The 56,376-nt window shown below is 57.9% G+C and carries 55 protein-coding genes and 1 tRNA gene; 22 read left to right on the top strand and 34 right to left on the bottom strand.

Going from position 1 to position 56,376, the window contains the following annotated elements:
- Genes nuoH through VIH17_11260 form a run of 6 tightly spaced genes read right to left on the bottom strand, consistent with a single transcriptional unit; the run spans nucleotide 1 to nucleotide 7,106 of the window.
- Nucleotides 1-1,050: an NADH-quinone oxidoreductase subunit NuoH gene (gene nuoH, locus VIH17_11285; GenBank protein HEY4683814.1), complete on the bottom strand. Its 1,050-nt coding sequence runs from the start codon at nucleotides 1,048-1,050 to the stop codon at nucleotides 1-3.
- Nucleotides 1,050-3,200: an NADH-quinone oxidoreductase subunit NuoG gene (gene nuoG / locus VIH17_11280; protein ID HEY4683813.1), complete on the bottom strand. Its 2,151-nt coding sequence runs from the start codon at nucleotides 3,198-3,200 to the stop codon at nucleotides 1,050-1,052. The genes nuoH and nuoG overlap by 1 nt, the downstream gene beginning before the upstream one ends.
- Before the next feature lie 6 nt (nucleotides 3,201-3,206).
- A complete protein-coding gene (gene nuoF, locus VIH17_11275; protein ID HEY4683812.1) occupies nucleotides 3,207-5,027 on the bottom strand; it encodes an NADH-quinone oxidoreductase subunit NuoF in 1,821 nt (606 codons plus the stop codon).
- Nucleotides 5,028-6,224, bottom strand: coding sequence for an NADH dehydrogenase (quinone) subunit D (gene nuoD / locus VIH17_11270; GenBank protein HEY4683811.1), 1,197 nt, complete (start codon nucleotides 6,222-6,224; stop codon nucleotides 5,028-5,030).
- A complete protein-coding gene (locus tag VIH17_11265; protein ID HEY4683810.1) occupies nucleotides 6,225-6,704 on the bottom strand; it encodes an NADH-quinone oxidoreductase subunit C in 480 nt (159 codons plus the stop codon). It abuts the gene before it with no gap.
- Nucleotides 6,705-6,734: 30 nt separating this feature from the next.
- Entirely contained in the window at nucleotides 6,735-7,106 is a 372-nt protein-coding gene (locus VIH17_11260) for an NADH-quinone oxidoreductase subunit A (GenBank protein HEY4683809.1), read from the bottom strand.
- 104 nt (nucleotides 7,107-7,210) lie between these two features.
- Here VIH17_11260 and VIH17_11255 point away from each other — a divergent pair, with 104 nt between their 5' ends.
- The gene (locus VIH17_11255; GenBank protein HEY4683808.1) at nucleotides 7,211-7,804 is read left to right on the top strand and encodes a hypothetical protein; all 594 of its coding nucleotides are present in this window, start codon (nucleotides 7,211-7,213) and stop codon (nucleotides 7,802-7,804) included.
- A gap of 10 nt (nucleotides 7,805-7,814) precedes the next feature.
- Nucleotides 7,815-8,075, top strand: coding sequence for a sulfur carrier protein ThiS (thiS, locus tag VIH17_11250; GenBank protein ID HEY4683807.1), 261 nt, complete (start codon nucleotides 7,815-7,817; stop codon nucleotides 8,073-8,075).
- Here the strand turns inward: thiS and ribA are convergent.
- Nucleotides 8,024-8,641, bottom strand: a complete 618-nt coding sequence (gene ribA / locus VIH17_11245; protein HEY4683806.1) for a GTP cyclohydrolase II — start codon at nucleotides 8,639-8,641, stop codon at nucleotides 8,024-8,026. The two genes, thiS and ribA, sit on opposite strands and share 52 nt — an antisense overlap.
- A gap of 114 nt (nucleotides 8,642-8,755) precedes the next feature.
- Here ribA and VIH17_11240 point away from each other — a divergent pair, with 114 nt between their 5' ends.
- Nucleotides 8,756-10,054: a histidine kinase gene (locus VIH17_11240; protein ID HEY4683805.1), complete on the top strand. Its 1,299-nt coding sequence runs from the start codon at nucleotides 8,756-8,758 to the stop codon at nucleotides 10,052-10,054.
- A 100-nt stretch (nucleotides 10,055-10,154) separates the two neighbouring features.
- Here the strand turns inward: VIH17_11240 and bshA are convergent, their stop codons facing one another.
- Entirely contained in the window at nucleotides 10,155-11,279 is a 1,125-nt protein-coding gene (gene bshA / locus VIH17_11235) for an N-acetyl-alpha-D-glucosaminyl L-malate synthase BshA (GenBank protein HEY4683804.1), read from the bottom strand.
- A 104-nt stretch (nucleotides 11,280-11,383) separates the two neighbouring features.
- Between bshA and VIH17_11230 the strand changes: the two genes are divergently transcribed.
- Nucleotides 11,384-12,160 carry an SDR family NAD(P)-dependent oxidoreductase gene (locus tag VIH17_11230; GenBank protein ID HEY4683803.1) on the top strand — a complete coding sequence of 259 codons (777 nt, stop codon included), beginning with the start codon at nucleotides 11,384-11,386 and terminating at the stop codon, nucleotides 12,158-12,160.
- Nucleotides 12,161-12,163: 3 nt separating this feature from the next.
- Complete coding sequence (locus tag VIH17_11225; protein HEY4683802.1) at nucleotides 12,164-12,616, top strand: PaaI family thioesterase; 453 nt, start codon at nucleotides 12,164-12,166, stop codon at nucleotides 12,614-12,616.
- Between the two features lie 167 nt (nucleotides 12,617-12,783).
- Here VIH17_11225 and VIH17_11220 read toward each other — a convergent pair whose 3' ends face one another.
- The 3 genes from VIH17_11220 to tmk all read right to left on the bottom strand — a co-directional run bounded on the left by VIH17_11220 (nucleotide 12,784) and on the right by tmk (nucleotide 15,156).
- Entirely contained in the window at nucleotides 12,784-13,113 is a 330-nt protein-coding gene (locus VIH17_11220; GenBank protein ID HEY4683801.1) for an RNA chaperone Hfq, read from the bottom strand.
- A gap of 310 nt (nucleotides 13,114-13,423) precedes the next feature.
- Nucleotides 13,424-14,488, bottom strand: a complete 1,065-nt coding sequence (locus tag VIH17_11215) for a DNA polymerase III subunit delta' C-terminal domain-containing protein (GenBank protein ID HEY4683800.1) — start codon at nucleotides 14,486-14,488, stop codon at nucleotides 13,424-13,426.
- A complete protein-coding gene (tmk, locus tag VIH17_11210) occupies nucleotides 14,485-15,156 on the bottom strand; it encodes a dTMP kinase (protein HEY4683799.1) in 672 nt (223 codons plus the stop codon). Before tmk ends, VIH17_11215 begins: the two co-directional genes overlap by 4 nt.
- A gap of 148 nt (nucleotides 15,157-15,304) precedes the next feature.
- Here tmk and VIH17_11205 point away from each other — a divergent pair, with 148 nt between their 5' ends.
- The 6 genes from VIH17_11205 to VIH17_11180 are packed head-to-tail and all read left to right on the top strand — an operon-like array spanning nucleotide 15,305 to nucleotide 19,616.
- The gene (locus VIH17_11205) at nucleotides 15,305-15,997 is read left to right on the top strand and encodes a YggS family pyridoxal phosphate-dependent enzyme (protein HEY4683798.1); all 693 of its coding nucleotides are present in this window, start codon (nucleotides 15,305-15,307) and stop codon (nucleotides 15,995-15,997) included.
- Nucleotides 15,998-16,294, top strand: a complete 297-nt coding sequence (locus tag VIH17_11200) for a DUF167 domain-containing protein (GenBank protein HEY4683797.1) — start codon at nucleotides 15,998-16,000, stop codon at nucleotides 16,292-16,294.
- Nucleotides 16,295-16,297: 3 nt separating this feature from the next.
- Complete coding sequence (locus VIH17_11195; GenBank protein HEY4683796.1) at nucleotides 16,298-17,794, top strand: sodium:solute symporter family protein; 1,497 nt, start codon at nucleotides 16,298-16,300, stop codon at nucleotides 17,792-17,794.
- 5 nt (nucleotides 17,795-17,799) lie between these two features.
- Complete coding sequence (locus VIH17_11190; protein HEY4683795.1) at nucleotides 17,800-18,978, top strand: M24 family metallopeptidase; 1,179 nt, start codon at nucleotides 17,800-17,802, stop codon at nucleotides 18,976-18,978.
- An 8-nt stretch (nucleotides 18,979-18,986) separates the two neighbouring features.
- Complete coding sequence (locus VIH17_11185) at nucleotides 18,987-19,409, top strand: DUF6677 family protein (protein HEY4683794.1); 423 nt, start codon at nucleotides 18,987-18,989, stop codon at nucleotides 19,407-19,409.
- Nucleotides 19,410-19,415: 6 nt separating this feature from the next.
- Nucleotides 19,416-19,616: a hypothetical protein gene (locus VIH17_11180; GenBank protein ID HEY4683793.1), complete on the top strand. Its 201-nt coding sequence runs from the start codon at nucleotides 19,416-19,418 to the stop codon at nucleotides 19,614-19,616.
- Nucleotides 19,617-19,831: 215 nt separating this feature from the next.
- On the opposite strand, the gene VIH17_11175 is transcribed toward VIH17_11180, so the two are convergent.
- From VIH17_11175 to VIH17_11130, 10 genes are all read right to left on the bottom strand, one after another.
- Nucleotides 19,832-19,906, bottom strand: a tRNA-Thr gene (locus tag VIH17_11175).
- A gap of 322 nt (nucleotides 19,907-20,228) precedes the next feature.
- Entirely contained in the window at nucleotides 20,229-21,320 is a 1,092-nt protein-coding gene (locus VIH17_11170; protein HEY4683792.1) for a DUF6599 family protein, read from the bottom strand.
- Between the two features lie 164 nt (nucleotides 21,321-21,484).
- Complete coding sequence (locus VIH17_11165) at nucleotides 21,485-23,155, bottom strand: N-acetylmuramoyl-L-alanine amidase (GenBank protein ID HEY4683791.1); 1,671 nt, start codon at nucleotides 23,153-23,155, stop codon at nucleotides 21,485-21,487.
- 179 nt (nucleotides 23,156-23,334) lie between these two features.
- Nucleotides 23,335-24,009: a lytic transglycosylase domain-containing protein gene (locus VIH17_11160; protein HEY4683790.1), complete on the bottom strand. Its 675-nt coding sequence runs from the start codon at nucleotides 24,007-24,009 to the stop codon at nucleotides 23,335-23,337.
- A 104-nt stretch (nucleotides 24,010-24,113) separates the two neighbouring features.
- Nucleotides 24,114-26,780: an alanine--tRNA ligase gene (gene alaS, locus VIH17_11155; GenBank protein HEY4683789.1), complete on the bottom strand. Its 2,667-nt coding sequence runs from the start codon at nucleotides 26,778-26,780 to the stop codon at nucleotides 24,114-24,116.
- Complete coding sequence (locus tag VIH17_11150) at nucleotides 26,777-27,319, bottom strand: regulatory protein RecX (GenBank protein ID HEY4683788.1); 543 nt, start codon at nucleotides 27,317-27,319, stop codon at nucleotides 26,777-26,779. The genes alaS and VIH17_11150 overlap by 4 nt, the downstream gene beginning before the upstream one ends.
- Nucleotides 27,320-27,516: 197 nt before the next feature.
- Nucleotides 27,517-28,662, bottom strand: coding sequence for a type IV pilus twitching motility protein PilT (locus VIH17_11145; protein ID HEY4683787.1), 1,146 nt, complete (start codon nucleotides 28,660-28,662; stop codon nucleotides 27,517-27,519).
- Nucleotides 28,663-28,848: 186 nt separating this feature from the next.
- A complete protein-coding gene (locus VIH17_11140; protein HEY4683786.1) occupies nucleotides 28,849-29,532 on the bottom strand; it encodes an MIP/aquaporin family protein in 684 nt (227 codons plus the stop codon).
- Nucleotides 29,533-29,776: 244 nt separating this feature from the next.
- Nucleotides 29,777-30,721, bottom strand: a complete 945-nt coding sequence (locus tag VIH17_11135) for a branched-chain amino acid transaminase (GenBank protein HEY4683785.1) — start codon at nucleotides 30,719-30,721, stop codon at nucleotides 29,777-29,779.
- A gap of 239 nt (nucleotides 30,722-30,960) precedes the next feature.
- Nucleotides 30,961-31,287 (bottom strand): MGMT family protein, encoded by a 327-nt coding sequence (locus tag VIH17_11130; GenBank protein ID HEY4683784.1) that lies wholly within the window; start codon nucleotides 31,285-31,287, stop codon nucleotides 30,961-30,963.
- 108 nt (nucleotides 31,288-31,395) lie between these two features.
- Here VIH17_11130 and VIH17_11125 point away from each other — a divergent pair, with 108 nt between their 5' ends.
- The 3 genes from VIH17_11125 to VIH17_11115 are packed head-to-tail and all read left to right on the top strand — an operon-like array spanning nucleotide 31,396 to nucleotide 34,408.
- Nucleotides 31,396-31,830, top strand: a complete 435-nt coding sequence (locus VIH17_11125) for a hypothetical protein (GenBank protein HEY4683783.1) — start codon at nucleotides 31,396-31,398, stop codon at nucleotides 31,828-31,830.
- 6 nt (nucleotides 31,831-31,836) lie between these two features.
- The gene (locus VIH17_11120; protein ID HEY4683782.1) at nucleotides 31,837-33,009 is read left to right on the top strand and encodes an AAA family ATPase; all 1,173 of its coding nucleotides are present in this window, start codon (nucleotides 31,837-31,839) and stop codon (nucleotides 33,007-33,009) included.
- A gap of 25 nt (nucleotides 33,010-33,034) precedes the next feature.
- Entirely contained in the window at nucleotides 33,035-34,408 is a 1,374-nt protein-coding gene (locus VIH17_11115; GenBank protein HEY4683781.1) for a M48 family metallopeptidase, read from the top strand.
- Between the two features lie 90 nt (nucleotides 34,409-34,498).
- Here VIH17_11115 and gcvPB read toward each other — a convergent pair whose 3' ends face one another.
- From gcvPB to hutI, 7 genes are all read right to left on the bottom strand, one after another.
- Nucleotides 34,499-35,998 carry an aminomethyl-transferring glycine dehydrogenase subunit GcvPB gene (gene gcvPB / locus VIH17_11110; protein HEY4683780.1) on the bottom strand — a complete coding sequence of 500 codons (1,500 nt, stop codon included), beginning with the start codon at nucleotides 35,996-35,998 and terminating at the stop codon, nucleotides 34,499-34,501.
- Nucleotides 35,999-36,007: 9 nt separating this feature from the next.
- A complete protein-coding gene (gene gcvPA / locus VIH17_11105) occupies nucleotides 36,008-37,345 on the bottom strand; it encodes an aminomethyl-transferring glycine dehydrogenase subunit GcvPA (GenBank protein HEY4683779.1) in 1,338 nt (445 codons plus the stop codon).
- A complete protein-coding gene (gcvH, locus tag VIH17_11100) occupies nucleotides 37,345-37,731 on the bottom strand; it encodes a glycine cleavage system protein GcvH (protein HEY4683778.1) in 387 nt (128 codons plus the stop codon). The genes gcvPA and gcvH overlap by 1 nt, the downstream gene beginning before the upstream one ends.
- Nucleotides 37,732-37,791: 60 nt before the next feature.
- The gene (gene gcvT, locus VIH17_11095) at nucleotides 37,792-38,901 is read right to left on the bottom strand and encodes a glycine cleavage system aminomethyltransferase GcvT (GenBank protein HEY4683777.1); all 1,110 of its coding nucleotides are present in this window, start codon (nucleotides 38,899-38,901) and stop codon (nucleotides 37,792-37,794) included.
- Nucleotides 38,902-39,367: 466 nt separating this feature from the next.
- Nucleotides 39,368-40,345, bottom strand: a complete 978-nt coding sequence (locus VIH17_11090; GenBank protein ID HEY4683776.1) for a hypothetical protein — start codon at nucleotides 40,343-40,345, stop codon at nucleotides 39,368-39,370.
- A 118-nt stretch (nucleotides 40,346-40,463) separates the two neighbouring features.
- The gene (gene ftcD, locus VIH17_11085; protein ID HEY4683775.1) at nucleotides 40,464-42,080 is read right to left on the bottom strand and encodes a glutamate formimidoyltransferase; all 1,617 of its coding nucleotides are present in this window, start codon (nucleotides 42,078-42,080) and stop codon (nucleotides 40,464-40,466) included.
- Between the two features lie 12 nt (nucleotides 42,081-42,092).
- Nucleotides 42,093-43,352, bottom strand: coding sequence for an imidazolonepropionase (gene hutI, locus VIH17_11080; protein HEY4683774.1), 1,260 nt, complete (start codon nucleotides 43,350-43,352; stop codon nucleotides 42,093-42,095).
- 69 nt (nucleotides 43,353-43,421) lie between these two features.
- Between hutI and VIH17_11075 the strand changes: the two genes are divergently transcribed.
- The gene (locus tag VIH17_11075; protein HEY4683773.1) at nucleotides 43,422-43,586 is read left to right on the top strand and encodes an FmdB family zinc ribbon protein; all 165 of its coding nucleotides are present in this window, start codon (nucleotides 43,422-43,424) and stop codon (nucleotides 43,584-43,586) included.
- A gap of 12 nt (nucleotides 43,587-43,598) precedes the next feature.
- Here the strand turns inward: VIH17_11075 and hutU are convergent, their stop codons facing one another.
- On the bottom strand, nucleotides 43,599-45,287 hold the full coding sequence (gene hutU / locus VIH17_11070) for a urocanate hydratase (protein ID HEY4683772.1): 1,689 nt from the start codon (nucleotides 45,285-45,287) through the stop codon (nucleotides 43,599-43,601).
- Between the two features lie 118 nt (nucleotides 45,288-45,405).
- Between hutU and VIH17_11065 the strand changes: the two genes are divergently transcribed.
- On the top strand, nucleotides 45,406-47,208 hold the full coding sequence (locus VIH17_11065) for a long-chain fatty acid--CoA ligase (GenBank protein ID HEY4683771.1): 1,803 nt from the start codon (nucleotides 45,406-45,408) through the stop codon (nucleotides 47,206-47,208).
- 179 nt (nucleotides 47,209-47,387) lie between these two features.
- On the top strand, nucleotides 47,388-48,167 hold the full coding sequence (locus tag VIH17_11060; GenBank protein ID HEY4683770.1) for a thiazole synthase: 780 nt from the start codon (nucleotides 47,388-47,390) through the stop codon (nucleotides 48,165-48,167).
- A gap of 6 nt (nucleotides 48,168-48,173) precedes the next feature.
- Here VIH17_11060 and VIH17_11055 read toward each other — a convergent pair whose 3' ends face one another.
- Nucleotides 48,174-49,151, bottom strand: a complete 978-nt coding sequence (locus tag VIH17_11055; GenBank protein HEY4683769.1) for a CPBP family intramembrane glutamic endopeptidase — start codon at nucleotides 49,149-49,151, stop codon at nucleotides 48,174-48,176.
- Between VIH17_11055 and VIH17_11050 the strand changes: the two genes are divergently transcribed.
- Nucleotides 49,105-50,355 carry a heparan-alpha-glucosaminide N-acetyltransferase domain-containing protein gene (locus VIH17_11050; protein ID HEY4683768.1) on the top strand — a complete coding sequence of 417 codons (1,251 nt, stop codon included), beginning with the start codon at nucleotides 49,105-49,107 and terminating at the stop codon, nucleotides 50,353-50,355. The two genes, VIH17_11055 and VIH17_11050, sit on opposite strands and share 47 nt — an antisense overlap.
- A gap of 34 nt (nucleotides 50,356-50,389) precedes the next feature.
- Here the strand turns inward: VIH17_11050 and VIH17_11045 are convergent, their stop codons facing one another.
- Nucleotides 50,390-50,734, bottom strand: coding sequence for a septum formation initiator family protein (locus VIH17_11045; protein HEY4683767.1), 345 nt, complete (start codon nucleotides 50,732-50,734; stop codon nucleotides 50,390-50,392).
- Between the two features lie 5 nt (nucleotides 50,735-50,739).
- On the bottom strand, nucleotides 50,740-51,771 hold the full coding sequence (locus VIH17_11040) for a hypothetical protein (GenBank protein ID HEY4683766.1): 1,032 nt from the start codon (nucleotides 51,769-51,771) through the stop codon (nucleotides 50,740-50,742).
- A 159-nt stretch (nucleotides 51,772-51,930) separates the two neighbouring features.
- Between VIH17_11040 and VIH17_11035 the strand changes: the two genes are divergently transcribed.
- Entirely contained in the window at nucleotides 51,931-52,113 is a 183-nt protein-coding gene (locus VIH17_11035) for a hypothetical protein (protein ID HEY4683765.1), read from the top strand.
- 138 nt (nucleotides 52,114-52,251) lie between these two features.
- On the opposite strand, the gene VIH17_11030 is transcribed toward VIH17_11035, so the two are convergent.
- On the bottom strand, nucleotides 52,252-53,391 hold the full coding sequence (locus tag VIH17_11030; GenBank protein HEY4683764.1) for a PLP-dependent aspartate aminotransferase family protein: 1,140 nt from the start codon (nucleotides 53,389-53,391) through the stop codon (nucleotides 52,252-52,254).
- A 1-nt stretch (nucleotide 53,392) separates the two neighbouring features.
- On the opposite strand from VIH17_11030, the gene VIH17_11025 reads away from it, so the two are divergent.
- The gene (locus tag VIH17_11025; protein HEY4683763.1) at nucleotides 53,393-53,527 is read left to right on the top strand and encodes a hypothetical protein; all 135 of its coding nucleotides are present in this window, start codon (nucleotides 53,393-53,395) and stop codon (nucleotides 53,525-53,527) included.
- 652 nt (nucleotides 53,528-54,179) lie between these two features.
- Nucleotides 54,180-54,497 carry a hypothetical protein gene (locus VIH17_11020; GenBank protein HEY4683762.1) on the top strand — a complete coding sequence of 106 codons (318 nt, stop codon included), beginning with the start codon at nucleotides 54,180-54,182 and terminating at the stop codon, nucleotides 54,495-54,497.
- 247 nt (nucleotides 54,498-54,744) lie between these two features.
- Here VIH17_11020 and VIH17_11015 read toward each other — a convergent pair whose 3' ends face one another.
- The gene (locus VIH17_11015) at nucleotides 54,745-55,788 is read right to left on the bottom strand and encodes an NAD-dependent epimerase/dehydratase family protein (protein ID HEY4683761.1); all 1,044 of its coding nucleotides are present in this window, start codon (nucleotides 55,786-55,788) and stop codon (nucleotides 54,745-54,747) included.
- 134 nt (nucleotides 55,789-55,922) lie between these two features.
- Here VIH17_11015 and VIH17_11010 point away from each other — a divergent pair.
- A partial coding sequence (locus VIH17_11010; protein ID HEY4683760.1) for a hypothetical protein occupies nucleotides 55,923-56,376 on the top strand: 454 nt, incomplete at its 3' end.

Below are 56,376 nucleotides of genomic sequence, written 5' to 3'. Positions count from 1 at the left end.
TCAACTCGCCCGCAGGGCGATGATTAGGGATGTTACCAGCAAGTTTGCAATGGCCAGCGGCAGCAGAAACTTCCACCCGAAGGCCATCAACTGGTCGTAGCGAAAGCGCGGCAACGTACCTCGGATCCACACGTAGGCAAAGAGAAAGACAAAAACCTTGGCCAGAAACCACACCGTTGGCAGCACAGCTTGCAACCACGTCGGGCCGAAACTCGGCCCCAGCCATCCGCCAAAAAACAAAATCGTTGCTAAACAGGAGACCGTGACCATGTTCGAGTACTCGGCCATAAAGAACGCCGCAAACTTGAAGCTGCTGTATTCAGTGTGAAACCCCCCCACTAGCTCGGTCTCAGCTTCCGGTAAATCGAAGGGCAACCGGTTCGTCTCAGCGATTGCCGCGATGATGTAACCGGCAAAGCCCACCAACTGGGGGAACACGTACCACCTGGGGATGAACCCCAGCCATGTCCCCGACTGTGACTCTACAATACTTCGCAGGTTTAAGCTTCCTGCGACCAGCAGGACCCCAATCACTGAAAAACTCATCGCCAACTCGTAGCTTAGCATTTGCGCTGAACTGCGCAGCCCGCCCAGCAAGGGGTACTTGCTATTGGAAGACCATCCTGCCAGCGCGACCCCGTACACCCCGAGCGAGGTAATCGCAAATAGAGCGAGGACCCCGATGCTCAAGTCAGCGATCACGAGTGGGCTGCGTTGTCCCAAAACGGAGATCGTCCCTGGGCCAAACGGGATCAGAGCAATGGAAACAACTGCCAATGCGAGGCTCAGAAAGGGCGCCAGGTAGTACACGAATCGATCCACTCCGGCTGGCGTCATGTCCTCTTTGAACAGGAACTTGAGAGCATCGGCGATGGGTTGAAGCAATCCGTGTGGCCCCACGCGGTAAGGGCCCCAGCGCGACTGGATATGTGCCACCAGCTTTCGTTCAAACCATGCCATGTAGCCGACCACCATCAGCAGCATGAGCAGCAATGCCGCGCTCTTGAGCAGACCGGCAAAAAGGACGGGATGGGTTTCGAGCCAGCTCATTATTTTGAAACCTGCGCCTCGGGGAGAGACTGAATGATCTCGCAGTATTCGCCGAGCGTTCCCGATGTGAACAGCGTGTCATTCGCAGAAAAGACGCCGTTCGCGGCGATCCTGCGCCCGGAGTCGGAAATCTTGGGCGTCGTCTTGCACGCCTGCCCAACCAACACTCCCTCTGTTGAAACGCCGTACCCGGGCACCGTAACGCGAATTTCTTCCCAGGCTGACTCAGGCGATCTCAACTTCAATTCTCCGCCCATGAGTTGCGCCAGAATTCGAATGATGTCGAAATCCGTGCGGACGCTGGCATGATGAATCGCCCGCCTGACCGGTTGCACTTCTCCGTAGGTGTTCGTCACCGTCCCATCCTTCTCGTACAAGCTTGCCGCGGGAAAAACAGCGTCGGCATCCTGGGCCGTTGCCGTCAAGAAAAGATCTTGTACCACCACCAGCTCAAAGGCATTGCGCCAGCCCGCCGGAAGCCTCAACTCTTTCGCCGGATCCGACCCGACAACGTGAAGTGCCCGAATCTTTCCCCTGCTTCTGAACATCTCTCGCAATGTCATCCCCGGCTCGTTCGTGCGAACGTACCCTGGCAAAAACTCCGGCAGGGCGCCCATGTCGCTTGCGCCCCGGGAATTGACGTAGTCCCCCAGGGCGGCGATTTTGGCCATCCTGCCGCCGGCGGTGGCGAACGCCACCAGGTCGTAGATGCTCTCGCCTGTCACCTCCGACCCGAAAGCCACGGCCATCTCGGGTGCCGCGGCAAGCTGCGTCTTGAGGTCATCGAGCTGGGTTGCCACATCACGGGGCAGGGAAGACTTTCCCCTCAGCAGGTGTCCGATGGCCTGATCCATCTCGCCTTCGGGTATGACCACCATCTGCCGAGCCTGTCGCTTTAGCTTGATCTCCTGGAAGCCGAGGATGAAGAGCCGCGCCCCCATCCGTCGCACCGCTTGCCGGAGGTTGTACGCCAGAAGAGGATGCTGTTGCGTCGGATCATTTCCGATCAGCAAGAGGGTCCGCGCCTCTGCAAAATCGGCGCAGCGAGCGAACGACGCCCCGGCGCTTTGGGAAACGCCCGCCACAAGGCCGCCGTAGTCAGCGCTCCGGACATGGTCTATGTGAGGTGTACCGAGAACCTGGCGGGCATAACGCTGCAACAAGTAGCATTCTTCGTTCGTATTGCGGCTCGAGCCGGCCACCCCGATGGCCTCGCGCCCGTATTCTTTCCGGATTCCTTTGAGCCGGGCCGCCACCCATTCGAACGCCTCCTCCCAGCTCGCTGGTTGCAGCCTGCCGTCGCGCCGGATCAAAGGTTGTCGGAGGCGAGCTTTGCTTTCGGTAAAGTCGAACCCAAATCGGCCCTTTGCGCAAAGGAACTCGCCGTTGACGCCGCTTCGATCGCGGTTGTTTGCACGGACAATACTATCTGCCCGCACGCCGAGCGTGGTCTTGCACCCATCGCCGCAATGGGTGCAGATCGTGCCCACATAGCGCAGCTCCCACGGGCGAGTCTTGTAGCGATACGTCCCGCTCGTCAGGGCACCCACCGGGCAGATGTCAATGCACATCCCGCATTCCTCGCAATCGAGCCGTTCGCCCTGATTGGGCAATATGACGGAATAGGCGCCCCGCTCGCCTACTCCCAGCGCCTTGACGTCCATCGCTTCGTCGCAAACGCGCACGCAGCGGAAACAGAGAATACAACGGGGAGCGTCAAAGTACACCAGTGGGGAAAACTTCTGCTCCGGAATGTGAATCTTCTCTTCCACGAAGCGGCTGCTTGCAAGTCCATAGCGAACCGTCATGTCTTGCAATTCGCACTCGCCCCCCTTGTCGCACACCGGACAGTCGAGCGGGTGGTTCGTCAGCAGAAACTCGACCATTGACTTTCGCGCTTCAACCACCTGTCGCGTCTGAGTCCGCACCACCATCCCTTCCTGGGCAACAAGCGTGCAGGCAGTTTGTAGTTTCGGAACTTTTTCCACCTCAACCAGACACATCCGGCAGGCACCCTGCAAAGAAAGCCCTGGATAATAGCAGAAAGAAGGAATCGAAATCCCCAGGGCTTTCGCTGCCTCGATCACAAGGCTGCCCGCACCCACGCTGACTTTCTGCTCGTCGATGGTAACGGTCACTTGATCTGCCATGGCAATCTACCGGTTCGCAGCAGCCAGCTCCCGAGCGACAAAAGGACATCTGCCATTCAGGTGCGCTTCGAATTCACCCCTGAATTTTTCCACGATGCTGATCGTCGGCATCGCCGCCGCGTCGCCGAAAGGGCAAAAGGTTCTGCCCAGCATGTTCCTTGAGAGTTCGCCGATCAGTGGAATATCCTCGCGTCGCCCAAGGCCGCCGTGAAAACGGTCAAGCATTTTCTTCAGCCACGCCGTCCCTTCCCGGCAAGGGATGCACCAGCCGCACGATTCATGCGCATAAAATTGCATAATCCGTCTCGCCACTTCGACCATGCAGGTCTCTTCGTCCATCACGACCACTGCCCCCGACCCCAACATGGAGCCCGCTTTCGCCACCGAGTCGAAGTCCAAGGGCGTGTCAAGTTGGCTCGCCGTCAGCACCGGCGTGGACGACCCGCCGGGGATCACTGCCTTCACCTTTCTGCCTTTCCAGCACCCGCCGCCAACCTCTTCGATGAGTCGCCGCAGCGGAAAGCCCATGGGCAACTCGTATACACCCGGCTTGTTCACATGCCCGGAAAGCACAAACATGCGGGTCCCGCCGTTTTTCGGCGTCCCCAGCGAGGCGTACCATTCCCCGCCTTGCCGGATGATTGCCGGCACCGATGAAAGCGTCTCCACATTGTTGATCACAGTCGGGCAGCCATACAGCCCCACCACTGCCGGGAAAGGTGGCCGGATACGCGGGTAACCGCGCTTTCCCTCAAGCGATTCCATCAGCGCTGATTCTTCCCCACACTCGTATGCTCCGGCTCCGGTGTGCGTCCAGAGATCAAAATCGAAGCCGGTGCCCATCAAGTTCTTTCCCAGGTAGCCGTGGTCGTAAGCTTCCTCGACGGCTCGGTCGAGGATATTCATCACGTAGCGATACTCGCCGCGAATATAGATGTAGCCCTGATGCGCCCCCACCGCCACCCCAGCAATAACTATCCCTTCGATCAATTGGTGCGGATCCATTTCCATGAGCGGCCTGTCCTTGCATGTGCCCGGCTCGCTTTCATCGGCGTTGGCGATCACGTACTTTGGCTTCTTCGTATCTTTCGGCACAAAGCTCCACTTCATGCCCGCTGAAAACCCCGCTCCACCTCGTCCGCGAAGTGCAGACCTTTTCACCTCTTCGATCACCTGCTCGGGTGTCATCTGCTTTAGGGCCTTCTCGAGACCCTTGTAGCCATCGTTCTGCAAATAGGTGTCAATGCTCGCAGAGTTGGGCAACCCGAACCGCCGGCTGATGACGGGGACTTCGGAAGGGTGACGCTGAGGGCGCAGCGTGCCGCTGGTGATCTTCGTTGGTTTTGGATCTTTTCCCGCGCGCAGCTTGTCTAGGATCTCTTCCACCCGCGTCGTGCTTAGATTTTCGTAGTAGTCGTAATTCACCTGCATGGCCGGAGCTCCGCTGCAAGCCCCTATACATTCCACTTCCTCTAGGGAAAACAGCCCATCGGCGGTCGTTTGCCTGTGACCGATTCCCAGTCGCTTCTTGGCGCGTTCAAAAATCTCATTCCCCCCGCGCAACATGCAGGAGATGTTTGTGCAAACCTGAAAGTGGTACTTGCCGCAAGGCTTTCGACGCAGCATGGAATAATAGGAAAGCGTTTCCGCGACCTCCAGTTCTCGCAGGTCAAGGCGCTTGGCGATTTCCGCAATGAGTTCGTCGGAGATCTGTCCCGTCTCGTCTTGGGCGAAAAGGAGCATCGGGATGAGCGCCGACCTCTTCCGCGGGTAGCGCCTCAGCAGCTCCGCAAACTTCGTTTCGAGTTTTTCTGAAAGCTGCATCATCTAGCGGTCGATTTCTCCCAGAACGATGTCAATGGAACCGATGCACGCCACCGCATCGGCAATCAGCCGTCCCTCTATCATCCGTGGCAGTGCCGCTAGGTTCGAGAACGAGGGGGCTCTCACTTTCACCCGCAACGGTTTGGCGCTGCCGTCACTCGCCACGTAAAACCCAAGCTGCCCTCTTGGCGATTCGATGGCTTGGTACACCTCCCCCGGCGGGGGAGTGAATCCCTCTGCCACAATCTTGAAGTGATAGATCAGCGCCTCCATCTCCGTCTTCATCTGCTCGCGCTCCGGAAGAACGATTCCCGGGGCATCTGCTCGCACTGGCCCCTCGGGCAACCCTTCCGCGGCTTGGCGGACAATTCTGAGCGACTCCCTCATCTCCGCCACTCGCACGAGGTATCGAGCATAGACATCGCCTGCCGTTTGGGTTGGCACAACAAACGCAAACTTGTCGTAACCGCTGTACGGGTTGCTCTTGCGCAGATCCCAGCCGACGCCTGATGCGCGCAGCGTCGGACCGGAAACTCCCATCGCCAGCGCGTCCTCACCGCTCAGAACCCCCACGCCTTTCGTTCGGCCCAGCCAGATCTTGTTCTTGGTCAACAGCTCTTCATACTCGTCAATCCGCCCGGGCATCAAGTCCACTAAAGCCTCGACTCTCTTCAGAAACGTTGGCGGCGGCTCAAGCGCCAGTCCTCCAATCCGAAAGTAACTCGTCATCATTCGCTGTCCGGAGACCAGTTCAAAGATCTTCAAGATCTCTTCCCGTTCCCGGAAACAGTAGAGAAGCACCGACATCGCGCCGATATCGATGGCATGCGTACCCAGCCAGACCAGGTGGCTGGCAATGCGCGTCAGTTCGGTCAACAGCACGCGAAGGATCTGCGCTCGCGGTGGCGCCTCAATTCCCAAAAGCTTTTCCACCGCCAGGCAATAGCAAAGGTTGTTGGACAGCGGCGCCAGATAATCCAGCCGGTCGGTCAGCGTGATGGCCTGCGAGTAGGTCTTCGCTTCGCAAGATTTTTCGATTCCCGTATGAAGGTAGCCGATGTCCGGATAGGCTCGAACCACTGTCTCGCCGTCCAATTCCAAAAGCACCCGCAGGACACCGTGAGTGGACGGGTGCTGGGGTCCCATGTTGAGCACCATGGTTTCGCCTGCCCCGGCCAAAGTGTGAATCGGGTGCCCCATTTAGCGGAATCCTTCCGTCGGATAGTCACGCCGCAGCGGATGTCCCTGCCAATCTTCTGGCATCAGGATTCGGCGCAAATCCGGATGCCCGGCAAACCGGATCCCGAATAGGTCAAACGTCTCGCGCTCATGCCAGTTGGCACCGGGCCAGACGGGAGTGACCGACTCGAGCGTGGGCGTTTCACTGCCCACCCGTGCCTTGACACGTAGCCATTGCCGAAGCAGCAGGGAATAGAGGTGATAATTAACTTCGAAGCGCGGTTCCACAGGGTGGCGGTCCACTGCTGTCACATCGGCCAGATACCGGAACTGCAGTTCCTCATCCTGGCAGAGAAATTCGGCAACGCGTCGAATTGCCCCGCCTTGCACTTCTATCGTTAACTCATCGCGGAAGAGTTCGGCTCCCACAACGCTGGCAGGATCAAACGCGGCTAACTTGCGGATAATGAGATTGCTTTCTAGTTCGGCCCGGATTGTCATGCTTGTAAAGGAAGCCCGCGCGGATTTCCATCACTGGTTCCAGTCCAGGGCACCCTTCTTCCAACTGTAAACAAAACCGGCGAGAATGATCGCAATGTACAGAAACATCTCAGCAAAACCAAACATTTTCAGCTCGCGATAGACCACCGCCCAGGGATAGAGAAATACCGCTTCCACGTCGAACAGGATGAATAGCATAGCCACAAGGTAGAACTTCACCGAAAACCTTTCCCGCGCTGTCCCTAGCGGCGTCATCCCGCACTCATAAGGTGACATCTTCGCCAGATTCCGACGATGGGTCCCAACCAACCCGGAAATCAGGATGATCCCTCCGGCGAGAGCAGCGGCAAGCAGTAGATGAATTAGCAGGGGTGCATAAGCATCGAGGTAGTTGTTAGCCATGACGATGCATTGTATACTTCGTGAAGCGAGCGAGTCTCAAAAGTTGACTATATCGCGCTACTTGTCTTTGTCAAGGTCTTTCCCGCCGGCCGGCAGAGGGAATCGTGGAGCAAGAGTCGCCTCGGTCTGGGATCTTCGGATTCAATACGACTGTTAGAGTCGGCGACATCACCTACCACGTGCAGACCGAGGATCACGGGCCCCATCACCCTTTTGTGGACACGGTGGTCTATCTGGGTGGGCGTGTCCTGGCAAAGAGGGTGGAGTCCTACGGCCATCTCCTCGGAACTCCCAGTTTTTCTGCCGATCATATTGGCCGTTTGCTTGAAGCCCAGCACCGCGCTGTCATCGAGGCCATTCGCGCTGGCGCGATTGCAGCGGCTCTTGCTCCTCCCACCGGAATTCAGATTTTGCTTCTCAATCCTGCTAGCTGCCTTCGGACTGCTGAGGCGTTGTTTCAAATCGAGGTCAAGGGCCGTCCTGCTGGACAATCGCTGGCAAACGTCCGCGTAGAGGTGAGCTTACACTCAGCCGGCTCTCCCCCCGTCCAAGTCCAGGGCACCACCAACGGTGGCGGCCGGATTGATTTTCGTCTCCCGCTTCCCTCCCTCTCGGCTGGCCGGGCGGAACTCCGCATCCGGGCAGCTTCGGGCACGCTCACCGATGAGGTGCGCTACACTGTCCGGCGAAAAGAATAGGGAAGGGGCAATGAAACTCACAGTCAATGGTCAACAGAGTGAGTTGCCGGACGGGTGGACCTTGTTCACCCTTCTTGAACACCTCAGCCTGTCGCCCGACCGTATCGCCATCGAGCGCAACCGCCAAATCATTCCTCGAGAACGGTGGGCGGAAGTCTTTCTTGCCGAAAACGATTCCTTGGAGATTGTTCAGTTCGTTGGTGGCGGAGAGATGCAGCTCTACACGTACCTGATCAGGTGGCCCAGCTTCTCTTTCTTGGTACGCAGGTAGGATTGCGTCATCTGCGAAGGTTTCGTCTCGCAGGGGATTCGCCGTATTACTTCGATTCCGTTCTCTTCGAGTTGTCTCACCTTCTCCGGATTGTTTGACAGCAATTCGACACGGCCAATGTTCATTAATTTCAGGATCGCTGCCGGCAGTCGGTAGTCTCGGTGATCGGCACCGAACCCAAGCTTCCGATTCGCTTCCACCGTGTCCATCCCGCGGTCTTGGAGTTGATAGGCCATGAGTTTGTTCATCAGGCCGATGCCGCGGCCTTCCTGGGGCAAATAAATCAACAGCCCCTCTCTCCGCCGGGCGATTCGCCGCAGGGCGAGTTCCAGTTGCCCCCGGCAATCGCATCGCTGCGAACCAAAAACGTCGCCGGTGAGGCACTGCGAATGGATGCGAACCAGAGTTGCTCGCGCGGCCTTGGGTCGCCCCATCTGCAACACCACCGCCGCGTCCTTGTTTTCGCCAGCTGCTATACCCAGAATCGAAAACGTTCCAAAACGGGTGGGCAGCCGCGTCCGGGCAGCGATCCTTAGTTTTCCCGCCGTCTTCACTCTTTTGCGCATAACCAAAACCCTTCATTATAGAAGCACTGCCTCGCCTCCACAAGCAGAGCAGCTACTTTACAAAGGGCTGCGGATTCGCTAGCTTTGTCTCCGGTTTCGGAAACGGAAGGGCGCTTGCTCGGCTCAAAGGATTTCATTTTCATTCTCCTTTTGAAGGTCGGCGTAACCGGCTCGCTTGCCGCCTTGCTCGTCCGTTCCGGCTTGTTCAAGCGCCTCCTCTTCCAGGCGGAGCGCCCCCTTACCCAAAAGTTGAAGCTGGTGTTATTTCTAGGTGCGCCTTTGACTCTGGGTGTCTTGACGCGTGTATTGGTCGGATACGCTTTTGCTGACCTCGCCCTCGAAGGTTCTCTCCTTTTGGGTTTGCTCGGCGGTCGCTTCGCGGGCGTCGCAGCAGCTCTGCTAATCACCTTCCCGGCGTTCTTTCGCAATGAGTGGTTCCTGGTGGCCTTGTGCGTCCTGGCCGGCTTGCTCGGCGGACTCATCCGAGACATCTTTCCCAACAAAGATGAGGTTTGGGGCTTTGGTCCCTTCATTTACATTGGGTTCCCTCGATGGCTGCGGAGGCTTTTCCGCGAGCGGCGAGGTGATTGGCAGATGCTTCCCCTGGCTGCGTGTGTTTCACTTGATCTGGCCCGATTGGCGCTGGGCCGGATGTATCCACACTCGATATTCTATTTGGACGTTCACCGCCAAGAACTGCTCGTTATCTTGTTTCTTTCGACCATTGCCGCCGTCGCCTTGCCCATCAAGATCTGGAACAACACCCGCATTGAAATGAAGCTGGAAGAGCGGGAGCGCCTCCTTTTGAAGGCCCGCATGGACGCCCTCTCCAGCCAGATCAATCCTCATTTCCTTTTCAACACTCTGAACACAGTTGCCTCGTTGATTCGTTTTGAGCCGGACACGGCCCGTGTCGTCCTCATCAAGCTGTCAAATATTCTCCGGCAGCTCCTCAAAAAACAAGATAACTTCGTGCCGCTCCGCGACGAACTTGCCTTCATTGACGACTATCTGGACATCGAGGTCGTGCGCTTCGGCCACGACAAACTTCACATTGTCAAAGAGGTGGACGAGCAGACCCTCGACGCCATCATACCGAGCATGCTTCTTCAACCCATCGTGGAGAATTCCATCAAGCACGGCCTCAGCCCGCGCCTCGAGGGCGGCGTCATTCACATCCGTACCGCCCGGCTGAATGGCCGCGTCGTTATCGAGGTGCGGGATAATGGGATTGGAATTTCGGAAGATCGGATTTCTCAGATTTACCACACTGGGATTGGCATCAGCAACGTCATGGAACGCTTGCGAGTCCTCTATGGGGAAGACTTCGTCTTGCAGATCAACAGCAAGCTCGGCGAAGGGGTTTCCGTCCGCATTGAGGTTCCCGAACTCATCACCACATCGCGGAGCTAGTCTTGTTCCAACTGTCTGCCACGAAGAGTCCTACCTTGCGCCGACGTTGCCTGGGAGCTCTTTCCTTCCACCCTCTCAGCTCCCTCAAATGGGAGAGGCACTAGGCTATTTCCAAGACCTTGCCATAGTATTCTTCATATTGGGGAATAATCTTGGTGGAACAGTACTTGGCCTGCGCGTTTTTGCGGGCGAGCCGACCCATCTCGCGACGCCGTTCCTCGTCCGATAGAATTTCCAAGGCACGCCTGGCTGCACCGGCAACGTCCCGGGGCTCCACCAGATAACCATCCACCCCGTCGGTCACCACATCCGGGACTCCCCCTACGTTGGTGGCTATCACGGGAACCTCGCACGCCATCGCCTCAAGCGCTGCCAGGCCGAACGACTCCTGGTCGCTCGGAAGCAAAAAAAGGTCTGCTACACCCAGTTTGTCCGTTACCGTTTCTTGCTTGCCGAGGAAAATTACGTCGCTCGCAACAGAGTTTTTCTTCGCCAGCCACTCCGCCGTCCCACGGTCCGGGCCATCGCCGATCATCACCAGCCTGGCGGGCAACTTCCGGCGAATCTGCGTAAAAATCTCAATCACGTCGCTGACTCGCTTAACCGGCCGGAAATTCGACAGGTGCATAACGATCTTTTCGCCCTGCGGCGCGTACTCGCTGCGGGCTTTCACATCTTCGCTTCGTTTGTAACTCTCGCAATTTACGAAATTCGCGATCACTTCGATCGGTCGCTTGATGTCGAATTCTTTCCGCGTGACTTCGCGCAGGTAGGGAGAAATGGCAGTGACTCCATCGCTTTGTTCGATGGCGAAGCGGGTGATGGGCAAGTAGGAGCGATCGCTGCCCACCAGCGTGATGTCCGTCCCATGCAACGTGGTGATGAACGGCAGCTTGCGTGGCTGCAACATCGCCCGTGCCAATAGCGCGCTCACCGAGTGGGGGATGGCGTAATGGACGTGCAGCAGATCTAAATTTGCCCCGGCCGCCACCTCTGCCATTTTTACGGCAAGCGCGAGCGCATAGGGTGGATGCTCAAACAGCGGATACGTCGTCATTTCCACTTCATGGAAATGAATCAACTCCCTTCCCCCGGTCAACCGAATCGGCAGCGCGTAACTGATAAAGTGGATTTCATGGCCGCGCGCTGCTAGTTCCATGCCCAGTTCGGCGGCCACCACTCCGCTGCCACCGTAGGTCGGATAGCAGGTTATGCCAATTCTCATGATCCTCTCCACTCTACCAACCCTCTACCCGGCTTACAAGCTGCCTTGCCGGGCCAGCTTCTTGGTGGTACATTCGCACGCTTTCTCCATTGGATGCGCCCTCGGTGAACAGGATTGCAATGGGGTTGGGCGGGAAGGTTGCTCTGGTTACCGGTGCTGGCCGGGGAATTGGCCGGGCCTGTGCTTTGCGCTTGGCCGGGGATGGTGCCAAAGTGGTTGCGGCTGGCCGGCAACCCGGTCCGTTGCTGCAGACTGTCCAGCAGATAACCGCCCGCGGCGGACAAGGTAAGGCGATTCCGGCCGATGTTTCCTCGTCGAAAGACGTGGCCAGGCTTTTTGTGGAATTGGAGCGATCCTTTGGCAGGCTGGATATCGTGGTCAACAACGCCGGTGTTCATCTTGTTGCTGACGTAGAACGAACCACCGAGCAAGACTGGGATCGCGTGCTGGGCGTCAACCTAAAGGGTACTTATCTCGTCTCCCGGGCAGCCATCCCGCTCCTGAGGCGATCAGGCGGTGGATCCCTTATCAACCTTGGTTCGATTCTCAGTATCGTTGGGATGAAGGAACGCGCCGCCTATTGTGCATCCAAGGGTGGCGTGCACCTTTTGAGCAAGGCCATGGCCCTTGATCTCGCCCCTGACAACATTCGCGTCAACTGCGTTTGTCCCGGCGCCGTGCTGACAGAAATGATGGAAGGAATCCTGGGCGCGGCTCCTGACCCAACTGTAGCCCTGCAATCTCGGCTGGCTCAGATACCGTTGGGCCGGATGGGATCCCCCGAAGAAGTAGCCGCCTTGGTTGGCTACTTGGCGTCGGATGAAGCCGCTTGGCTGACCGGCGCAGCCATTCCCCTGGACGGCGGTGTCACTGCCTATTAAACCATGGCGAAACGTCGAGCGAGAGTTTCTGTCAAAAAGATCTGGACACGACAGCAGCGCCGGGTTCTCGAGCGAGTTCTAGGCCGTGTGGGCATTTTGCGCTTCTTGGGCCTGAGCGTCATCCGCGTTGAGCCTGGCCGCGCCATCGTGGAATTGGGCGTTCAGCCGCGATTTCTTCACATGCAAGGGTTCTTGCACGGCGGCATCATTGCCACCGTCGCGGACACTACCGCCGCCCTGGCCCTGATTCCCATGCTTCCGCGTCGCACTCGTATGGCCACCGTCGAGATGAAAATCAATTTTCTTGAGCGCGTTCACGCCGGTCGTATCCGCGTGGTGGCATGGATTGTCCGCAAAGGAAAAAGCCTCGCCGTCGGCGAGGCTGACGTCAAGGACCTGAAGGGCCGGCTTCTGGCAAAAAGTCTTATGACCTATTCGTTTTCGCCGCCCCGGTAATACCCTGGCTGGCTGCTGAAAAAGCCGCACCCCCCGACAGATCGGGACAGGAAGATTCGGGACTGCACGCCATGGTTGGTTGCCCCCGCCTCAGCGGGGCCCCTTCCGCCCGTTTTGCCAAAGCTCCGTGACTACGCGAGGGGTTCTTTGACCACCCTGCTGGTTCGCTACAGCGTTGGTTGCGCTTCTGAATCTGCTTCTTCGTGTTCGCCGCGGCCTTCCCCTTCTTTGTAAAGGTACTTGATATTCGATTTGTAGAGCAGCAGATTGGGCTCGCCCGTGCGATTCACTTTGATGCAGTTCTTGTCATACCATTCGATTACGCCGCGAATCGTCTCACCGTCGGCGAGCACGATGACCATCGGCGTCCGTGCCTGCATCTGCTTGACATAGTAAAAGTTCTCCGCGTTAGTCTGCTCCGGTGGAGCCGGTTTCCTCCGTGGCTCCCCGCGCTCTCCCATGTAACGGGGCCCAAGCGGCCCTTTCGGTTCCATCATTGGTGGCCGCGGTGGCCGCGTGAATCTTCGATTGACCATCGTTTCATACCTCACACTTTCTGACGGCGGATCGGCCTCTGCCTTGGGATTGGATGCGTTTATCCGCCTCCTGAGCTTCCGCGTCCGAACCGCCCTGGTGCTCTCCTGCTTGCCGGCAATTCCCAGCCTAGCAAGCTGCTTGAAAATGCGCGGCGGCGACCCCCAACCTTTGGGAGGCGGGGTTGAACTGGCCGCGCCTACGCGGGGCCAACCAACAACTGCGTACCCCTGGGATTGGTAGGACTCCTGCCATCGCGAATTCGCGCCTTTCTCAGCGCCCGGCTAGCGTAGTGCTGGCGGCCTCGAGCGCCAAGCGCCGATTAACGTTCCGCCGCAGCCAGCGATCTATCTCATCCAAGCGTTTGACGGCACGCTCGATCCAGGCGAGATCAATCTTTGCAGCAAACCGCTCCAACTCGGCCCCTAAGTCTAGATTCCGCAGGCATGCCTCTGACCGCCCCAACTTGAGGTGTAACAGATCGTTGACCAAACTATAGAGCATTCCGAGCAGATTTTCAAACGGTTCTTGCTCCCCCTTCAAAAGGTTATCAGTGATTTCAAACAGGCTGCTGTACGGACCCCTTTCCAAAGCAAGCTGGAGATACCCAAACAGTTGTCGGCGTAGCCGCCTGGATTCTTCTAAGTCAAGCGTCAGGGCGGTTCCGAGACTTCCCGCGGAGAGGTGAGCCAATATCTCGCGGTCGGCCGCCTTCCGTTTTGTGTTTCTTGCCAGATAGTCTTGGATCTCCTCGCTTCGTAGCGGCGAAAGCCGAAATCCCACGCATCGTGAACGCACCGTGTCCGGTAACTTGTTCGGTCGAGTCGTGACCAGTATCAGCGTGGCGCTCTCCGGCGGTTCTTCGAGGACTTTTAGGAGCAGGTCGCTGTAATCCCTTCTGAGTTTCTCTGCTTCGTCGAAGATGAAAAAACGCCTCCCCCCAACCGAGGGGCGAAAATAGGCCGTGCGTCTCACTTCGCGCATTTGGGCGGCACGGATGAAATTGGGATCGGGCAGCAAGACCCACACGTCAGGATGCGGCTGCACAATCAGCGGAATTTCCTCCGGGTCGCTTCTCCCCCGGCTCATACGAGCTTTTGCTGCCAGCTCGGCGAGTGGCGGGGCTCCCTCAAGAGTTCTGCACGACGAGCATTCACCGCAACTGTCCGCCTGCCTTGCTTGACAATTGGCTGCCTGCACAAACGCCATGGCTAGCGTGAACTTCCCCACGCCCCGCGGCCCGCTGAAAAGCATGGCCGGTGGAATCTTCGATCGCTCCACCAGCCGCATCAGCGCCGACTTGACGCTTGCATTGCCAGCAATCTCACAGATCTTCACAACACCGACCTTTTGTGCAACTTGGGGCCCAGGAGTGCTTCCACGAACGGCACAATCTGCTGATGAATTTCCTCGATCGTCCCTTCGCCGGGCACCAGCTTGATTCTTGACGGATACTTGCTGGCCAGCGTGCGGTAACCGCGGCGTACTCGCCGATAAAAAGCTTCTGTCTCTTGTTCGAAACGGCTCTCTTTCACTTCGGCGCGATCCTCTCGCTCTCTTGCTCGTCTCACACTCGTCTTCGGATGAATATCGATGATCAAGGTCAGGTCGGGCTGTTGGTTCCCGCATACTCGGCGATGAATCGTCTCGATGAATGGCACCGGAATGCCGCGCCCGTATCCCTGGTAGGCCACTGATGCGTCGGTGAACCGATCGCACAAGACCACTTTGCCCTCGGTAAGTGCCGGTCGGATAACTCGCTCGAGGTTGTCTACGCGCGAAGCAAACATGAGCAGTAGCTCGCTATAGGCATTCATCCCGGTCTGTGAGGGCCGTAACAAGACAGCCCGGATTTGTTCACCCACGGGTGTCCCGCCAGGCTCTCTTGTGATTACATAGGGAACCCGCTTTTGTCCCAGCCAATCCGCCACCAACCCCATTTGGGTGGTTTTACCGCTGCCGTCAATTCCTTCAAAGGTGATGAACTTTCCGCGTTTCAAAGACATTTGGGTGGGGCTTTGGCCCGCTATCATACTCGGCCCCTCCGGGGTCTGCAACCGGATGCCACGAGCAAAAGGTTCCGTCCACTCCAGACCCGGACAAGCGTCCCCCACGCTCGTGCTAGAATCCAATTTCCGGCCCGCCCCGGTGAGCATGTCTGAACTCATTGCCAACCTCTCCCGCGTGCGCGAGCGCATGGCCCGTGCTGCTGCCCGTTCGGGCCGATTGGCTGATTCCATAACCCTGGTGGCCATCACCAAAACAGTTACGATCGACCAAATTCGCGAGGCCTATCTTTGTGGCGTGCGTCACTTCGGCGAAAATCGCGTGCAGGAAGCAGCAGCCAAGATTCCCCAGCTCAGTGATCTGGCGGTAACTTGGCATCTGGTCGGGCATCTCCAGTCCAACAAGGCGAAGAGGGCCGCAGCCCTTTTCCAGGCAGTGGATTCCTTGGACAGCATTCACGCAGCCGAGAAACTCCATGCCGCCCTGCCCGAGGGTCGCCTCCTGCCGGTCCTTGTTGAGGTGCACCTGGGCGGTGAGGAAACGAAATCAGGCATTGAGACAGCCGCGCTTTTTCCCCTACTCGAGCAACTTTCCAAACTTTCGCGTCTCTCCGTGCGAGGCTTGATGACCCTGCCGCCCTATTGCCGGAATCCGGAGGAGGTTCGCCCCTACTTCCGGAAGCTGCGGGAGTTGGCAGCAAGCGTCGCCGCGGCCAATTTCCCCGGTGTCGCCATGCTACAGCTTTCCATGGGCATGAGCCATGACTTCGACATCGCCATCGAGGAGGGCGCCACCATGGTTCGCCTCGGTACTGCCATCTTCGGTCAAAGGCCCAAGTAGATGTCTCTCAAACTTTCTTCGCTTCCTCGCTCGGTTCGGTTTCAGGTTAAGATCCGGCCCCGCGCATCCCGCGATAAAGTTGTCGGGGAGTGGAACGGCATGGTCAAGCTTCGACTCAGTGCTCCGCCCGTCGAAGGGAGGGCCAATGCCGCCTGTTGCAAATTTCTTGCCCGGTGTTTGAAAGTCCCGCTTCAATCCGTTAAGATACTGGCCGGCGAACGGACGTCCATCAAGCTCGTCGAGATCAGCGGGGTGACGCCTGAGCAAGTTCGGGCGTTGCTTGAAGTCTGCGCCTAACGCGTGCTCTACACCGTTACTCTATCCATTACCGTGATAGCCCTGCTCGTCGTGGCTATTGAGCGGAGCCGTCTCCTTAGGACGCAATCCGATTTCATGGTCGCCGGTCGCCAGCTTTCCGCCACGGTGCTGGTGGCCACGCTCCTTTGTTCGTGGATCGGTTCGGGCAGCCTCTTTGGCGGCGCCGAAAACGCCTATCAAAACGGCCTTGCCTCCCTGTGGATGCCAGCGGGAGGATGGGCAGGCTTGCTGATCATCTACTTCGTTGCCGGCCGCGCCCGGAAATTCTCCCAATTTACCGTCCCCGAACTCCTTGAGACCCGCTACCACCCGCTCGCCCGCGTCCTGGGCACCATCGCCATCGTCATCTCATTTACGGTGATCACTAGCTACCAGTTCAAGGGTGGCGGCAACGTCCTCCATCTCACCTTCGGTATCCCGATCGAAACCGGGATGATCATCGTTGCCGGTTTTGTGATTGCCTTTACCGCGCTGGCTGGAATGTCTTCGGTAGCCTATGTGGATCTGCTCATTGGATTCCTGGCCACCTTCGGAACGATCCTGGCGCTGCCCTTTCTCATCCACACTGCCGGCGGCTGGGAAAACGTCCGCAGTCACTTGCCCGCCGATCATTTTGAGGTTTTCGGGCATCTTTCCTACTTGCAGGCTATCGGCTTCTTCTTGCCCACGTTCACCCTGATGTTGGGCAACCAGAATACCTACCAGAAGTTTTTCTCCGCGCGCTCCGAGCGCGACGCCCGTATCTCGGTTGTGGGGTGGATCATCGGAACGGTCGTCCTGGAGACGGTTATCGTGCTCCTCGCTGTCGTCGGCAGCAGCATGTACCGCACCATTGAAGCTTGGACGACCATCCCCCACGCCGCTCGCTTCGGCGTGCCTTCTTTGGTCGGGGCCATCCTCTTGGCGGCTATCTTTGCCAAGGTCATCTCCACTGGCAACAATTACCTGTTTTCCCCGGCAAGCAACATCATCCACGATGTCTATCACCGCTTCGTTCGTCCGGCAGCCTCCGACCGGGAGATACTTATCGTTTCGCGCCTGACAGTGATTGCTCTCGGGTTGGTCGCGCTGAGCCTGGGTTACCGGCCATCGGTCCTGAAGTCAGCCTTTCTGGCCTATTCCATTTACGGTGCCGGGGTCACGCCGGTCATCCTTGCGGTCTTCTTTTGGAAGCGAGCAACCACTTCGGGTGCGCTTGCCTCCATTACCTCTGGCACCGTAATTTGTCTCATTTGGGATTTCCTGAGCCGGCGCCTCCTTTCAGAAGGTCAAGTGGCTTCCGGTTTCCTTGCGGGTTTGGTTTCCTCGCCGGGGATGCAGAAGCTTTGCCTTTTGGCCACCCAGCTTGAACCCATCATTCCGGCGCTTCCGGTCTCGCTCGCTGCTTTGGTCATAGTGAGTCTTCTCAGCCCGCGCCCGGTGGAATCCCAACTGAGACCCTTCTTTGGTGAAGCAGCCGCCGCTGCTGGCGACAAATGATGCCCATGCCGGAGATCGGGAATATCCAAAAGGAACTCCGCCAGGCCCATCTCGATGGCTGGCTCTTTTGCGACCACCATCATCGGGATCCCATCGCCTATCGCATCTTGGGGCTGGCCGAAAATCTGGCCACTCGACGTTGGTTCTACTTCATCCCTGCCAGAGGGCAACCGAAGAAGCTGGTTCACCGTATCGAATCAGGGATGCTCGATTCGCTCCCCGGGAAAAAGGCCGAATATTCGGCATGGCCCGAGCTGGCGGGCCGCCTTCGCGGCATCCTCGGTCGCGCAAAAACCGTTGCCATGCAGTACTCCCCCAACAACGCCATCCCGGTCGTCTCCCTGGTGGACGCTGGCACCCTGGAGCTTGTCCGCAGCTTTCGCAAAAAGGTTGTCAGTTCAGCCGATCTAGTCCAACTCTTTGAGGCCCGTTGGACGCCTCAGCAGCTCGATTCTCATCTTGCTGCCGGAGTTATCGTCGATGGCATCATGGCGGATGCGTTCAAGGAGATAGCCTTCGCTCTGGGCCAGGGCAGGGAACTAAATGAATTCGAGCTTCAGCAATGGATTCTTGACCGTTTTCACAAATCGAATCTGGAGACGGACGACCCGCCCATTGTTGCGGTCAACCGAAACAGCAGCAACCCTCACTACCAGCCGACCGCTCGACTCCACCTGCCCATTCGCCGCAACGATTTTGTCCTGCTGGACATCTGGGCGAAGCAGAAGCTCCCTCATGCTGTTTACTACGACATTACCTGGACCGGATTCGTAGGACGCGAGACAACTCCCCGTCACCGTCAGATCTTCGAAATCGTCAGAGAAGCGCGCGATCGGGCGGTGGACTTCGTGCAAGAGTCTGTTTCTCGAGGCCGCCCCATCGCCGGCTGGCAAGTGGATGATGTATGCCGCCGCCACATCCGCCGAAAGGGCTTTGGCAAGTACTTTACTCATCGTACGGGCCACTCCATCGGTCGCGATGTTCACGGCAATGGTGCAAACATGGACAACTTTGAAACCCACGACACCCGGCGCATCCTGCCCGGGACGTGCTTTTCCATCGAACCTGGCATCTACTTGCCTGAATTCGGCATCCGCAGTGAAGTGGATGTCTATGTTGACGCTTCGGCTGCTCGCGTCACGGGGACAGTTCAGCAGCAACCTGTTCCCATACTGGCCCTGTAAGGAGGAGAATGGCGGAACCTTCAGTGAAGCGCCGCGGTAAGGCCCGGACTGAGGCCCCGGAAAATCTGACCCTTGCATTCTTCGCGCTCGTGGCCGGTTGGCTCGTGCCCGGCCTGGGGCACGTCCTGGTTCGGCGATGGGTTCGAGCGCTGGTTTTCTTCACCTCTGTCGCTGTCATGGCTCTTGGCGGCATGGCTATGAAGGGTCAGATCTTCCCCCCTTCTTTTCATGACATCTTTGACCTGGGCGGCTTCCTCGCTGATCTGGGAACCGGAATGTTTTACTTGGGCGCTGGCTTTCTCGGTTATGGAGCAGGTGACATTTCTCGTGCCACCGGCGACTACGGCACTCGGTTCATCGCCGGCGCCGGCCTCTTGAACCTGCTTTGCGTGCTGGATGCCTTTGATATCGCACGCAAGAGAAAGGCTTAGAATTTGATGGCCCTCGCGGATACCTGGCTTGCCTACGTCACCCACCTTCAGGCGATGGTTCTCTTCGCCCTGTTTATTTCCGTGGCCTTTGCCTTGCTAACAAAATCCAAGGGATCGGATCGCATCCGTTATGCGTTCTGGTCCTTCGTGGCTTTCATTGCCATTGCCATCCTGGTTGCTTGGATCGCCTTCTTCTTCCCTCGCTAGTCGTTTTAGCTTGGTGACCTCCAGCCCTTCTGCGGTGCCCGATCTTCGCATCCTCCTCTGGGATCCGGCAGTTGGCATCTGAGGGTCGTGGGAGAGTGGGGATTCCGGCCTCGGGGGTCTAAGCGTAGGCCTTCGAATGTCCTGGACCCGTGGGAGGTTCAGTCCGATCCCGGTGAGAGTCAAAAAAGAACCGGCAGGTGATTTCTAGGGAAAGCTGGAGCCGAGGGTCGGGCTCGAACCGACAACCTGCGGTTTACGAAACCGCTGCTCTGCCATTGAGCTACCTCGGCCCGCTTGAAGGATTTATAGCATCCGCCCTGAGAAAGTGTCAACGCGGGGCAACAGACGCATTCTGGGGCCAAAAAGTAAAAGCTCACCAACGTGAATTGGTGAGCTGAGGGGAGAGTAGCTCTGGTGGCAATGCGCGAAACCGCCAGAACCCTTCCTCACCTAAAAGTCTAGGCGAGCCGCTTTGACTAAGTCAAGCTGAAACTCCCAATTTTCACAGTTTTAATTACCCGGTTTTCTACAACTTACAGACATGTCCCGGCTTTCGCCCTCCCGCCGTCTCCATTCGGCCCCAAACTGTCCTGCCCACCAGACCACGCTATCCTACTCATCATAAAGGCTTTCTGTCTTCCTGGACAGTCCCAACTGGATGATTTCCATGTGCTCCGGTCGGTCAAAAAGCCGCCGTGGGAAGAAATGCTTCACCACGAGACGGAAACCTCCAAATCCTAGGCCCACCCCCAGCGTCATCAGCAGAATAATCCCAGTCAAGACGAAGATGGAATAGATCAGTTCGGTGATCGACGGCTCTTGGAGCTTGGTCTTGCGCTCGCTCCAGGTTACCTTGACTTCGTACCGGATAGCGTCGAGCAACTCTTGGGCGTACGCGGCAGAACTTGATTCCGTGACCAGGCCGAGAAGGGAACCGTTGCGCTTCGCATAGAGCAGAACGCCCTTACCTACCCCCTCCTTTGGATTCACTCGGAACCAGCGTGAAATTTCTGCCAGCTTGTTGTGGGCGATCTGCGGCGTCGGATACTCGATTATTAGAAGCGTAGCGTGGTCGCTGGCTCTGCGATATTCGGCCACCTCGGCTTCGGCTCCCATTTCAAACCCAATCCAATCGCCGGCCCCGAGCGATACAAAGCGGCCGAGCGCCATTGGCCCGAGCAGGTAGCATTCCGAACCACTTTCCAGTCCCTTTTCGGGCAAGCGGTTATGGAGTTGGGGGAAGGGTCTCCGGTCAGCCAACCTTCTGAGCGACTCCGCCAGGGGAGGCAGTTCGCGAACCTCTGCCGGCAATCCTCGGACTTCGATCAGGAGGTTTCCGACAAGGAAAAGGATGCGACCGCCCTCGGCGGCAGAGTGGTCTCCGATCCCCGCCGGTGCTGCTCGCGGCCCGCGAAAGTACGTGAAAGCCCCGAATGCCCCTGAGGGATCCTTGAAGTGCGTAAGGGTAACCGCGAGTGTCTGTCCTGCCCTGCCGTAGGTCTTCTGTTCGGTCCCCGTCGCGCCGTATTCAGCAAGGATTGTCCTTTCCCGCGTAACGGTGGTTCCCGTCGGGAATCTCTTTGAATCGCGCGCGGACCACGCCCCGAATTGCGTCGGCAAGACATCCGTCGCCCGGGCCGTTTTGACCCCCGACAACACCAGCAGGACAAGCACGGTCTTTAGCAACAATGCCTTTGAACTCAAGGGACAGAATCCTCCAGCGTACTCTGATTTTAGTCTCTTCTGGCCGTCTTGCCCAGCCCTCGGCGGTTGGAGACCCGCTTATGGTTCCAGGTCTCTTTAACTCCGAACGAGCCAAGCGGATATTGGTTGGCCGTAAGTCGCCTCCGAGAAGGGCTTTTCGGCAACTATTGGGTGGACGACCGGGCCACCGCCGGAAACTGACGGTTTCCGTTTTGACTGTTGAGGCTGCCTAGGTATTTGGCGAGTCCGGCATAGAGGGCCGCCGCCACCTTTTGCCGGTAGCTCGGCTCTTTGAGGAGCTTCTCGTCATGGGGATTGCTGAGAAAGGAAATCTCGCTCAGCACGGAGGGCATATTCGCGCCGATCAGGACCACAAACGGCGCCTGCTTGACACCCCGATTTCGCAGACGGCGATTCGATTTGGCCAGGTTGCTAAACGTCGCAGTCTGGAGGTCTTTCGCCAGTTCCTTGGACTCCTCCCGTTTCTCGTTCACTGCAATCCTCTTCACCAGGTCCTGAAGCTCATAGATGGACTTTTGTGATACGGCATTCTCTCGCGCCGCGACCTCGAGCGCATCCTTGGAATCGGTGAAGTTCAAGTAGTACGTCTCCACTCCTCGGGCGTCCTGATCGGGGCTGGAATTGGCGTGGAGCGACACAAATAGGTCAGCCTGGCTTTGATTGGCAACGGCAGTGCGATTTTCGAGCGGCACAAACGTATCCTCTTCCCGCGTCAGGACAACCTCGACTGCCGATTTCTTTTCGAGAAGCTTGCCCAGTCGCCGGCTAACATCCAACACTAGATCTTTTTCCATCAAACCGGTGGGCCCGACCGTGCCCGTGTCGTGTCCTCCGTGACCAGGGTCGATCACGATGCGGCCAATCTTCAAACCGAGCGTCCTGGTCAGCGAGCGATTTCCATCCGCGTTGGGCGCGGCTGGCTTAACCGGCTCAGGCAACTTGGCCGTCTCGGTTGCTTTCCGGGAGCCTGCCGTGCTGCTCGGCTGCTCGGCAGCCTTGGGCGACGATTTCCGTGCCATCGCTGCTCGTGCCGTTTCTCCTTTTCCATAGATGTCCACTACCAGCCGGAACGGGTTCGGCAAAGAAAACACGGAATAATTTTCCGCGTGGTTGACTTCCAAAACCACCCGGACCACTCCGATCTGGTTATGGGCAATCCGAATTCTCCTGAGCAGGCCATCCTCGATGTCGAAGCTCTTGCCCACAAGTGTGGACGCCAACCTGGAATTGTAGAGATCAAAGAAAATCCTGTCGGGATTGGCGATGCGCCCGTCTTGATACTTCACCTGGTCATCCACATCGATCACGACGCGGGTATAGTTGCGCGCATTCCAGTGACGGACGTTCACAACCTGCGGCAGCTTGCTCGAGGGTTCCGCCTTGGGCCCGAACGTTTCAGCCAGCATCTTCTCTTCTTCGGCGATATCGGCCACCACCTGCTTGGCTGCCCTTGCCCGGCCACTTCTCGGATATCTCTTGATCAACTCTTGAAACGTTTGGCGTGCCGCCTCCAGATCGCCAAGGTCACTCCTCTGAATCTGTCCGATCGTATAGAGAAGATCTACGTGGTAGCGGACAGCCGGATATTCCTTCAGGATGCGGCGGTAGGTGCTGATCGCTGAATCGAAATACTTGGAGTCGATTTCCCGGCCCATGGCTTGGTATATCTCAGCCACGGCGAGCAGGCTCTCCGGCGCCGCCCAACTCCTCGGACTCCGACCCACCACCTGCTCAAAGGCTGAGAGGACGTGCTTGTATTCGGCAAGGCTCCGCTCGCGCGTCGGTTTGCCCTCAAGCGCCGTACGCAGCCGCACTGCCCTCTCATAGGGTTCGTTGGCCGGAGTAGGTTTGTGCCAGGATTTTGTGCGGCCCGATGCGAGGCACAATGGGGCCATGCCGCAGGCTAGTAGCCCGGCGACGCACCGCGTAAACAGGCTGGTTTGGTTCGCGGTTGCCCTCAGTCCCACGCTTGCTTGCACCTCAACTCAAGGAATCAATCGTTCCGATAGACGGTACGTCCGGACTCCTCCGCGTGCACGTAGATCCTGCGGCCTGATTCCGCTGCAGCGGTTGAATATCGGCTGTTATTCCACGGCGAAAGGTAAACATCCGTTACCTTCCGCACGTACTGCTGCGTCTCTCGGTACGGGGGCACGCCACCATGCTTTTCTACTGCCTTCGGTCCGGCATTATACGCTGCCAGGGAAAGCGCAAGGTTTCCTCGATACGAATCCAACAAATATTTCAGATATTTGACTCCCGTCTCCACGTTTTCCTGCGGGTCGTACAGGTTGTTGGCTCCAAGTTTTCGGCCCGTCTCCGGAATCACCTGCATGAGCCCGATAGCCCCCTTCTGCGACACGGCCCACGGGTTTCCGCTGGATTCGACCTGAATGATTGCCCGAACCAGCGCCGGGTCGAGTTGATACCTCTTGGCTGTTTCGCTCACCAGTTGCTCGACGTCAGCTCCTAAGAAGCGCAATCGAGGAACAGGTCGCAGGGAGGGGAAGGGAGAGACCGCAATGACACGCGAGTTGTCATATCGCAGGAGTGCCTTTAGTTCTTCTGGAGTCAGGTTGATGAAAACTTCTTTCCCGCTCTCTTCCACCGCCACGATCTGCGCCCAGGCAGGCGCCATGAGCACGGTGGTCAGAACAGCTAAACCCAATACCCTCAACAAACGCAAATGCATACGCACCTAATTGTTTGTTGGGGGAAGGCAACTACGAGCAGGCGTCTCTCCGCCGGAGGCGCGTTCCTGACGCCCTTAAATTATAGCATCGCCTCAACTATCCCGTAAACGTCTTTTATGGCTTGGTCAAGCTCGGTTGCGTCCTTTCCTCCCGCCTCGGCCAAATCTGGCCGGCCCCCGCCCGTGCCACCCACCCGCGCGGCCACTGCCTGCACGATCTTGCCGGCATGCAGCCGCGACACCAAATCCTTTGTGACCGCAGATACGATGGCAACTTTGCCGTTTGCGGACGACCCCAGCACAATCACCCCTGACCCGATCTTCTGCCGCAGCGAGTCTGCTAGAGAACGCATCTCCGGCCGATCCATCTCCTCCAGGCGGACAGACAATACCTTGATGTCCTTGACCAATCTGACCTGCTCGATCAGCTCATCCACTTGGGATTGTGCCAGCCGGCGCTTCAAAGCGTCCTGATTTTTCTTGAGCCTCTTGTGCTCTTCCACCAAGCCTTGAATCTGTTGCGGAAGTTCTTCGACGGAAGTGTTCAGCGTCATTGCCAGTTCTCTTAGCTCCGTGACGGCTCGCCGGTAGTCTTCGAGCGCCTGTTGCCCGGTGATGGCCTCAACCCGGCGGATGCCTGCCGCAATGCTCCCCTCCGAAGTAATCTTGCATAAGCCAATATCGCCCGTCCGCCGCACGTGTGTGCCGCCGCAAAGCTCCTTGCTGAAGTTTGGCACCGTCACCACTCGAACATTCTGCTCGGGGTACTTGTCCCCGAAGAAAGCGATCGCTCCCGAGGCTAGCGCGGCATCCAGATCGGTGACCTCCGTATGCACCTCGCCGTTCGCTTGGATCTGTTCGTTGACAAGGCGTTCAATCTCTTCGAGTTCTTCGGGATCAACCGCAGTATAGTGGCTGAAGTCGAACCGCAATCGTTCGGGGCCGACCACTGAGCCCGACTGCTTCACGTGGGGACCCAGCACCGAACGCAACGCCGCGTGCAACAGGTGCGTTGCCGTGTGGTTCCGGGCCGTGGCCATCCGTGTATCCGCCTGTACCACCGCCGCCACGTGATCGCCAACTTTCATGGGTACCCTGGTCAGGACTCGATGAGCGATGATGCCGCCCAGGGGGTGATAGGTGGATTTCACTTCAGCCCATTCTTCGGTTAAGTCCGGGTCCCAAAATGCGCCGGTGTCGCCAACCTGGCCGCCTGCTTCGGCGTAAAACGGTGTGTGATCCAGCACCACCTCACATTCCGCTCTGGCGGGCACTTCGTCAGCGGATCCTCTCTCCGCCACGAGAGCGACGATGCGGCAGTCCTTTGTATGTATTTGGTGATACCCGTCAAAGAATGATCGGTGCGTCTCGGCTAACTTCTGATAGACCGGGTTTGCCGCCTCCCTGCCTACCCCTTTCCAGGAAGCCTTCGCGCGCTCTCGCTGCGCCTTCATCGCTTCCTCAAACTCCGCCTCCGCTTGCGGCGTAACTTGCCAGTCCCACTCCATCGCCAGATCGCGCAGATAGTCGGGCCGCAAGCCCAGCGTGTCATAGGCAAAAAACATATCCCGGCCGTCTAGGATCGCCGTTTGAACCTTCTTTCCGGCCATCTGTTTTCGAAATCGCTCGACCGCTGGCGGAATGGTGTGCGCGTAGCGGTGCTCTTCGGCCTTGACAATCGTTGAAATGCGCTGTAGCCCTTCATGCACTTCCGGGTAGGGGTCCCGCATCATCCCGGCGACGTGGGCAACCATCTCGAAGAGAAACGGCTTCGTGAGTCCCAGGAGTCGCCCGAAATCAGCCGCCCGGCGCATGATCTTTCTCAGTACGTATCCGCGGCCCTCATTCGAGGGCAGCACGCCGTCAGAAACCAGAAAGGCAATCGCCCGGCTGTGGTCGGCGATAACCCTTAGGGCTACGTCATCGCGGTTCGAACCCTCCGCATCGCCGTATTCGCGCCCGGACAACTCGCTCGCCTTTTCAATCAACGGGCGGAGCAAGTCGGTTTCGTAGTTGCTGGTCTTGCCTTGTACGATCGCTGCCATCCGCTCAAGCCCCAGGCCCGTATCAATCGAAGGGCGCGGAAGCGGACTTATCTGGTTTGGCTCCTCGCGGTTGTATTGCATGAAGACAAGGTTCCAGAACTCCACATACCGGCCGCATTCGCACGGAAAGGCGCAAGCCTTGTGGCCCTCATCGCTTGCCGAAGGACCAAAATCGTAATAGATCTCCGAGCACGGGCCGCAGGGGCCGGTATCACCCATCGCCCAGAAATTATCCTCTTCGCCGAATTTTCCAATCCGGTCCGCCGGAACTCCGATCCCTTTGTGCCAGATTTCGTAAGACTCGTCGTCCTCGCGAAAAACAGTTGGGTATAACCTGTTTTCCGGGATGCCGAAATCCTTGGTGACAAGCTCCCACGCGTAAGCAATGGCGTCCCGTTTGAAGTAGTCGCCGAAAGAGAAGTTCCCGAGCATCTCAAAAAAAGTATGGTGCCGCGTTGTTTTGCCTACGTTGTCCAGGTCATTGTGCTTGCCGCCAGCTCGAACGCATTTCTGCGAGGAAGCTGCCCGGGTGTAGTCCCTTCGTTCGAGGCCCAGAAAGACGTCCTTGAACTGATTCATCCCGGCGTTCGTGAATAAGAGAGTTGGGTCGTTGGCGGGAACCAGGGAAGAACTTCGGACTATCTTGTGGCCGCGCTGAGCAAAGAAGTCAAGAAATTTGCTTCGGATCTTGTTGCCGGTCACTCGCTTGTTTCACCCTCAAGCTTCAAGTCTTCTACGTTGATTTTGCTTAACTTATAGACTTCCCTCCCTATTATGTCAGAACTATATCCGGCTCGCAACAAAGCTTGGTACAGCCTGCGAATGGTCTTTCCATCGTAAGGCCGCCGAACATTTCGCAATTTTCGCGCGATGCGCTCGCGTACCGCCTCCCCTTCATCCTGATCACCAAAAACTTCTGCTATGGCCTTTTCGACGTACTCGTCTGACAAGCCCTTCGATCTCAGCTCACGGGTCACTCGGAATTTTCCGTAGTGTTTGACGCGCGAGCGGTAGCTGGCAAACTCCGAGGCAAAGCGCCGGTCATCCAAATAGCCGAGACCCTTGAGCTGGGCAATCACCCGGCTCACAAACCGGGGCTCCTCCGCCCTCTTCTCAAGCGCTTTTTTGAGCTGAAAGGTGGATCGCGGCTGGCGCGTTAGCGCTCGCAGGCCGTACGTGTACAGCTTCTCTTCGTTGAGCTTCTTCCCTGGCCTCGGGTCCCCTCGTCCTCTCAAGCTCATACCGCTCTCGCCACCTATGTCGCCCGCATGGCAAGCCAGCACTATAACGGCCGGAACCCGTCTCGTCAAAGGAGCGGTGCTGCTGTGGAATGGCCTGTTCTGGAGGAAATTGGCGGGCTTGTACACTTGCGGAGTAGGAGGGAAGCATGCCTTGGCAGGTTTCTCAAATCGGAATTTCAGGCTCGTGCAGCACCAAGCTAACGCTTCGACATCCGCTCGAATTCGCGGATCGTCCGTTCCATCTCCTCGCGCGCCGCGTCCGCCGCCGACCGGATGCCCTGCATGCGCAGTTTGAAGTCGTCCGGGTTCGAAGCATGCCGGAGCGCTTCCTCATAGGTAATCAAACCCGCGCTCTGGAGTTCAAACAGCGATTGGTCAAAGGACTGCATGCCATACTGCGAAGTGCCGGCTGATATGGCGTCTCGAATCAACCGCGTCCTATCAGGATTGATTATGCAATCCTGAATGTAGGACGTCGAAACCAGCACTTCGACGGCTGGCACCCGGCTCATACCGTCGCAGCGCCGCACCAGTCGCTGGGAGAGGACTGCCTTCACCGTGGCGGCAAGCTGCAGTCGCACCTGCTTCTGTTCGGGTGGTGGATACACGGCAATGATACGTTGGATGGTCTCAGTTGCGTCCATCGTGTGTAACGTGGACATCACCAAGTGACCCGTTTCGGCCGCCAGCAACGCCGTGGAGATGGTTTCGAGGTCGCGCATTTCACCTACCAGGATCACGTCCGGGTCCTGGCGCAACGCTGCCCGCAGCGCCGTCGCAAACCCCGCCGTGTCCACCTCCACCTCGCGCTGGTTGACAAAACTCTTCTTGTCGCGGTGCAGGAATTCGATGGGATCTTCGATCGTGATGATGTGCTCGGAGCGGGTCGAATTGATCCGGTCAACCATGGCGGCCAGCGTCGTTGACTTGCCGCTACCCGTCGTTCCTGTCACCAGCGTGAGACCCCGCGTTTCATCACAAATCGTCTCCAGCACACGGGGGAGATGGAGTTCTTCAAATCCTCGAATCTTAGTCGGGATGACGCGCAGAACCATCCCCACATTTCCGCGCTGTTGAAAGATACTCACGCGGAACCGCCCCAACCCCACAACCCCGTAGGCCATGTCTAGTTCGGCTGTCTCTTTGAACTTTTGCTTCTGCCGGTTGCTCAGCATGCTGAACGCCATCGAAAGCATTTCCTCCGGCGTCACCCGGGAAAGCTCGGTGAGCGGCGTCAACACACCCTCAATCCTCAGGTAGGGATAGTTACCCACCTTTAGGTGAAGGTCAGACGCCTTGCGCTCCACAGCAATGCGCAGCAAGTCGTCGATGGTAGTCGGCATGAAGAGCTCCTGGTCGGGTGATTCACTTGAGGGGACAGCAGCAGGGCAGGGTTATTAAAAGCTACCAGAACTACGGCCGAAAGACAAGCTCCTCCTGGCGGCAATTGTCAAACGAGATAACAGGACTAACTCTTAAGGATTCAGGCCCATAGCCGCAAGCGGGGCGTTGATACGATTTGCTCTTCCTTACTTTCCTTTCTCCAGGAAAAGAGTCGAGTAGAGGGCCCCGGCTATCACACCCCCGAGCAACGGCCCAACCCAATAGACGGCATGATTGGCCCAATGGCGCGTGATCAGCGCCGGACCGAAACTTCGCGCCGGGTTCATCGAGGCGCCGGTCAAGGGACCGCCCGCCAAGATGTCGAACGTGATCGTCAAGCCGATGCCGAACCCCGCTATTGCCTTGAAGGCGCCCCGCCCATCAATCGCTGTCGCAAAAACGACGAACACCAGGAAGAAGGTCATCAGCGCCTCGGCCAGAATGCCCGGTCCACGCGTGATACCTTGCCCCAGGTCAGGGGTGCCCAGCGTGACGGCGCGCCATATCTCAGTGGGAAAGACCCGAGTCAGCAGCCACGCTCCCAGCACTCCGCCCGCCAGTTGGAATATCCAGTAGGCCAGCGCCTGACCCGTCGAAATCTTTCGAGCCACCCATATCCCTATCGTTATGGCCGGGTTGAAATGACCACCGGAGATGTGCCCAAGCGCGCTTACCATCACGGCGATCGTCAAGCCGTGCGCAAGCGCGATCCCTACCGGGCCGATCTTCCAATCCACCATATTGTTCGCACAGATAGAACCAGCGCCGATAAAGATGAGCGCCATTGTTCCGATCAGCTCAGCGATTCCTTTCCTCACTGTTTCAGCCATGGATTTCCTCCTGGAATCACGCTCGCTCGCCAGTAGAGGCGGACGGAGCCGCCTCGCCCCAACGCGAGCTGGGGTTCTTGCGCCCAAGCGAACGCAAACTTACATGCCAGCTCTTTCCCTGGAAACCAAGGTGGAACACTGCCGGGGACTCGCAGGAGTCTAGGGCCAACCTTGAAGCTTTGTCAAACCCCTGGAGCACTTTGGGTTGGATCGTCGAAACTCGTCCGACCGCCGTGTGCCTCTCTTATCTCGCCGCAGCCACTGGTTGCCCGACGGGGCTGAGCCACCCATGACGGTCTTCTTTTCTGCCTCTCGTTAGCGCAAAGAATTCATCCTGAAGAGCCTTGGTAATCGGCCCGCGCGTTCCCTTTCCCACCTTTACTTTATCCACGCTCCGGATGGGCGTGATCTCGGCGGCCGTTCCGGAGAAGAAAACTTCGTCGGCGATATAGAGCGCTTCGCGCGGGATGGCCTCCTCCCGGATGGCAATGCCAAGGTCACGGCAGAGCACCAACACGGTATCTCGCGTTATCCCCGGCAGGACCGAATTGGCCAGCGACGTCGTGTACACCACGCCGTCCCGCACCAAAAAGACATTCTCGCCGCTGCCTTCACTCACATAGCCGTTTACATCGAGCGCGATGCCCTCGGAAAAACCGTTGACAATCGCCTCCATCTTGATCAGTTGGGAGTTCATGTAATTCGCAGCCGCTTTTGCCAGTGCCGGCAAGGTATTGGGTGCGATTCGCGCCCAAGATGAGATGCACACGTCCACGCCTTGCTCCACGGCCTCCTCGCCCAAATACCCGCCCCACTCCCAGCAAGCGATATAGACTTCAATGGGGCTATGAAATGGGTTCACTCCCACTTCGCCGTAGCCTCGCATCACCAAAGGGCGGAGATAGCAGGCCGGCATACGGTTGACTCGCACCAACTCCGCCATCGCTTGACATAACTCGTCGCGACCGTAGGCCAGCTCAATGCGGTAAATTTTGCAGGAATTCAGAAGACGCTGCGTGTGCTCTTTCACACGGAAAATCGCCGGCCCCTGCGCGGTGGCATAGCAGCGGATACCCTCAAAGAGGCATGACCCGTAGTTGATGACGTGCGAGAGCACGTGAACGGTGGCGTCCTCCCACGCAACGAACTTGCCGTTATGCCATATCTTCTCCGTCTTTTTTATCGGCATAAAGATTCACCCCACACGAAGCTGCGCTGATCAAAAACGATCAAAAGCGATGTTTGACCACTTGAATGGAATGGACTTGAATCCCCGAAAGTCCAGAGGCGAGCTTTGCGGAGCGCAGGGTTGGCCTCCCACTGTCTCGGGGACATTTCAACCGTAGCCTGGAAAACGCAGCCGCCCCTCGCTTTATCGGCTCTGCTCCGGCCGACGCGGATTATAGCATAGCGCTCCCACCAGACAATTTACATTTGTGCCCGCTTCCGGTGCTGCTTTGCCTCCGGCCACCACCCAAATTGGCCCATATCGACTCGTCCTTGCGACACGCCTACTCCCTCGCTTTCGAGCATCCGCTTCTGCAGCGCTCCATGCGGTCCACCAGTCAAGATGCGCCCGTCGGTAGCCACCACTCGATGCCACGGAATCCCCAGCCCGCGTGGGCAAGCCGACATGGCCCGGCCCGCGCTCCGGGCGCCGCCTCGCAGCCGCAGTTTCTTGGCGATGGCCGCGTAACTGGTCACTTGTCCGCGAGGAATTCTCTTCACTAGCCGATAGACCGCTGACCAGGACATCTCCTCCCTTCTACAACATGTACTGCCAGGAAACAACTTTTGATCAGATACGCTCTTCTCATTGACCCTATAGTGCAACGTACGTACACTACACCCTGGAAACGGGTCATGGCATTTCTTCGCCGCAAAGGACGCTCGCACTATCTGCTCCATAACATTCGAAACGAGGGTAGGGTGCGTCAGCTTTATCTCGCCTGTCTTGGTTCGCGGCCAGAAATTACGCAAGCGACCGTTCGCCCCGTCCGTCGCAAATACCCCAACCTCCGCATCGTTTGGCACAAACTCCGAGCCGCCGCTTCCCCCCGCCCCCGGTTGCTTCCCCATCGGCGCGCGCCTCTCCGAGAGATGCGCGACATGCCTCGTTCTCTCGAGCGCGATTTTTCTGAGCTCGATCGCCGCGCTATCCAACCCGCCGCGGACTCGCCCCAGGGCAATGAAATTCTCTTGCATCTGAAGCATTTGCGCGGAACCATCAATGTCACCTTGCAGCGCTGCCGGCGCTGCAAGCATCCTAGCGAGTGGGAGGGCCGCTCCTGGCGTTAAGAGGGCATGGCCGGCATTGGCTTCCAACTTGATCCGAGTCGCCGTAGTCCTGAATCTCAGGAATTTGAGGTCGCTCTGCGGCGCAACATCGTTGGCCAGGAAGAGGCCGTCCGCTCCGCGGTCGAGGTTTATCAGGTTTTTCGCGCCGGATTGAATTCACCCGCTCGACCGGTTGCCAATCTGCTCTTTCTTGGGCCTACCGGTTCTGGCAAGACCCGCATTGTCGAGGCCATGGCCGAGATTCTCTTTGGCGACATCCGCGCCGCCATGAAGGTGGATTGTGCCGAGTTCCAGCACAGCCACGAAATTGCCAAGCTCATCGGTTCGCCGCCCGGTTACCTTGGCCACCGCGAGACCCATCCGCTTATTACCCAGGAAGCGCTCGCTCAATACCACACCGATCGCTTGAAGCTCTCCCTGTTGCTTTTCGACGAAATCGAAAAGGCCAGCGATGCGCTCTGGCAATTGTTGCTGGGCATCTTGGATAAGGCCACACTCACCCTGGGCGACAACCGCCGGGTCGACCTCTCCCAGGCCGTTATCTTCATGACCTCGAACCTCGGCGCCCCAGAAATGTCTGAGCTCATGACCGGCGGTATTGGCTTTGCCCAACCCCCCATCAGCGTGACCGACGAGCTTGACACCAAAATTGAACGGACGGCCGTGGAGGCCGCCAAACGAAAATTCTCACCTGAGTTCGTCAACCGCATTGACAAGATGGTCGTTTTTCATCCTCTTCGGCCTGAACACCTCGAAATGGTCCTCGATATTGAACTCGAACGCGTGCAACAGCGGGTCCTTTCAGCCACCACTCAGGACCAGTTTGTCTTTCGGTGCACTCCGGCGGCTCGCACCTTTCTCCTGCGCGAGGGCACCGATGTTAAGTATGGCGCCCGCCACCTGAAGCGAGCCATCGAGCGTCACCTCATCTATCCGCTAGCCAATCTCCTGGCCACCCGACAGGTCCGTCTTGGCGATCTGGTCCGGGTGGACTTTGATTCCGATCGCGGGGCTCTTATCTTCCTCAGAGAAGCAGAAGGCGCGCTCATCCCCGTTGCCGGTGGTTCCCATCCTGAACAGCGCCAGAACGGAGCCGCTGGCGGTGGCCGCGCTACGGAGGTGCCCGCCACTGCCCAGCGTCCGGTGGCCCGGCCGGTCGCCAAGCGAACGGATAAGTAAATTGTTCTATCCCTGAGAGAAACCCATGCTGCCAGATACACGACGCTTTTGGTTGCCCATTCTATGTTGGCTCTTGCTCTTGACCCCGCTTTCTGCTTTCGCCAGGCGCACTGAACTTCGCCCCGGCTTTAATCTTTTCTCAACCCAGGACGACGTCGAATTGGGAAAAAAGGCATCCGCCGACGCCAACCGCCAGCTTCCTCTCATCCAGGATGCTCGGGTCGCAAACTATGTGAATGCCTTGGGCCGCCGTCTGGCGGGTTACTCGGCCGGTCCCGACTATCCCTATTCCTTTCGGGTTGTTAACAGTGCCCAGATCAATGCCTTTGCCCTGCCCGGCGGGTTTGTCTATGTTAATCGCGGCACCATCGAAGCGGCTGATAATGAAGCCCAACTTGCCGGCGTGATTGCCCATGAGATTTCTCACGTCGCTCTCCGCCACGGAACGAACCAGCTTTCCCGTGCTGCCGCTGCCCGCTTGCCGCTGCAAATTCTCGGCGGCGTGTTCTCGCGCGGCACGCTCGCCGATCAGCTCGCTCAAATCGGCATCGGCATCGGCTTCACTTCGGTCTTTCTCAAGTATTCGCGCAATGCTGAAACACAGGCAGACATCCGCGGCGCCCAAACCCTCTACGACGCCGGCTACGATCCGCGAGCCATGGCCCAGTTCTTTGAGCATCTGCAAGCCGAACACCGCCAGCGATCCATCGAGTTTTTCTCTGATCATCCCAGTCCCGAACGTCGCGTTGACCGTGTCAACGAAGAGATTGATCGCCTCGGTGGGCCTCGGCCCGGCTACCAAACCGATTCGCCGGAATTTCAGCGCATCAAAGGCCTCCTGAAATCCTTGCCCCTGCCGCCTAAGCTGCCGGCGCGACCGAGCGACGCGGCTCCGGCTCGACCGCAGCCGCCCAGCGGCAGACTCGTGGTCTATGAGGGGGAAAACTTTCGATTGCAGCATCCGGAGAACTGGCTCGTCTATGCGCAAACCGGCGCTGCCATGATTGCGCCCGAGGGCGGTATACTCCAGGGTGCGGACGGGGGCACGTCCGTGGCTTACGGTGCCTTCCTCGGCTACTTTTCCTCGGCTACCATCAACCGCTCTGCTTCAATTGATGATGCAACCAACGAGCTGATTGCCAGCTTGGAAAAACAGAATCCCGACATGCGTTACGTGCCGCGATCGCGTAAGACCACCCGCTTGGCCGGTTCCAAGGCCTGCTCTTTGCGCTTCTCGGCTCCTTCCCCTATACCTGGGAAGCAAGAAGCCGACTGGATTGTGACAACCATGCGCCCGCAGGGACTCTTCTTTATTGCCCTGATAAGTCCCGAGCAGGACTTCGAATCCTACCGCCCTGCCTTTGAGCGCCTCCTGCAAAGTATCCTCTTCTCCGATTGACCTCCTGCTGCCCCGGGCCTTCCGGTTTCGCGCGTCGCCGACGCGGGGCAGCGCCCGGTTAATGCTTGGGCTGAGGTCTTAGTCCGCCGCTCAAGGTTTCGGTTGGGGCCGCCAGCGAAGAATGGGTCTTCTCGCTGCGCTGACCTCATCGAGTCGCCCGATGCGAGTGTTGTGTGGAGCCGTCCTGACCAATTCGGGATCGGTAGCCGCCTCTTGGGCAATCGCCCTCATCGCCTCAATGAAGAGGTCCAGTTCTTGACGGCACTCGCTCTCCGTCGGCTCGATCATTAGGGCGCCCCGCACGATCAACGGAAAGGAAACGGTGTAGGGATGAAAACCATAGTCCAGCAGCCGCTTTGCAATGTCACCGGTGCGCACGCCGTGCGCCTGTTGAAATTTGTCGGAAAAAACGCATTCGTGAAGAGTCGGCGCTTTGTAAGGCAGCTCATAGATGTCTTCCAGATGTTTGCGAATGTAGTTCGCATTGAGCACTGCGTCCTGTGTGGTTTGGAGAATTCCCTCCGGCCCGTTGGCTAGGATGTAGGCTAGCGCCCGAACAAGCACGCCGAAATTTCCATAGAACGCCCGGACACGCCCGATCGATTGAGGTCGCTCGTAGTCAAGGCCTAGTTCTCCCTCACCGGCTTGCCGCAGGCGCGGGAAGGGAAGGAAAGGTTCCAGGAACTTCTTCACCGCTACCGGCCCGGCCCCTGGCCCACCCCCGCCATGAGGTGTTGAAAACGTCTTGTGCAGGTTCAAGTGCATCAAATCAACGCCACAATCTCCCGGACGAAATACCCCGGCAAGCGCGTTCATGTTAGCCCCGTCCATGTAGACCAAGCCGCCCCGATCGTGAACTGTCTTCGCAATTTCCTCCATTTGCTCTTCGAACACGCCTAGCGTGTTCGGATTCGTGAGCATGAGCGCCGCTACGTCGTCATTCATCTGCCGCTCGAGTACCTGGAGGTCAACCCGCCCCTGCTCGTTCGAATTGATGTTTTCTACCTCATATCCTGCCATGGCGGCAGTGGCCGGGTTCGTGCCATGGGCTGAGTCAGGAATGAGGATCTTCTTCCGCGCATTTCCTTTCGATTGCAAGTAAGCGCGCGCCAGGAGAATTCCCGTCAGTTCGCCGTGCGCGCCGGCCGCTGGCTGTAACGTCACCGCGTCCATGCCGGTGATTGCCGCAAGGCATTTTTCGAGCTGCTCCAGAATCTTTAGGCATCCCTGTGAAAGTTCTTCGGGCTGGTAAGGGTGTTCGCCGGCGATTCCGGGCAGTCTGGCCACCAGTTCGTTCGCACGTGGGTTGTATTTCATGGTGCAGGAGCCGAGCGGATACATCCCGAGGTCAATGCCGTAATTCCAGGTTGAAAGTCGCGTGAAGTGCCGGATGATCTCAACTTCGCTGACTTCAGGGAAGCCCTCAATTTCGTCTCGCACAGCGTCCTTCCCCAATGTTTTGGTGGGATCGACGGGCGGAACGTCTAGCCGGGGGAAATCGCAGGCTCGCTTTCCCGGAGAGCTCTTTTCAAAAATCAGCGGCTCGCTCAGACTGACGTGCTGGTCTGCCCTTTTCATCTTGTGGGACATGGTGAACCCCTATCGCAAAGCCCACCGAACGCCCGCTACCCATTGGTCGATTTCTGTCCGGCTCGCGGTTTCAGTCACGCAAACGAGGAGGCATTTCTTCATTTCCGGGTAGAAGCGCTCCAAAGCAAGGCCGCCAACGATCCTTTTCTTGAGCAATTTCCTGAGAACGCGCCCCGGACTCTTCGGCAAATCTACCACGAATTCGTTAAAGAACCTGTCGGGGAAGCGCAGTTTGACCCCGGGAAGTTTGGCTAGCTTGGCTGCCGCGTAGTGCGCCTTGGCCAGATTTTGTTCCGCCATCTCCCGCAGGCCTTCCTTGCCAAGCACACAAAGGTGGATGGTGGCTGCCAGCGCGCATAGCGCCTGGTTGGTGCAGATATTGGATGTAGCTTTCTCCCGGCGAATATGTTGCTCCCGAGTCGCCAGCGTCAGCACAAAGCCGCCCCTGCCTTCGGCATCGTAAGCCATCCCTGCCAGTCGGCCGGGCAACTGCCGCACATTTTTTTCTTTCGTGGCAATCACTCCGAGGTAAGGCCCCCCATAGCTCACCGGCAGGCCAAAGCTTTGCCCCTCCATGGCTACGATGTCGGCTTCCACCGGTGGGCGCAAAAGGCCGAGGCAGACCGGCTCGGTAATTACGACAATCAGCAACGCGCCGCGTTCGTGCGCCACCCTCGCTGTCTCGGCAACCTCTTCAATCACGCCAAAAAAGTTGGGTGACTGGATGACCACTGCTGCCGTTTCGTCATCCAACCCTTCCTGTAGTTGTGCGGGAGATATTTGTCCGCTCTCCTCCATGGCCAGGGAGTGGACGTCCAGGTTGAGGCTCTGCGCGTAGGTGCCAAAAACCTGGCGATACTCTGGGTGAACACTGTGGGCGAGCAGTACGCGATTGCGCCGGGTCAGCCGGATGGCCATCATCACCGCCTCGGGTAGCGCCGTCGATCCGTCGTACATCGAAGCGTTGGCCACTTCTTGGCCCGTCAACTGGCAAATCAGCGTCTGAAATTCAAAGATGGCCTGGAGCGTGCCCTGGCTGACTTCAGCTTGGTATGGGGTATAGGCGGTCAAGAATTCGCCACGGCTGATCATCGCATCAACCACCACCAGCCGGAAATGAGGGTATGCCCCGGCACCGAGGAAGCGCAAATAGCCGGCCGCATTTTCTTGCGCCCGCGCGCGGAAGTAATCAATCAGCTCAAACTCGGATAGCGCCTCGGGTAGGTCGAGGCGCTCTCCCAGTTTCATTTTTTCAGGGATGCAGCGAAACAAATCCTCGATGGATTCAAGACCCATCGAATCCAGCATCCCCTGTCGTTCTGCCGCCGACTTGGGAAGATAGCGCATTATTCTCCCGCTCCCTTGATGTATTCCTCGTATTCGGGTGCGGTGAGCAGGTCTTGCCCCGCCGCCCGTTTGTCCAGCTCGAGCTTGATAAGCCAGCCTTCACCGTGCGGATCCGCATTGATCCTTTCCGGGGCGTTAACCAGCGCTTCGTTTACTTCCATCACCGTTCCCGCCGCCGGGCAATAGACGTCCGACACCGCCTTGACTGACTCAACCGAAGCAAAGATGCCGTGGGCTTCAAAGTGTTCTCCCTTCTTCGGCAAGCCCACATACACGATGTCGCCCAGTTCATGCTGCGCATAGTCGGTGATGCCGACGGTTCCCATGTTACCCTCTATCTTGATCCACTCGTGGTCCTTCGTGTACCGGAGATTTTCCGGATACATTCTGTTTCTCCTTTGTAGGCGTAGGTCCAGGGTTGTCGGCTGCCGCGGGGCGGTCAGGCCCTACCTGGAACGCTTGTAAAACGGCGTTTCTACTACCCGTGCGGCAGCCTGGGCATTCCGAAGGGCAATCGAAAGCTTCGTCCCGGCTTTCGCATAGGGCGTCGGCACGTATCCGAGGCCGATATTCTTTTTCAAGAATGGCGCAAACGACCCGCTGGTCACCTGACCGATCGCATGGTCATCATCATGAATGTAATAGTGCTCGCGAGCAATGCCGCGTTCCAGCATCTCAAATCCTACCAGGATGCGTTCCACCCCTCGCTTCTGTTGCTCCAGGAGAGCCGCTCTCCCCAGGAACTCGCCCTTGTTCAGCTTGCAGATCCATCCCAGGTTCGCCTCGAATACTGTCGTGGTTTCATCAATGTCATTGCCGTACAGACAAAACGTTGCTTCCAGGCGCAGCGTATTGCGCGCCCCGAGGCCAGCCGGGATTAACCCATCTGCCTTGCCCGACTCCAGCAGCCGGCTCCACAACTCTTCCGAGTGAGCTGGATGGAAGTAGAGCTCAAATCCATCTTCCCCCGTGTAACCCGTCCGCGCGATCATCGCGTCCACACCCGCAACTTTTCCGAATAGGAACCGGTAGTAGCGAATCTCTTTGAGTGGGGTGGATGTCAACCGCTGAAGGATCTCAACTGCCCTCGGGCCTTGGAGCGCAAGCTGGGTGTATTGGTCACTGGTGTTTTCGACGGTGCCTTGAAAGCGATTATTCTGCTTGATCCACTCAAAATCCTTTTCCCGATTCGCTGCATTGACACATAGGAAATAGTGCTCGTCAGAGACCTTGTGGACCAGTACATCGTCCACAAATGTCCCCTTTGGCGTCATCAACCCGGAATACTGCGCCTGGCCCACTGCCAGCCGGCTCGCATCGTTACAGGTGACGCTTTGCACCAGCCCCAGCGCCTTCGGTCCTCGGATTTCAATCTCACCCATATGGCTGACATCGAAGAGACCGGCGTTGGTTCGCACCGCCATGTGCTCGTTCAGGATGCCGCTATATTCCAGCGGCATTTCCCAGCCGCCGAACCTCACCATCTTGGCGCCTGCGGCTCGATGGATACTGTAGAGTGCGGTTCGACGAAGTTCGCCGGTTGCCGGGTGGGACAATCTTCGCTCCTCAGTCGCTCACCGACGTTGCAAAATATCACGCCTCATTTTCCAGTGTCAATGAAGCGCCAACGCGTTCGAGCCTTTCTCATTGCGTGAATGGGTCAGCCAAGATTATAGTGGGCAAAGCTCTATGGCCTTTGAGTGCCAACAGTGCGAAAAGCCTGAGCGCGAATGCCACTGTGACCGCTTCTGTGTCCTTTGCCATTCCGAACGGAGCGTTCGCCTTTGCCAGGACGGCTACTATTATTGTGCCGAATGTCGTGAGGCCTGCGAATACTATCCCGAGGATAATCCACGCCCCAAGTGAGTGCCTTGCCGTTCGCTTGTATCCTGGCCCTCTGCTCTCCCCTGAATAATGCTGGCGCCGTTGCCTTCGGCATGATTGGGTCTTGAATGACGCGGCCGGGCATCCGGCAGGCAAGACCAATCGGCTGACGGTTAGGAGGGTTCGGTCGGAACGGCGCTAGAGTTTTGTTGCAAAGATGTTTTTCAGGATGAGGACCTGGAGCGTCTCTTCGCTCATCGACATGTGAATCTGGACCTGATTCCCGCTGGGCAAAACCCGCGCCGACTCAAGTGCTTTGGCAAGCTCCGGGTTGCTCTCGGCATTTTGCCAGCGCTGGTAGAGAAATCCTGCTTGGAGCAAGGCAGAAAGGTTGTTCGCTTCATCCATCGACGGGCAGACCAGCGTGAAGTTGGCATCCAGCCCCTTCTCCAGCCGCGCATCAATGGCCAAGGCCTGGACGGTGCTTACCAACTTGTCGAAATCCCCAAAGCGCTCCGCATCGGGCATAAGTTGGCTGAAGGCAAGTCGCACGTACCCGCCCGCCATCACCGCCCAGATGGGCCCTTTGCCATTCGCTTGATTGATCAGGCCAAGAAGCGAATCATTCCGAAGGAGGCTTTCTTGCTGCCCGAAGCGGACATCCATCAAGTTCTCCAAAGCTTGCCGGTGACCAAAGGCCGCCGTATTGGAGTCAATGAAGGCAAAGAAAATGTCGCCCGGACCGATCCCGCTGCCAAAAGCGTAGAAGGTAGTCCCCCGATAGTTCACCGAAGGCAGTTTCTGTCGCTCAAAATAGCGGTTCACGGAATCGGGAGCGAACCGGCCTACCGCGACACCCAGGATTTGTTCGCCTCGATCCGGTCCTGGCGGTACTGCCGCCCATGTCAACTCGTCCAGGTCGAACTCCGGCCGGATTCCTGCCGATGCCAGAAAATCTTCGAAGAGTTGAAATCGCTGGGGCAAAAGCTGCCGCTTTAGCTCAGCAAAAAAACGAAACGAGCGTAGCGCCTTCAGGTCTGCATAGGCAAATTCTCCGACGTCCTTGGGATACAGCCCCAGGATGCTCGGGCTTGCCGAAGCAAAAGCGGAACTAGTCGCCGCTATCAGGAGGACCGCTATTCCGCTCACAAGCGCCCACATCGAACGGGTTTTCATGGCTCCTCGATTCTACTGCTGTTGATGGCCAGGCAGCGATACTTCTTTGAACATCATTCCGGGTGGGCAGGGCCTTGATACCGGGGGAGAGCAACTTTCCCCCTCTGTAGTCCTTCCATTATATCTTCTTCGATGCCGACTGCCCAGGAAAGGTTTTGCGACTGGTTACTTCTGGCCCTGCGTTCCTCAAGTGCGCTGTCTTCTCTATTCGCTCGTTTTCCGCAGGTGCTTCCAAGTTCGCCTCCAGACGTTGAACCTTGGATCGCACCTCGGCCAGGAAGGCCGCATCCTTCAATTCCGCCAGGTTGATGCGGACATTCTCGATTGCTCCGCGGATCGCTCCCACGGCCATCAAGCTACCTACTTTCAGGTCGGAGACCATTGCCGGGCTCGTCAAGGCCGGTAGCTCAGCCAGGATTTTCGCCACTTCGGCGCTCGCCTCGGCCACCTCCAGAGGCACAGAAATAGCTGCTTTTAGGGCTTGCTCAATCCTTTCCTCCCTCGACAACCTCTCGGCTGGCGTTTCCTTCGGCAAGCGATTTGCTTTCACGACCAGCTCATAACTTTGGGCGTCCCGATCGATCGCATCCGTCAATCTCTCCGCCAGCTTCTCAAGGCGCATCACCGATTCCCCTAGCTGCGGTCCCTTCGCGGCAAATGCCTTCTTCCTGCGCGACAACCCCGCTACCATCTGGCCCAGCGCTGCCGCCAGCGCTCCTGCGAGCGCGCTCACCGAGCCCCCGCCGGGCGTCGCGGTTGCTTCCGACACCGCTCGAAGGAAAGGCCGGCAAGCAGTCGCAAACTTTCCCGGGCCGGACTCGAGCGGCTTCCCCGCAAGCGCATCCGCCATTCGGTTTTCCAAAATTTGGCCGGGATGGAAGTTTTCCAGTTGCAAAAAGTAGTCGGCCGACATTTCGATCGCTCGCTTCGGCAGCAGTCCGACGATTTCGCTGCCGACGATGTTCACCCCGTATCGGGCCGCCTCGCGCTTGACTGCCTCAAAAGCAACGTGCATCGGCGTCTGCTCGAAGTCGGTCAGGTTCATGGAAACTTGGGCCAGATTTCGCTCCTTCAGTTTGACTCCCATGCCCTTGACGTAGCGCAAGCCGCCCGATGAAAAGCGCACTGTCCTCGCGATTTTTTTCGCTATCTCCACGTCGGGAGTATTAAGGTTCACATTGTATGCGATCAGAAACTTGCGCGCGCCCACCACCGTAGCCCCTGCTGTGGCGTGTAATTTCCGCTCCCCTACGTCCGGGGCGCGCTCGGGATTCACCGCTACTTCTTCGCGCAATCCCTCGAACTGTCCGCGTCGAATGTTTTCCAGGTTCACTCGCTCCGGCCTTTGTGCTGCCGCCTCATAAAAGTAAACCGGGATGCGAAACCGTTCCCAGATGGCCTCGCCCACCCGCCGGGCAATCGCTACGCAATCATCAATCGTCATCTCACAAATCGGGATAAACGGCACCACGTCCGTAGCCCCCACTCGCGGGTGTGCTCCCGAGTGTTTCGTGAGGTCGATTAACTCGGCTGCCTTGCCGACCCCGGCCAGCGCTCCCTCGATCACGGCATCCGGTTCGCCCACAAACGTCAACACCGAACGGTTGTGGTCGGCGTCCATTTCCCGGTCGAGCACCGTGACCCCGGCCGACCGGATCGCCTCCAGGATGGCATCCACTCGCCGGGCATCTCGCCCTTCGCTGAAGTTAGGTACGCATTCCACCAGTCGAGACACCTTGGCTCCTTATCAAGAGGCGCAGCGGTAGATTATTCTTCCACGCTTGATCGTCATCGCGCAGTGGTTCGCGCCGAAATAGTACGCCATCTCCCGATAGTCCGGAACCTTCATAATAGCCACATCAGCTTGCTTGCCCGGCTCGAGCGAACCCACCCGGTCTGCCCGGCGCAAAGAGTATGCCGCATTGACCGTGGCCGCAACAATCGCTTCGCCGGGGGTCATGCCCATCTGTGTACATGCCAGCGAAAGAATCATTCCCATGTTGTACGTCGGGCTTGTCCCTGGATTGAAGTCGCTTGCCAGAGCGACAGCCGCGCCGCCATCAATCAATTCTCGCCCCGGCGCATAGTCCGACCGTCCCAGATGAAAGGTGGCTCCGGGTAGCAGGGTGGCAACGGTATCCGACTTTCCCAGGTTCCGCGTATCCCTTCTCCCAATCTTTTCCAGATGGTCCACGCTGGCGGCGCGCAGTTCAACCCCTAGCTGGCAGGCCCCGGTCCTCGTCAGTTGCTCTGCATGGAGCCGGGGTTCGAGTCCGCACACCCGGCCTGCCTTCAGAATGGCTCGTGCTTGTTTGAGCGTAAAACCTCCTCGGTCACAAAACACGTCGCAAAACTCGGCCAAGCTTCTTGCCGCGACCGCCGGAATCATTTGCTGAATGACCATTTCCACGTAACGTTCCGGCTTGCGCCGGTATTCTGCCGGTACCGCGTGGGCACCCAGGAAGGTCGCCACCAGCTCAAGCGGCCCTTCCTCGTTTAGCTGCCGCACAACCTCTAGCATCTTGATCTCACTCTTGAGGTCCAGCCCGTAGCCGCTCTTCACCTCTACCGTTGTCGTTCCATGTGCGGCGAATTCTCGCAACCACCGGCGCGCCCTTTCCGCCAACCTTGCCGCGGGTAACCGCCGCAGTTTCCGCGCGCTCGCCAGGATTCCTCCTCCTGCCCGTGCGATTTCTTCATAAGACGCGCCGTGAATCCTCATTTCGTACTCATTTGTCCGGCTGGCCGGGAAGACCAGGTGCGTATGGCTATCCACAAAGCCGGGCAATACCACGCCCTGCTTCGCATCAATCTCCTGTGCTCGTCGAGCCTCCGGCAATCTTTCGATTCGGGTCGCTGGCCCCACCGCCACGATCTTCTCGTTTCTGATCAGCACTGCCCCACCGCGAATCATTCCTAGGTCGGACATCGCCTGGCCCCGCCGAAGCCCCTCACCTCGCAGGCTTAGCAACTGGTTGGCGTTCCGGACCAGGAGGAAGTGGCTCATCGGGAAGGATTGACGCCATCGAAGCGCTGGATTAGAATTCTTCTCGGGCTTACGCCAGGAGGTTCGCTCATGCCATCCTACGAATACACTTGCCTGAAATGCAAAAAGGACTTTTCGCTCATTATCACCTTGCGCGAATACGAACAGGGCAAAGTTAAGTGCCCCAAGTGCAAGAGCCCAAAGCTGGAGCAAAAGCCGGCGGCCTTCTTCGCTGTGACCTCCAAGAAAAGCTAAGTCCCCTCCACACTACTCGCCGCCGGCCATCGGAATCTTCAAGCCCATCTTCTTTGCAAACGATCTTGCTTCCGGGTAGCCGGCATCGGCGTGACGTGCCACCCCGATGCCGGGGTCGTTCGTCAGCACGCGCTCAATCCGTTTGGCCATCTCAGCCGTTCCGTCGGCCACCGTAACCTGCCCCGCGTGCTGTGAGTACCCGATGCCCACCCCGCCGCCATTATGGACAGAAACCCAGCTCGCCCCCGACGCCGTATTCAGCAACGCGTTCAGCAAAGGCCAGTCCGCTACCGCGTCGCTGCCGTCCGCCATCTTCTCCGTTTCTCGGAAGGGGGATGCCACCGAGCCGCAATCCAGATGGTCGCGCCCGATCACAATGGGCGCTTTGAGCTCGCCTTTCGATACCAACTCGTTGATCCTCAACCCAAACTCCGCGCGCTCCCCGTAGCCTAGCCAACAAATCCGCGCCGGCAATCCCTGGAACTTGACTCGCTTCTCGGCCAGTTGAACCCAGCGCTTCAGTATCTCGTCCTTCGGGAACAGCTCCAACACGAGCTGGTCGGTTCGATGGATGTCGCTCGGCTCGCCGGAAAGCGCCACCCAACGGAACGGTCCTCGCCCCTCGCAGAATAGCGGTCGGATGTAGGCTTCCACGAATCCCGGAAAATCGTAGGCGTCTTTGACTCCGTGGTCATACGCCATGGTGCGAATGTTGTTGCCATAGTCGAAAGTGACTGCGCCCATCTTTTGTAAATCGAGCATGCCGCGCACATGGCGGGCAATCGAGTCAAGTGCCAGCCTCTTGTATTCTTCGGGATTGCGCCGCCGGACTTCGGCGGCCTGCTCCACGCTATAGCCACTCGGAATGTATCCGTCGAGCGGATCGTGCGCGCTGGTCTGATCGGTAAGCATGTCGGGGACAACGCCCCGACGCGCCAGCTCCGGTATGACATCAGCGCAATTGCCTACCAGGCCGACCGATACCGCCTCTTTCTTGCGGATTGCGTTCTTCAAAATACGGAGCGCTTCATCGAGCTCGTTGACCATGATGTCGCAGTAACCGGATTTGAGTCGCCGCTTGATCCTCTCCGCATCCACCTCAACCCCGAGAAATGCCGCCCCGTTCATCGTCGCCGCCAGCGGCTGCGCGCCACCCATCCCTCCCATTCCACCGCTTACCAAAAGTTTTCCCCTCAGATCAGCGCCGAAGTGCTTCCGGGCAGCCGCCGCAAATGTTTCGTAGGTGCCCTGCAGAATGCCTTGAGTCCCGATATAGATCCAACTTCCCGCGGTCATCTGGCCGTACATCATCAGACCGGCCCGCTCGAGTTCGTGAAAAACATCCCAGTTCGACCAGTGGCCGACCAGATTGGCATTGGCAATCAACACGCGCGGTGCATACTCATGAGTGCGAAAGACGCCCACCGGTTTCCCGGACTGCACCAGGAGAGTTTCGTCAGATTCCAATTTCAGAAGCGAATGAACGATTGCCTGGTAACATTCCCAGTTCCGCGCCGCCTTGCCGGTCCCGCCGTAGATAATCAAGTCCTGCGGTCGCTCGGCGACCTCTTCGTCTAGGTTATTCATCAACATCCGGAGCGCAGCCTCTTGCTGCCAGCCGAGGCAACTGATCTTCGTTCCTCGCGGCGCACGCACGCGCCGGTAACCTGGGGGAGAGATGTTGGTGGTTACTTCAGCCATGGCCTTATCCTCTCTTCCCTCATCTTAACTCAGCCAGCTTGCTCTGTCAGCGCCTTTGCTGTCGTTTACAAACCTCCCGGCTTACGATAGATTCACTGGTTGTCTGGCCCCAATTAGCATGAGCTATCCGAGCCTATGCCAGCTTTTTCTTGACGCGCTTGCCCGCCATCACAAGCCCGATACGCTCCTCTACCGGGGCGAGACTCAGTGGATCCCCATTTCCGCGGACGAAATGCTCAATCGTGTCGCAGCCTGTGCCGACCGGCTGCGGAGCCTCGGCATTCACCCGGGAGACCGGGTTGCATTTCTGAGTGCCAATCGGCCTGAATGGCACATTGTGGACCTGGCCATCCTCGGCCTCGGGGCCGTCCATGTGCCTCTCTACTACAAGGAGTCCCCGGAGCGCATCCGTTACATGCTGGAACATTCCGGCAGCCGGGTCGCGCTGGTTGCGGGCGAAGCAGAACTCCAGAATCTTTTGCGGGCGGCAGATGGCCTGGAATCAGTTGAGGCGATCGTCGCGGTTGACCGCAATCTCCCTCAAACGAATCGCTTGCTCGGGGAGGCTGCCCTGCATGCCATCGCGAACCCATCGGAAGTTTCCGATTTCTGCGAGCGGGCCAGCGCCGTTTCGCCGGACTCCCTGGCGACCATCATTTACACTTCGGGTACCACCGGCGTCCCCAAGGGCGTGATGTTGAGTCACTCGAATGTGAGTTCCAACGCTCTTTGTTCGATGAACGGCTTCCCGTTTGGCGAACATGATATCGGGCTCTCCTTCTTGCCTCTCTGCCACATCTACGGTCGCATCGTGGACTACTGTTATTTCCATCGAGGCGTCAGCATCGCCTATGCCGAAAAGTTTGAACTCGTGCCCCAGTACCTCCTCGAGGTTCGGCCGACAGTGGCTGCCGCTGTGCCCCGATTTTTCGAGAAATTCTACGCCCGCGTCATGGATGCTGTCCGGACCGCTCCCTGGCACGCCCGGAAACGGTTTCGTTGGAGCATGGAAATCGCCCGGCGGAGCTTGCCGTACCGCGTCGCAACAAAGCCCCTGCCGCCCTGGCTTCAGGCCGCGTGGGACATTGCTGACCTGCTTGTCTTCTCCCGGCTCCGGAAAGGGCTGGGTGGGCGTATGCGCTTTTTCATCTCCGGAGGCGCGCCCCTGGCTGCTGCGCTCATTGAGTTCTTCCTTTCCGTCGGCATCGAAATCTACCAGGGCTATGGCCTCACCGAAGCCTCGCCCGTTATCTCGAACAACTTTCCCGGCCAGAATCGCATCGGGACAGTTGGCAAAATCATTCCCGGCGTTGAGGTGAAAATAGCCGAGGACGGCGAAATCCTTTCCCGTGGGCCGAACACCATGCTTGGCTACTATCGCGATCCTGAGGCAACCCGGGCCACGATGCACGATGATTGGCTGCGCACCGGCGATCTGGGCTATCTGGATCCCGACGGTTATCTCGTCATCACCGACCGCAAAAAGGATCTCATCAAGACCGCTGGCGGCAAATACGTCGCGCCCCAGCTCATCGAAAACAAGTTGAAGACTAACCCCTATATCCAGGATGCAGTGATTCTCGGCGATCGGAGAAAATTTGTTGCGGCGCTCATCGTCCCTGATTTCCGGAGTCTGGAAGAGTTCGCCCGGCAAAACTCCTTGGATTCCTCTGATCGGGCAGCGCTTCTCCGCCACCCTGCCGTCCATCGCCTCTACGAGGAGCAAATTGAGGCTTTGAGCCAGGACCTTTCACAGCATGAAAAGATCAAGCAATTCCGCCTGCTTGACCAGGAATTGACTTACGAGAGCGGGGAATTGACCTATACCATGAAGATCCGCCGCCGCGTCGTGGAACAACGTTTTGCGGCCCTGATTGACCAGATGTACGCCGAGGCCGAAGCCCTTTATCCTTCTGCCTAGAGGCTGTTGCATAACCCGAGTTTTTGGTCCCGCCAACTGACGCCATGGGGGACGTTTTGTAGCCCGCCTCTTCAGAGGCGGGGTTTTGGCTTTCGAGTGCCCGGCGGCTGGCGTCTTCGGGCGCACGTTTGCCTTTTGGGAATCGCCCCGCTAGAATTTGAGCGGGAGTAAGAATTCACATGCAGGATGATTCTCTCGTAATTGCCGGACGGAGTTTCCAGTCCCGGCTGATTGTCGGAACAGGCAAATATCGCAGCCTCCCGGAAATGGCCAGGGCTTTGGAGGCATCTGGCTCCCAAATTGTCACCGTGGCCGTTCGGCGGGTGAACCTCACCGACCGTACCAAGGAATCTTTGCTCGACTACGTGGATCCCAAGAAGTATTTCGTTCTCCCGAACACCGCTGGCTGCTACAGCGCCGACGAGGCAATCCGCGCCGCTCGTTTGGCTCGTGAGGTCGGTCTTTCCAACTGGATCAAGCTGGAAGTCATTGGCGATGAAAAGACGCTCTTCCCCGATAACGAGCAGCTCGTTGAGGCCACCAGGGTGCTCGTCCGCGATGGTTTCATCGTCCTGCCCTATACGAATGACGATCTCATTGCCGCTCGCAAACTGGTGGATGCGGGCGCTGCTGCAGTAATGCCGCTTGGCGCGCCCATTGGGTCAGGCATGGGCATTCAAAACGTCAGCAATTTCCGCATCCTCCGGCAAATGATCACTTCGGTGCCTCTCATCGTCGATGCCGGCGTCGGTACGGCCTCTGACGCAACCATCGCCATGGAACTCGGTGCCGATGGCGTGTTGATGAACACCGGCATCGCCGGGGCACAGGACGCAGTCCTCATGGCCGAGGCCATGAAGTACGCCGTGATGGCCGGCCGCCAGGCTTATTTGGCGGGTCGCATTCCCAGAAAACTCTACGCCACTGCCTCTACTCCACTCGAAGGCGTTGTCCGTTAAGGATGGCTACCCTTGAAGAAACGTCTTCCAGATAACATCCACCGCGGCGTGTAACGCCGCTGCCGGCGCAAGGCTCTTCGTTGCCATCCAGGTCCAACCGTAGAAGACACCGGCAACGCCCGCCATCAACGCAAACTGCCAATTCCACCGGTGACCGCTATTCAGATGGGCGAGGCCGAAGCACACCGAGGCTATGGCGAGCGCTCCCCAATCGCTTCCTAGTGAGCGCCGCAGAACATTTTGAATGATTCCGCGGAACAAGAATTCTTCCGTCCACGCTGTGAAGACAAACAGCCCCAGAAGAACGAGCGGCATGGCAATCAATTCCTTCGCGCTCGTCCCAAAGCGAACAAAGTGTAATGCCGTGCCAAGTGGTACCAGCAGCGCCATAAGGACAACGAGGTTCCAGGCCACCCGGTGGCTGCTGCCCTTCGGCCAATGGAACCGGTATCCCACCCCCTCGAGTCGCCGCAGAACCAAAAAACAAATGATCCCTACATTCGCGGCAAAAATTTGCCCAAGTGGCTGCGCCAGGCGCCAGGTGGGCCAGGCCCACGCATCGCTCATCCACTTGAATTGCAGCGGGAGCCACAAGCTCAACACAGCCAGATATTCCTGCCATCCCGGCCTCGTGCTCGGGCGTCGCCACAGGAGCGCGCAGGGAAGTGCCACATACAGGGCAACTTTGGCCGTGGGCCACAGCCCAAACGTTCGAGTGACGGCTGCATAGCTCAAGTAGAGTACAAAAATCGCTCCGGCCCACGAGAATGCAAAAGCCGCCGAAAAGCCCGGACCGCCGATTCCTCCAAAGCCGCGAGTCGCTGGTAGCAGGTAACCGGCGGAGAGGGCCGCCAGGAAAACCAGTGTCACTGCCGCCGGCGCGCCGGTGTAGCCTCGCTCCAGTCCCAGCGTGGCCACTGCCGCTACCGCCACCCCGATGACCACAAATATGGGCCACGCGGGAAGAATTCTTTCCTCGGCCATTGTGATTGCCAGAAGTGGTGTTATCCTTTCGCTCGACGTTCGGGATACCCTACCGCTTGAGCAAATTTTTGGCAACACCGTGAATCCGGTTGCCCGCCCAAAACCTCTGAGCCGCGTTGCTTATATTGACTGGATGCGTGGCTTGGCTTGTCTCCTCATGTTTCAAACTCATTGCTACGATTCCTGGCTGGCTGAGAATCTTCGCCAATCCACTTTCTACCGCTTCTCGCAACTGCTTGGAACCTTGCCCGCCCCTCTATTCCTCTTTCTGACAGGTGTTTCCCAGGCGCTTGTCACCGAGCGGTTGCGGCAGAAGGGAATGGACCCGGGCTCGATTGCTCGCGCCAGCCTCAAACGTGGTTTTCAGATCTATTTACTGGGTTGGGGCTTTCGCCTCCAGGAGTATTTGCTTGGCCTCCCGGCAGCGCCCTGGACGGATCTTTTCCGGGTTGACATCCTCAATATCATCGGGATATCCCTCATGCTACTCGGCCTTCTCCATCGCGTGATCACGAATCGCCGCCCTGCAGCCGTGGCGGCTATGGGAGTTGCCCTGGCAGTTGCCATGCTCACGCCGCCGCTTTGGACCACTTTTCGCCCCTCCTGGCTCCCTTGGCCTGTTGAAAGCTACGTGAACGGCCTCGCTCGTCCCTGGCTCTTTCCCATTTTTCCCTGGGTGGCATTTGCCTTCGTCGGTCTTGCCGTCGGCTATCAGATCTTTTCCCCCATGGGGAGAGAGCAGCCTTTCACCGTGGTCGCGCGCCTCGCCGGAATGGGTATCCTCCTCGGGTTTTTCGCTTATGCGTTGGATCACATGAACTTTCAACTCTACTCCACCTATGATTTCTGGCACACCAGCCCCAACTTTTTTGCCCTCCGAGTTGCCGTGATGCTCTGCATCCTGCTTGCCAGCTATCTCTGGTGGCGCTGGCTTGGCGGGCGAGGTTTCAGCCCCATCATCCAGCTTGGGAACACCTCGCTGCTCGTCTATTGGGTCCACATCGAGTTTGTTTACGGCCGCTTCTCTATCCTTCCTAAGCGCGGCAGCTCCCTCCTCCTTGCTACCCTCGGTCTTGGTGTCGTCTTCCTGGCGATGTTGGCTCTGTCGCTGGGTCGTACGCGGTTAAAGGGTCGCGGCGCGGAAGTCCTCGGTTGGTTTCGAAGTCGTTTTGTGCGAGAGACGGCGGCAGGCCAGCCCCGATAGCATCGGGGCCAGTAGGCGTTCGCACCCTCCGCCCTTACGGACTCCTTTTCTTCGGCCCCTGGGTTTCCGGTGCGACGCCAGGCTTCGGCGATTCTGGCAGGGTGTAGATGACTTCGCCCGGGCGCGCGAGTTTCAGTTGCTCTCGAGCTACTTTCTCGATCATCCTCGGATCGCTTTTCAGGGCTTTCACCTCTTCCGCCAGCTTCTTGTTCTGCTCGATCAGCGTTTGCAGTTCTTGCCGGCGTTCCTCTAACTCTTGGCGACTGCGCCGCATGGCGAGGTAGCCATGTTCGCCAAACAGATCGTGCGCTACTAGGGCCAGCAGTGACAGCGCCAGCAGCCAAACAACCCACTGCGGAACCTTTTTTCGCTCGGCCATCTTGTCTATCCGGTGACAAATGTTTTTGCGATCTCCGTCAGGGCATCGCTCTCAGCTTGACTGTGACCCTCGCAATAGATTCGGCACACCGGCTCCGTCCCTGATACACGCAGCAGAATCCAGGTGTCGTCTTCAAAAAGGAGTTTGAGGCCGTCGGTTCGGTCCGCTCTGGCAACCTTTCTTCCCCCCAAGGTGGCAAAATCGCGCTTCAAGTCCTCCTTGAGCCTATCCTGAATCTTCGCAGTTAGCGGCAAGTTGATTCTTCGCGGATAGTACGATCCCACCTTGCGGAAAAGGGAATCGAGTTGCTCGCCGAGCGACGCGCCTCTTTTGGCAACCATCTCAGCCGCCAGCAAGCATGCCAGGATTCCGTCCTTTTCTGGCACGTGCCCGCGAATCGTCAGCCCTGCGCTCTCCTCTCCGCCAAGAAAGATCTTTCCGGACATCAGGAGTTCCCCCATGTACTTGAACCCCACCGCGGTTTCATAGACGGGCAATCCGTGGTGCTGCCCCACCGCGTCCACCAGATGGGTCGTAGCGACGCTCCGCGCCAATCCCTCCCGCCAGCCGCGTGTCTCGTGGAGATAATCAGCCAGCAACCCGATCAGGTGATTGGGTGAGACGAAATGTCCGTCACGGTCGAGAATACCAAATCTGTCCGCATCACCGTCGGTTGCCAGCCCGAGTGCAGCGCCGCTCGCCGCCACTCTCGCTCCCGTCTCCGCCAGGCGTTCCTCAGAGGGATCCGGCGTATGCCCCCCAAACAGGGTGTCCCGCTGGGCATGGACAGTCTCCACCTTGACTCCGTGTTGTTTCAGCAAATGATCAAGATAGCCCGAGCCGCATCCAAAAAGTGGATCGAAAACAAAGTGTAAATTGGCCGCAGCAATGGCACGTAAATCGATTTTCGTCGCCAGGTCGTCCAGGTAGCCGTCTCGCACCTCCATGCTTTCTGAAATGGCCGCGCCCCGCCCATAAGAATCCTCTTCCGTGATCGCTGCTGCGATTTTCTCAATCTCCCGCGTTACCTCTGGCAACGCCGGGGCCCCATTGGCGCCTGAAAATTTTAATCCGTTGTAAGCGGCAGGATTGTGGCTTGCCGTGAAATTTATCCCTCCCGCGGCTGCCCGTCGAACAATCTCAAAAGCAATCGCTGGCGTCGGCGCAGCCGAGGCGCAGCGATAGGAGGGAATTGAATGGCTTTGCAGGACCCTCCCGGCCTCTCTCGCAAACTCCTCCGAGAAAAAGCGCGTGTCATGGCCGACCACAACGCCACGGGACTCGCTTTTCTCTATTTTCAGGAATTTTGCGATGGCGGCCACGGCCCGGCGAACCTGCGAAAACGTAAAGTCATCGGCGATGATTCCGCGCCAGCCTGAGGTACCGAAGTGGATCGCCGAAGCCGACATCTCGCGCTATTCTATGCGGGCGCGAAAGGGCTGGCAATCTTGGGGAGGACTCATGACGGATAAAGGTGTCGTTTACGTGACCTGTGGCAGCTCGCTTGAGGCCAGTCCCTAAACATACTTTAGAGCTTGGTCCAGGTCGGCAATGATATCCTCAACGTCCTCAATTCCTACCGAGATCCGAACCAGCCCGTCCGTTATACCGATCCGCTGGCGATCTTCTGCCGGCATCGAGGCATGCGTCATGGTTGCTGGGTGGCTGATGAGCGTTTCTACCCCACCGAGACTCTCTGCCAGCGAACACAGCCGGACGTGGTTGAGAACCTGTCGCGCTGCCTCCAGGGACCCAAGGTCAAAGGAGATCATTGCCCCGAAACCTTTCATCTGCCTCCTGGCAAGTCGATGTTGGGGATGGGAGGCCAGACCGGGGTAGTTCACCTTCTTCACCTTCGGGTGTTTGATCAGGTGGTCAGCCACCGCCATTCCGTTCTTGTTGTGCTGGTCCATCCGGAGGGCAAGCGTTTTTACGCCGCGCAGGACTAGCCACGCATCGAAGGGCGAGAGGATCGCCCCCGCCGCGTTCTGCAAAAAGCGGAGCCGCTCGACGAGTTCGGCCGAGTTCGCAATCACCGCCCCTCCCACGCTGTCACTGTGTCCGTTTAAAAACTTTGTTGTGGAATGCACGATGAGCTCGGCCCCGAACTCAAAGGGCCGCTGGAGGTAAGGACTCATAAATGTATTGTCAACTACCAGCATCCAGCCGTTTTGTTTGGCGATTTCGCTCGATGCCTCAAGGTCGGTCAGCGTCATCACCGGATTCGTCGGCGTTTCCACATAAAGCATTTGCGTTTGAGGTCGTGCCGCCTTGCGGATCGCTTCCATGGAGGATGTATCCACAAAATCGGCTTCAAGTCCAAACCTGCAAAGGACTTGACGCAGCAGCCGATAAACGCCCCCGTACACCGGAAATGAAACGATGATGTGGTCTCCCGCCTTCAGAAGTGAAAACACTGCGTTGATGGCTGCCATCCCGGAGCCAAACGCGATACCTCCCACCCCTCCTTCCAGCGCCGCCAAATTCTTTTCGAGGGCCGAACGCGTTGGATTCTGGGTACGCGCGTATTCGTATCCCTTGTGCTTTCCAAGGGCTTCCTGAACGTAAGTCGAAGTCTGGTAAATCGGAACAATAATTGCCCCCGTGGCGGGGTCGGGCTCTTGACCAACGTGGATCGCTTTCGTCGCAAAACCCATAATGGCTCTCCTTTACGCCGACCAGATGACCCGGACGATTGACCGAATCTTTATGAGAGCGCTCAAAAAGGCCTCTCTCGACGAGCCGCGGGACTCCTCCCGCTCGCCGGTTGTCGGGCCATCGGGACAGAACTAGGTTGTTTGCTTCATCTTGTGTTCAACCCAGCAGATCCTGCCGCTGGCATTCTCCAGCAACCGCTTATGATTCGGCAGCACTTCCCGCCTCTTTCTTGCGTCCCCATTCACGGCCCCGGCGAACCATCCTACAGGACTGTTCCGATCAAGTCGAATGACTCCGGAGGAGGTTCTACAGGCATCCTGAGGGTCCAGGCAAGACTTCCTGGGTTCCCCGGCTCAGGTTGCTGGCAACCAAGCTCCCAAACGGCTTCTCGTTCTTCTCAGGGTCTCCTTCTAACCAGTTGAAACGAGGAAGGAATGAGTTATCATGGAAACCCTGGCGGGAGTGGAATCGCTCGATGACCAACCTGGTGCGACCTGACTGCATCTTTCTCAGGGGGAATCGGATGCCAATAAGCGCCGTGGACACCACCCGCAAACTGAAAGAGCCTGAGATTCAAAGTGGCCGCAGCCACTCGGTTGGGCTAAGTTGCTTGTTTGCCCCGTCCCGCACCGCGGGAGGCCAGCCAATCCCGCCGTCCCGAAGCTTAGCGGCTCCCGCCCGGCCTTTTCGGCCCACCGCCGGGAACCCGAGCACGATGGTCTTTAGAGTTTGCTTCTTGCTTTGGGCCCTCGCCTTTCCCTTTTGCACTTTCAGTTCGGCACAGTCCATGGCTGACAAGCCTGTGGCCAAGGAGACCACCGACCTCAAGATCCAGGTTCGCGGCGGCGAAGCAACTGTTCCTGTCAAGAACGCCAGCGTCTATGTCGAGTACCGGCAGGGCCGCTTCCTTGTCGGCAAGAAGAAGTATAAGTACGGAGTCAAGACCAACCATGAGGGGGTTGCCGCCGTCCGCGAGGTTCCGAAGGGAAAAATCTTGATCCAAGTGGTCGCAGATGGCTGGAAGCCGTTCGGTAAGGTCTATGAAATCGAAAACGACGAGGTTACAGTCGAGATTCTTTTGCAACGCCCCAAGAAGTGGTACTAGCCGAACAGCGTTCTCCCTCTACCTGCGCTGGGGCCGTGGTAAGTCCCCCGCCTTGGCTTAACGACGCGCCCGCGCAAAATCCCCGCCAAACCCAAAACAAAATATTGCTCAACAATTGTGCAAACTGGTGAAAGTTCCAGCCAGCAAGAGCCTTAGACCCAAAAAAATTTCCTTTTCCACAAACTTTTCAACATGCCTGTGGAAACCCGGCCGCAAAATCATTTCCGTTGCGGCATCGCAGCTATCCCTATTGAAAAGAATCGCGCAGCGCCGCTTCGCTTGCGAATCGCATAATTTTCGAGTAGTCCGCTCCCAGTCTCTCTCTCAGTCGCTCTGTATTCATGGTGTAGGACCCAAGGAAGTAAGGAAGGCTCGCCGGTGGGACAGCGGAAATTCCAAGGTTCCAAAGTACATTTAGCATAAACCGGACTACGCTTTTCCAGGGCAGGAAAACTGGACGCGCCGGGGCGATCCTAAGGCACTGTCGGAGCGTCACGGGAGGGCCTTCGCCGGCCACGTTGAGAATCTCCAATTCCCCGGGACGATAATGTTCGCAGAACCATCGCAGTAGCCTGGCCATATCATCTACGTGGACGTATTGGTACTGCGCTTTGTCACTTGCCCCCGACGGCAAAAGTAAAGGCAAAGACAGCTTTCGCCGGCGCATCCAGCGGCCAAGCCATCCTTCGCCGCTGGGCCGTCCCTGAAGGGCGCTCAGGATAAAATTGTCCATCGTCCGGCCGGCATAGATATGGGGTCGCAGAATGCACATGGCGCAACCGTTTAGCCTCCCATGAGATTCCTGGCAGATTCTATCCGCTTCCATTTTGTGCACTGCATACGGGAGGCTATGGGCTTCCAGGGCCGCATCTTCCGTCACTTGACCGGGAAGGTCGGGACCGTAGGCAGAAACGCTGGAAGGGAAGACAAAAAGTTTCACCTGGCAACTCCGCTGATTCACCCCGGCAACGGCCTCCAGCAGCCGCCGCGTGCCCTGTACATTGATTGCCCACATCTTGTCCACCTGCGTCACACCGGTCTTGACCGGATCAAACACAAATGCCAGATGGATAACAATTTCGACCTCATATCGTTGTAGCAGGAGGGTCAGCCTTTTCTCAGCCTCTCGCTCCCCGAGATTGAGTGACTCAAAGCAAAGATTGGCCAGTCCTCGGCGCGGCGGCAACAGGTCAATGCCTAGCACGCGATAATCGGCCAACAAGGGCGCTAGCCTTTGGCCGAGATTGCCCGAAATTCCTGTGACCAAAATGGCCTGGCTGTCCCTTGGCATCGCCCGCCACTATATGGAACTGCCTTTGGGTTTAGCAAGCGACCCTCGGCCATCAGCGACATCCGGAAGGCATTTTGACGGCTTACGGAGGCAATGCTAGACTACCTCTTTCGGCGGCAAAGCATTCTGCTTGCATGGCTACACCTGCCCGATTCCGCTCCACCGTCAGCTCGCTCATTTGGGCCAACATTTGGTCCCGTCCTATCCGCACTCTCCTCAGCGTCTTTGCCGTAGCCCTTCAGGTCTTTCTCGTTCTCTTCGTAATAGGCCTTACCTCAGGCATTCTCAGCGAGTGGGGAAAGAGGGTGGAAGGGATTGGTGCCGATTTGTTGGTCCAGCCCCCGAATGCCTCGATCTTCTTTGCTCTCTCGAACGCCCTCATGCCCGAACAGAGCGGCAAGAGTTTGCTGGGCGCGCCCGGGGTGGCGGGCGTAGCCCCGGTGCTTTTGGTTTTTGACGCGAGCGGAATTGACCTCATCTACGGAATTGATTACACAAGTTTCAATGGTTTGAGCAGCGGCTTCCTTTATCACGAGGGCAGGCCCTTCGGGTCCTCAACTGAAGTCATTATTGACGACGTCAAAGCCA

The organism is Candidatus Acidiferrales bacterium, assembly GCA_036514995.1.
Taxonomy (GTDB): Bacteria; Acidobacteriota; Terriglobia; order Acidiferrales; family DATBWB01; genus DATBWB01.
The sequence above is the reverse complement of the archived record's forward strand: the minus strand, read 5'-3'. Positions and strand labels throughout refer to the sequence as shown.

Bases quoted from the DNA above. Each gene is read 5' to 3' on its own strand.
- VIH17_11115 (HEY4683781.1), top strand. From the start codon at position 33,035: ATGCTGCCAGATACACGACGCTTTTGGTTGCCCATTCTATGTTGGCTC.
- VIH17_11090 (HEY4683776.1), bottom strand. From the start codon at position 40,345: ATGAAAACCCGTTCGATGTGGGCGCTTGTGAGCGGAATAGCGGTCCTC.
- VIH17_11060 (HEY4683770.1), top strand. From the start codon at position 47,388: ATGCAGGATGATTCTCTCGTAATTGCCGGACGGAGTTTCCAGTCCCGG.
- VIH17_11055 (HEY4683769.1), bottom strand. From the start codon at position 49,151: ATGGCCGAGGAAAGAATTCTTCCCGCGTGGCCCATATTTGTGGTCATC.
- gcvPB (HEY4683780.1), bottom strand. From the start codon at position 35,998: ATGTCCCACAAGATGAAAAGGGCAGACCAGCACGTCAGTCTGAGCGAG.
- hutI (HEY4683774.1), bottom strand. From the start codon at position 43,352: ATGAGCCACTTCCTCCTGGTCCGGAACGCCAACCAGTTGCTAAGCCTG.
- tmk (HEY4683799.1), bottom strand. From the start codon at position 15,156: ATGTCTTTGAAACGCGGAAAGTTCATCACCTTTGAAGGAATTGACGGC.
- VIH17_11145 (HEY4683787.1), bottom strand. From the start codon at position 28,662: ATGCCGACTACCATCGACGACTTGCTGCGCATTGCTGTGGAGCGCAAG.
- VIH17_11150 (HEY4683788.1), bottom strand. From the start codon at position 27,319: ATGAGCTTGAGAGGACGAGGGGACCCGAGGCCAGGGAAGAAGCTCAAC.
- VIH17_11025 (HEY4683763.1), top strand. From the start codon at position 53,393: ATGGCTCTCCTTTACGCCGACCAGATGACCCGGACGATTGACCGAATC.
- VIH17_11260 (HEY4683809.1), bottom strand. From the start codon at position 7,106: ATGGCTAACAACTACCTCGATGCTTATGCACCCCTGCTAATTCATCTA.
- VIH17_11050 (HEY4683768.1), top strand. From the start codon at position 49,105: ATGACCACAAATATGGGCCACGCGGGAAGAATTCTTTCCTCGGCCATT.
- VIH17_11205 (HEY4683798.1), top strand. From the start codon at position 15,305: ATGTCTGAACTCATTGCCAACCTCTCCCGCGTGCGCGAGCGCATGGCC.
- VIH17_11015 (HEY4683761.1), bottom strand. From the start codon at position 55,788: ATGCCAAGGGACAGCCAGGCCATTTTGGTCACAGGAATTTCGGGCAAT.
- VIH17_11065 (HEY4683771.1), top strand. From the start codon at position 45,406: ATGAGCTATCCGAGCCTATGCCAGCTTTTTCTTGACGCGCTTGCCCGC.
- VIH17_11190 (HEY4683795.1), top strand. From the start codon at position 17,800: ATGCCGGAGATCGGGAATATCCAAAAGGAACTCCGCCAGGCCCATCTC.
- VIH17_11075 (HEY4683773.1), top strand. From the start codon at position 43,422: ATGCCATCCTACGAATACACTTGCCTGAAATGCAAAAAGGACTTTTCG.
- VIH17_11265 (HEY4683810.1), bottom strand. From the start codon at position 6,704: ATGACAATCCGGGCCGAACTAGAAAGCAATCTCATTATCCGCAAGTTA.
- nuoF (HEY4683812.1), bottom strand. From the start codon at position 5,027: ATGATGCAGCTTTCAGAAAAACTCGAAACGAAGTTTGCGGAGCTGCTG.
- VIH17_11035 (HEY4683765.1), top strand. From the start codon at position 51,931: ATGGCTTTGCAGGACCCTCCCGGCCTCTCTCGCAAACTCCTCCGAGAA.
- VIH17_11185 (HEY4683794.1), top strand. From the start codon at position 18,987: ATGGCGGAACCTTCAGTGAAGCGCCGCGGTAAGGCCCGGACTGAGGCC.
- VIH17_11120 (HEY4683782.1), top strand. From the start codon at position 31,837: ATGGCCGGCATTGGCTTCCAACTTGATCCGAGTCGCCGTAGTCCTGAA.
- thiS (HEY4683807.1), top strand. From the start codon at position 7,815: ATGAAACTCACAGTCAATGGTCAACAGAGTGAGTTGCCGGACGGGTGG.
- nuoD (HEY4683811.1), bottom strand. From the start codon at position 6,224: ATGGGGCACCCGATTCACACTTTGGCCGGGGCAGGCGAAACCATGGTG.
- VIH17_11045 (HEY4683767.1), bottom strand. From the start codon at position 50,734: ATGGCCGAGCGAAAAAAGGTTCCGCAGTGGGTTGTTTGGCTGCTGGCG.
- VIH17_11180 (HEY4683793.1), top strand. From the start codon at position 19,416: ATGGCCCTCGCGGATACCTGGCTTGCCTACGTCACCCACCTTCAGGCG.
- ribA (HEY4683806.1), bottom strand. From the start codon at position 8,641: ATGCGCAAAAGAGTGAAGACGGCGGGAAAACTAAGGATCGCTGCCCGG.
- nuoH (HEY4683814.1), bottom strand. From the start codon at position 1,050: ATGAGCTGGCTCGAAACCCATCCCGTCCTTTTTGCCGGTCTGCTCAAG.
- gcvH (HEY4683778.1), bottom strand. From the start codon at position 37,731: ATGTATCCGGAAAATCTCCGGTACACGAAGGACCACGAGTGGATCAAG.
- nuoG (HEY4683813.1), bottom strand. From the start codon at position 3,200: ATGGCAGATCAAGTGACCGTTACCATCGACGAGCAGAAAGTCAGCGTG.
- VIH17_11140 (HEY4683786.1), bottom strand. From the start codon at position 29,532: ATGGCTGAAACAGTGAGGAAAGGAATCGCTGAGCTGATCGGAACAATG.
- VIH17_11130 (HEY4683784.1), bottom strand. From the start codon at position 31,287: ATGTCCTGGTCAGCGGTCTATCGGCTAGTGAAGAGAATTCCTCGCGGA.
- VIH17_11030 (HEY4683764.1), bottom strand. From the start codon at position 53,391: ATGGGTTTTGCGACGAAAGCGATCCACGTTGGTCAAGAGCCCGACCCC.
- VIH17_11135 (HEY4683785.1), bottom strand. From the start codon at position 30,721: ATGCCGATAAAAAAGACGGAGAAGATATGGCATAACGGCAAGTTCGTT.
- VIH17_11020 (HEY4683762.1), top strand. From the start codon at position 54,180: ATGGCTGACAAGCCTGTGGCCAAGGAGACCACCGACCTCAAGATCCAG.
- gcvPA (HEY4683779.1), bottom strand. From the start codon at position 37,345: ATGCGCTATCTTCCCAAGTCGGCGGCAGAACGACAGGGGATGCTGGAT.
- VIH17_11125 (HEY4683783.1), top strand. From the start codon at position 31,396: ATGGCATTTCTTCGCCGCAAAGGACGCTCGCACTATCTGCTCCATAAC.
- VIH17_11225 (HEY4683802.1), top strand. From the start codon at position 12,164: ATGGCGAAACGTCGAGCGAGAGTTTCTGTCAAAAAGATCTGGACACGA.
- VIH17_11200 (HEY4683797.1), top strand. From the start codon at position 15,998: ATGTCTCTCAAACTTTCTTCGCTTCCTCGCTCGGTTCGGTTTCAGGTT.
- hutU (HEY4683772.1), bottom strand. From the start codon at position 45,287: ATGGCTGAAGTAACCACCAACATCTCTCCCCCAGGTTACCGGCGCGTG.
- bshA (HEY4683804.1), bottom strand. From the start codon at position 11,279: ATGAGAATTGGCATAACCTGCTATCCGACCTACGGTGGCAGCGGAGTG.
- VIH17_11220 (HEY4683801.1), bottom strand. From the start codon at position 13,113: ATGATGGAACCGAAAGGGCCGCTTGGGCCCCGTTACATGGGAGAGCGC.